Source organism: Planomicrobium stackebrandtii, assembly GCF_030814955.1.
Classification (GTDB): domain Bacteria; phylum Bacillota; class Bacilli; order Bacillales_A; family Planococcaceae; genus Planococcus; species Planococcus stackebrandtii.
The window spans coordinates 1-56986 of the sequence record NZ_JAUSWB010000006.1; the positions used below are offsets into that span (position 1 = coordinate 1).

Consider the following 56986-nt stretch of genomic DNA (forward strand, 5'->3'; position numbering starts at 1 on the left):
GACTTGCATGTATTAGGCACGCCGCCAGCGTTCGTCCTGAGCCAGGATCAAACTCTCCATTATAGAGTAGTGTTGATTGCTCAATACTGCTGGCGTACCGCCGTCTAGATGACGCACGGTTCGCTTGTGATCTGCATACGCTGATCAGTAAAGTTGCGCGGGCCGTTTTGTGCGGCCGTTGCTGTTTGTTGACGTTTTGCTGTTCAGTTTTCAAGGTTCAGGTTTAAAGAATTGGAGCGGGTGGGGGGAATCGAACCCCCATCATCAGCTTGGAAGGCTGAGGTTTTACCACTAAACTACACCCGCATATATTTTATAGAAGAAAAGTAATGGCGCGCCCGAGAGGACTCGAACCTCTAACCGCTTGATTCGTAGTCAAGTACTCTATCCAATTGAGCTACGGGCGCATTAGAGATTATGGTGCGGCCGAGAAGAGTCGAACTTCCACGGGATTTCTCCCACTAGGCCCTCAACCTAGCGCGTCTGCCATTCCGCCACGACCGCATTGATTTAATTTTAGGGACAAATTCTATTATACTGCATTATCATTTTGATGTCAATGATAAACCAGATCTTCTAATTCATCGTCGTCGTTGCGCTCTAATATAATGATGGCTGGGGTACCTGGATTCGAACCAGGGCATGACGGGATCAAAACCCGTTGCCTTACCGCTTGGCTATACCCCAACAAAAAATGGCGGTCCCGACCGGGATCGAACCGGCGATCTCCTGCGTGACAGGCAGGCATGTTAACCGCTACACCACGGGACCATTTGGTTGCGGGGGCAGGATTTGAACCTGCGACCTTTGGGTTATGAGCCCAACGAGCTACCGAACTGCTCCACCCCGCGACAATAATATAGTTGTTGTTTCCCTATAACTGCAAAAGCTATAATTCTAACTCTAGCTACTGAACTAATTTGTTTCTCTTATACTTGTTTAGCTCTTGTGTTAGTGTAACACATAAGCTATTCAACTATAACTTTTCAGATTAGTTACTGTTTATAAGATGGTGACCCCTACGGGATTCGAACCCGTGTTACCGCCGTGAAAGGGCGGTGTCTTAACCGCTTGACCAAGGGGCCGTGAATGGCTCCGAAGGTAGGACTCGAACCTACGACCATCGCATTAACAGTGCGGTGCTCTACCACTGAGCTACTTCGGAATAATGTTTAAGTACTTGTCGACTTTTTCTATTATAAAGAGCTGCAAGACAATCGTCAATACCTTTTTCATTTATATTTATTATCCGCCGTTCTTTTCTGAAACTAAAGAACCTAATAGCAATTAGAAAAGAAGATGCCCGTAGGTGGACATCTTCTTTTCTCTGGAAAATATTATTGCGCGGCCAGTTTTCCTGAGCAGCGGCCGCACCTGTAACGCTCTGTGTTCATCCGGATCTTGCGTGTGTAATTTGTCTTGCATGCTACACATTGATAAACATACGACTTGGCTGAACGCTGTTTTGCTTTGTTTTCGAGCATGGAACAAAAACGCGGCGATCCTGTTTTCTTCAGCAGTTCTCTGAAGTCCTGGTCGCGGTGCTTGTAGCCTCTTCCTTCTATATGAAGATGGTAATGGCATAATTCATGTTTAATAATGCCTTCAAGTTCGGCATAGCCAAACTTTTCATATGAGCTAGGGTTGATTTCGATGTTGTGGGAGCGCAGCAAGTATCTGCCTCCCGTGGTCCGAAGCCGGGAATTGAAAACACCTTCATGCCTGAACTCTTTATGAAAGCTCGTCCATGAAATCTCCCTGATTAGTCCAGTCAATTCTTCGTTGGTCATGTTAACTCCCCTATACTCAATGTTAAAGGGTTTGCTCTTTCGGCTGCAGCATTGTCAAGGCAATGCGCCCTTTGTCTTTTTCGACTTTTTCCACCCAAGCAGTGACGATGTCTCCCACCGCTACCACTTCCAGCGGATGCTTTACAAAGCCTTTTTTTAATTTCGAGATGTGAACCAGTCCATCCTGCTTTACCCCTATATCCACAAAAGCACCAAAATCAACAACGTTGCGGACTGTCCCTTGAACTTCCATGCCGGGCAGCAAGTCTTCCATTTTCAAAATATCGTTCTTCAATAACGGCTGCGGGAATTCATCACGCGGATCGCGGAACGGTTTTTTCAGGGCATCTACGATATCTTTCAAGGTAATTTCCCCGACATTCCATTTTTCGCTCAGCTCTGTGAGTTCGAGCGCTTCCAGTTTTTCAGAGATCCCCGGTTTTCCTACAGACTTCTTGTCTTCACCAACCAAATTCAACAGTTTCTCTGCGATGTCGTAGCTCTCCGGATGGATGCCGGTTGCGTCCAGTGGATTCTTGCCTTCGGGAATCCGCAAGAACCCAATTGCCTGCTCATAGGTTTTCGCACCCAGGCGCGGAATTTTTTTCAGCTGGACGCGTGATGTGAAGCGGCCATTCTCATCACGGACTTTGATGACGTTTTCCGCTACAGTCTTGCTTAATCCTGCTACATATTGCAATAGCGAGGAGGACGCCGAATTGACGTTGACGCCGACTTGGTTTACAGCCGTCTCGACAACAAAGGTCAGCTGATCCGCCAACTTCTTTTGGGAGACGTCATGCTGATACTGTCCGACACCGACCGCTTTCGGATCGATTTTCACCAGTTCAGACAGCGGGTCCTGCAGACGGCGTGCAATCGATGCGGCACTGCGCTCTTCGACTTTCAGGTCCGGAAATTCAGCACGGGCGATATCCGATGCCGAATAGACACTGGCACCTGCTTCGTTGACGATGACATACGAAATGTCCGCTGCAGTTTCTGACAGAAAGTCAGCAACAAACTGCTCAGTCTCGCGTGATGCCGTACCGTTGCCGATCGCCATGATTTCAATCGGGTACTTCGCAGTCAACCGCTCCATAATTTTCTTCGAGCCGGCTTGATCTGATTTAGGAGGATGCGGATAAATGACTGCCACTTCCAACAGCTTGCCTGTCTCATCGATGACGGCTAGTTTGCAGCCTGTCCGATATGCCGGGTCGACACCTAATACCATTTTGTTTTTCATTGGCGGCTGGAGTAATAAATTCCGCAGGTTTTCAGAGAAGATGTGGATCGCCTGGGTTTCCCCTTTTTCGCTCAGCTCTGTACGGATTTCCCGCTCAACTGATGGTTGGATCAGCCGCTTGTAGCTGTCTTCAATAGCTGCGGCAACGGCTTCTCCTGTCGAACGTGTCTGCTTCATCCATTTGTTTTTCATCAATGAAACAATGCGATCGGCCGGCGGATTAATGGCAACTTTCAAAACATCTTCTTTTTCACCGCGGTTAATGGCCAAAATTCGGTGCGGCACAATCTTTTGAATAGCTTCTTCGTATTCATAATACATTTGAAAAACTTGTTTCTCATCTTCATGGTTTTTCTTGGCGATGGTCGCGATCGTTCCATCTTTTCGCGTCATGTAACGGATCTTCTCACGAATGTCCGGATCGTCAGCGAATAATTCCGCCAAGATATCCTGCGCTCCTTGAATTGCTTCTTCCGTTGACGCGACGCCCGATTCTTCATTGATAAATGCCTGCGCTTTGTCAGCCAATTCTTCGTTGTCCGGCTCCATCAGCCAATCTGCCAGCGGCTGCAGGCCTTTTTCTTTTGCAATGGTCGCTTTGGTCCGGCGCTTTTGCTTGTATGGCCGGTATAAATCTTCGACGCGCTGCAGGACGGTGGCATTATGAATTGCCTTTTCCAGTTCATCCGTCAGTTTTTCCTGTTCCGAGATGGAACGGATCACATCTATTTTCCGCTGCTCTAAATTCTGAATGTATGTATACCGGTCATCGATTGCTTTGATCTGGACTTCGTCTAAAGAGCCTGTAGCTTCTTTTCTGTAACGTGCGATAAAAGGCACGGTGTTGCCATCTTCAATCAATGCGATGACTTGCGCGACCTGGTTATTCCGCACGCCAGTTTCTTTTGCGATCAACGTATGAATCTGTTGCATTTCCATCTGGACACTTCCCTTCAGTTCCTTTTTATTTTAACACATTAGGAAAAAGCTACGCGCCCATCAAAATCGGCCAATAGAGTCTGGACAAAAAAAGAAGCCGTCTCATTTGAGAAGGCTTCCTGTTATAAATGTCGCATCGTCACCCGTTTGGATGGATGCCAGAATGTCGCGGTATAATTGCTCGGGAACTGCAGCCTTACGCATCATGGCTTTTGGATTTCTTAAATCCACTCCATCGGAATGGATGAGAAATAAGTCGTCCTCGACATATGTGTAAAGCTGAGTCCGCAATTTTTGCGGCCGTCCTGACAAATAACCCATCACCGGCAGCGGATAAATAATCTCGTCTGTTGCTTTCCGGTACAAATAAAAGCGAATATTGCCGACGCAGCTGTATTCAAGCGTTTTTTCTTTGAAATCCACTTTGAAGATGGCTACGGCAGCTCCGCGTTTCTGGAGCATTAATCCATTAAAGCGGTACATTAATTGATCGATGGTTTCATGGTGATATTCTCGTAAAATTTGAGGAATGACCTGAGACGATTCACGCGCTACAGGACCACTGCCTAATCCATCGGCTACGGAGCAAATGAAATAATCTTCCGTCAACACTGTATGGTAGCTGTCGCCGGATTCATAATTCCCTTTTTTTGCTTCGTTGAAAATAAAAGCATCTACAAAACTATGCTGAATTTTTTCCACTACGAAACCCCACCGGCTGCCAATATAGCTTCCTGGAGTTTTTTAATGGCTTTTCTTTGCAGACGGGAAACATGCATTTGAGAAATACCGAGTTTGTCTCCGGCTTCTTTTTGGCTCAGCTGCTCTATGTAGGTGAATTGGATGATCTGCTTTTCTCGTTCAGAAAGCACGCTCATCGCTTCAGCTACAAGCATCCGCTGGTCCGCTTTCTCATACCCGTCATCTTCCTGGCCTACTACATCAAATAACGTAACTGTGCTGCCGTCTGAATCTGCCTCCAAAGAGTGGTCCATTGAAAGTGCCTGATAGCTTTTGCCCATTTCCATTGCTTCCAGTACATCGTCTTCTTCAACATCCAGATATTCAGCAATTTCCCATACTTGCGGTGAACGCTGAAGTTCTGTTGTCAGCACTTCAACGGTCGCTTTAATGCGGGGGCCCAACTCTTTTATGCGCCGCGGAACATGGATCGCCCATGTTTTATCACGCAAAAAGCGTTTGATTTCGCCGATAATCGTAGGCACAGCAAAAGCCTCAAAGCTACGGCCATATGAAGGATCGTAGCGTCTGATAGCTCCTAAAAGTCCCAGCATGCCCACTTGCGCAATATCTTCGTGGTAAGATTTACCATTGGAATATTTTCGCGCAATGGATTCAACAAGACGCTTGTAATTCATAACTAAATTTGTTTGGGCTTCTTCATCTTCTGTTTTTTGATAAGCTTCAATCCATTCAAGCACCTGCTCTTTAGTAGGCTGATTAGGATGAGACTGTTTCGACATCCTTCTCCACCTGCTCTCCTTCAACATGCTTTGTCATGAAGATTGTTACTCCCTCTTGATGATGAACTTTTACTTCATCCATTAATGTTTCAATCAAATACAAGCCGAGACCTCCTTCGCGAAGAAAAGCACCTTCTTCTTGATCGTGATAAGGACCCACTTTTGCCTTGGTTTCTTCAAAGTTAAAGCTTTGGCCATGGTCTGCCACCATAATTTCAATCTTGTCTTCATAAAGCGCGCATCCAATGACGACTTCGCCTTCTTCGCCTTCTGCGTAAGCATGCTGGACCGCATTGGTCACTGCTTCACTCGAAGCGATTTTCAAATCCTCTATATCGTCAAACGAAAAACCGATACGGCTGGCTAAACCTGAAATGGTAAGTCTTGCAACGCCAACATATTGAGATTTGGCCGGAACTCTCATTTCCACATAATCGAAAGGACGCATATCAGTTACCACCCTTCCCGACTGATTCGATATCCATAATATCGCCTAAACCTGTAATATCGAAAAGCCGTTTTAATCGCGCAGAGAGTCCTTTTAACTTTACGTGGCCGCCATTGGCATTGACCGATTTATAAAAAGCTACAAAAACTCCCAATCCAGTACTGTCCATATAATTAACGTCGGAAAGATCCAACTCTGCTTTCAACCCTTGATGACTCTGGTAAGTTTCTAATTTTTCACGTAGGACCGGTGCAGTGTGCGCATCGATTTCCCCGCGTACAAATCCCTCTAGGACATTATTCGATTCAGTTAAATCCACTTGAATATTCATTGTGATTCGACACCCCGTTTTTTTAAAATTCTATCCCGTTCTAAAAAAGCTATTCTAAGCCTTAATACCACAATATACCTATAACTAAACCTCGTCCTATACTTTTTTATAAATCACCAATGTAAAGTCATCCTGGAATTGCGCACTTTGCATACGTTCAAGCTCGTCATACACATACTGAACAATCGTTTGGGCAGGCTCTTTTTTCTTCCGTTCAATCAATTCATAAATAACTTCGCGCTCAATAAAGCCTTCGTCATTCCGGCCTTCCGTCACACCATCCGTCATCATAATTACAAGATCGCCTTTTTCCAGGTCGACGGTATGCTCTTCGTAGACAGCAACGGGAGACACACCGAGCAGCAATCCTTTCGCAAAAAGCTCGCTGAATTCCTTATCCTTGGCACGATACAGGATAGCTGGTTCATGCCCTGCAGAACCATAAGTCAACCGCGCCTGCTTAGCATCGTAATTGCTGTAAAACATCGAAACGAACATCGAATCATCGACACTTTTTTCAACAATTCGGTTGATGACGCCTAAAACGTCTTTGGGAAGTGCATGTGAACTGTTCAGACTGTCCATGCCAAATTTGATCATGGACATGCAAAGGGCAGCCGGCAGGCCTTTGCCGATTACATCTGCCACCGCAACTCCGGCATAGCCGTCATGATCACTGACAAAGTATATGTAGTCTCCGTTCATTTTTCGCGCAGGAATAGAAAGAAGGCCGATATCCAGACCTTCCAGTATAGGCAATTTAGTTTTTAGCAGCGTTTCCTGAACATTTGCCGCAAGATCCATTTCCACTTTCAGTTCTTCCTGCTGTTTCAGAAGGCTTTGCCGTTCCTGGAGTGCTAACCCGTAATTGATCATCATTTCAATTAAAAAATCAAAAGAATGCCAAACAACATCCGGCAATTCACCATAGAGCTCTTGAATTGCCGCTTTGTGCATGCTGATGACTTCTTCGGGCGCAATGTTCTCCAAAATAAGCTGGCGGCTGAAATTTTGGCCGACATACAAATTCTGTTCTGTCTGCTTTTTAGTGTATTCCTTTAAAATCTCTTTGTATTGAAACTCTATTTCTTGAGACATTAGGCGTTCCCCCTAACGAAGCCACTTGGTAGCTCTTATATCTGTACCTTCGCCTAAAATTGTTTCGATTTTGAAATCGTCCATTAACCGTTTGACACCGGGAAGTCCCGCTCCTAGTCCGCCGGAAGTCGTAAAACCATCTTCCATTACTTTTCGGATATCCGGGATTCCTGGACCGCTGTCTGCAGCAATAATCAAAATCCCTTTCATACCATTTTCAGTCAATTGCTGAATTTCAATTCTGCCTTTACCGGCATATAAATAAATATTGCGAGCAAGCTCGCTGATGGCCGTCGTAATACGGGCCTGGTCAACTGTACCAAAGCCAAGCTCTTTCGCCACGTTGCGTCCGAGTTGTCTTGCAGCCACAATATCCCATTCTGTCAAAATTTCCACCGAGGACTGGTCGCTCATTTTTAAGCCTCCAATTCCAATTGAAGTTTATCCAAACCATTTTCTAAATCTAGCGCTGTCATAACATCTTCAAGTCGAATTCCTAACTCGATCAAAGTGATAGCAACTGCTGGCTGGATACCGGTAATGACTACTCTAGCCCCCATCAGGCTTGACATACTGATGACGTCTCCCAGAACTTTCGCGATAAATGAGTCGATGAAATCAATGGATGTCAAATCGATAACGACGCCCCGTGCACTTGTTTCATGCAGTTTAGTCAATAAATCCTCTTGAAATTGAAGAGCCGTCTGATCATCTAGTTCCCACTGAATCGAAACAATTAATGTATCTCTTAACTTTAAAATTGGAATTCTAAAATTCATTAGTCTTCAACCTCCACAATTTTTCGGTTTGTCCAAGCAAGCGCCTGTTCCACGCCCCGCTGCAATGTGCTTGTTGTTGTAAAGTCGTTCAAGTTGATGCCCAGCGTGACTATCGTCTGTGCAATTTCGGGACGTATTCCAACGAGCATGCATTTTGCTCCGACAAGGCGGACAGCATCTGCGGCCTGAATGATATGGTGCGCGACCATCGTATCCACTACAGGAACTCCGGTAATATCGAGCAATACGACTTCCGCACGGTGCTTGACGACACCCTCCAGCAAATTCTCCATAATCAATTTCGCTCGCTCCGTGTCGATTGTTCCGACTAACGGCATAACTGATACTTTCTCAAAGACAGGAATAAGCGAAGCTGAGAGTTCCTGCAACGCAATCTTTTGCAGGCTGACTGTGCGTTCCCAAGTTTTAGAATATGCCTGGATTGTGCTTTCGCGAATCGGCGCGATCCAATTGCTGAATTCTTTTACATAAGCGGCAATATTGCCTTCATGAATGATTTCTTCTCGAGTCATATTTTCGTAAATAATTTCAGCAAAATGAGTAATTGCTTTTGTCACGAATGTAATGGACCATCCGAGGCGAACCACCTTTTCTGCAAAATCGTTTAATCGGCTTTCATATGCTTGATGGCTTTCAAGTAAATTTGAAATCATCAGCTCCGCAAACTCATGGCTTGTTTGGGTCATTAATTCTTCAGACATCATCTGAAAAGAACGTTCGTTCTCTTCATCCTTCATTTTTTTCTGCCATTGCGAAATGATTTCGGTTAAATTGCCCTGTATATATTGAGCCATCTGTTTATTCATACTGGTTAAAAACCCTCCCTGTGACACTATGTATCTCAAATTTTATCTGCTACTCTTTATTGTATCGGAAATTCGTTTTTTTCACATCTTTTTTGTCGGTAAGCCCATTTCCTGGAATAAAAGGCACCTTGAGAAAAATCCTCAAGGTGCCTTTTACGGAGTATGTATGCTTAAAATTTTACGAGGCCGACACTGATTTCCAGTGCTTCGTCCACTTTTTCCATCAGCGTGTCGTCAAGTTGAGTGATTTTATCGGTTAGCCGCGACTTATCAATGGTCCGCAATTGTTCAAGCAGAATAACAGAATCACGTTCAAAACCATATTTTTTGGCGTTGATCTCTACATGAGTCGGCAATTTGGCTTTTTGAATCTGCGCTGTAATTGCAGCAATGATTACAGTGGGACTGAAACGATTCCCTATATCGTTTTGAATCACCAGAACCGGGCGGGTCCCACCTTGCTCAGACCCGACGACTGGCGATAGTTCTGCAAAAAAAACATCCCCGCGTTTTACAATCAAGTTGTCACCCTCCGCTTACGAGTCGCACTGTCGTGTGCTCCGCTTCGTACTCAGCGTGAGAACATTCACAAGCAATCGATAGATTGATCTGTGACATCTCCACGTAGCCCTTGATCATCGCTTCCCGAATATGATATGAGTCGTACAGATTCTTAGTTACCCGATGCGTGGAAACATAAATATAATCTCCACTTTCTTGAACACGTTCATCTGAATGAGTTGTCAACTCCGAAATAAATTGTTTTGGCAATTTTACAACCACTTCTTTTGTCTTTGACTTCTCGTACACAGCCGACACCTCCGAAAATCCCGTTCTTCTGTCTTTATCTTTCTTATCTTAACATTGTATCGGGTTCCTGAAAAGGTAAATCGGCAACTTCGGTGCTGTCCGAGTAAATCCGGGGCACCCGTTTTGTTAAAATACAAGGAATTTCATAAGGGATCGTTTCCAGTCTGCGCGCCCATTCATCAATGAAAATCCGCTGTCCGCCCTGGCTTCCAATCAGCTGCACTTTTTCTCCAACCGGTAATTTTTCAGACAAGCGAATCATGCACTGGTCCATGCAAATCCGGCCCACAATCGGCACGCGCCTTCCCTGCACCAAAACCTCCTGCCCTTGCAGCCCTCGGAGCATGCCATCTGCATAACCGATCGGCAAAGTCGCAATCCACTCATCCTGCTCAGCGCGGTATGTCGCCCCATAGCTCAGTCCTTCGCCGGCTTTCACTTTTTTCACATGAATGATTTCCGTTTCCAGGCTGAGAGCCGGCTGCAATTCAAAATCCATTTCCTGCCCCACATAAGGAGAAGGGGCAATGCCGTACAAGGAAATCCCAACGCGAACGGCATCACAGGCAATTTCCCTGTGCATAATGGCAGCGGCACTATTGGAGACATGAACCATCACAGAAGGATCGTCCACCTTTTCTATAACAGCTTTCATTGCGCTTACCTGCTCCAGGAACAGTGAAGAATCCTCTTCATCGGCCGTTGCAAAGTGCGTAAAAATTCCTTTAAAGGCAAAATCATGGTCACTGATAAACCCCAGCGCCTCATCCACTTCATCCACCTGAATGCCGATGCGCCGCATTCCAGTATCGACTTTCAAATGGATATTTAACCGGTTTAAATTTGGCGACACATGCATCGCCGCCATGGATAGCCAATCCAAAGAAACTGCAGTAACGATAATGTTGCGCTGCTGTGCGACTGAAATAAAGCTCGATGGAGTCGCCCCCATTACGAGCAACTCGGTTTCAATGCCTTCATCGCGCAGAAAAAGAGCTTCGTCCGGAGTTGCAACCGCCAGCATAGTGACACCACTTTCAATCGCAGTCTTGGCCACCGCCAACACTCCGTGGCCATATGCATCAGCTTTCACCACTGCGATTACTTGCGCTTTTCCGCTCTTTTGTTGAAAAGCCGATAAATTCTTTTTGATTGCACCTAAATCTATGACCGCTTTTGTCGGCCGATATTGTTCCGTCATCGTAACACCGCCCATTTAAATTGTTTGTATGAGAACTTGCGCTGCTGCAAATTCCTTTGAATGCGTAATGGACACCATGCCCGTTTCGACGTCCTGAAAATAAACACTTGGCTTGCCCTTGGCATCTTTTCTGATTTCGATATCCTGAAAAGAACAGGCACCGCCAATTCCCGTGCCTTTTGCTTTGGAAAAAGCTTCTTTTGCTGCAAAGCGGCCAGCTAAATACTCTACTTTACGCGCCGCTGTTAAACGGCTGTATTCATTTTGCTCATATTCGGTTAAAACACGCTCCCGAAATTTTGGTGATTTAGCATCCAGTCGCCGGATTCGTGACAATTCGACAACATCCAAACCGATTCCTGTAATCATAAATGTTTCTCCTTTCAATCGCAAACAGGTAACAGGTATAATTAAAGATATGAAATAGAGGTGACAAAATGTTTATTCGAACAGAAAGTTTTAAGCAATATCTGCGGATGTATCCGGTCGTTTCCACTATAATCGCTCTTAATCTCTTGGTTTATGTATTGGCATTGCTGCCATTATTGGGTGATTGGCTTTACTTTTATGGTGTCGGCTCCAATTTTTACATTGCAGAAGGCCAATGGTGGCGCTTTTTTACACCTATGTTTCTTCATGGCGGGTTGATGCATTTGCTGTTTAATATGTTTTCACTGTTCCTATTCGGACCTGAATTAGAGCGCTTAACCGGCAAAGTCCGGTTTATCACGATCTACTTGTTGGCAGGATTATTCGCTTCAGCGGCTACCTACTTTTTGCAGCCGCTCGATTACGCCCATGTCGGAGCCAGCGGTGCCATTTTTGGTGTTTTCGGTGCATTCGGTGCGTTGGTGTATTATGGAGGACGCGCTTTGCCGCAGCTCAAACAAATTATACTCCCAATTATCGTTATTAGTATAGTCATGACTTTCCTGACGCCAAATGTCAATGTTACAGCACACATTGCCGGAATGATTACCGGATTTTTAATCGGCCTCAGCTATTTTCATCCAAAGCGGATTGTCAGCTGGCGCGCTAAAAAATAAAGACAGCCGGAATTAAAACTTCCGGCTGTCTTTTTTTCGAGGAAATATAATTGTTCAGCTGTCTGTTTCTTTTGTGCCGGATGGTTCATACCAGGCCAAAATTCGGCTGGCATCTTCTTTTTCCATATGCGGAGTGGCCGCAACAGCACCCATCATGCCGGATTTGATCGTTGAACTGATAGAAGCGATGTCCTTGCGCCGCTGGAAATAACTTTGTGTCACTTGGATTACCTGCACTCGTTTTTTCAGCATGAAGAAACGGTGCTTGCTGAACCCTCGGAATTGCATCGTTAATTGTTTTTCACCGAGCGCATAACCGGCTGTCCGGTGCTGCCAAATCCCGACAGCAATAACAATTGGCACTAGAATCAGCGCCAGCAGACCATAAGGATAGAAAAAATACCCCACAGCGGCAAACAACGGCAACAGCCAAAGCAAGTCTAGCCGGTAGAAAAAATGAACGCTGCGTTTCGGTGCCTTGATCAATTCCGGCGTCCATTCCAGCTCAGGGAACAAGTCTGCCAGTATCGGCAACATCCGCTCTGTCTTTACCAAAGGAAACAAACGAATTTTTTCATCTTTGTCCCCAATGGAACCGCCCGCACTTTCAACCAGAACCGTGGCATACCCGAACATTTCACGCAACGGGTTTTGGCTCACTTTGATTCCTTGTACGCGCTTCAATGGTACCGATACTTTCTTCTTCTCCAATAACCCTCTGGTAATATAGATGTGGTCCTCGTCGCGCTGAATGGTGAATTGGTAATTCGCTATAATGGTCATAATGACTGAAATGATCCACGCAATCAACAGCACCAAAAAGATTGTCAAAGCCACGATCAATACACCAAAACGAAGAAACAGCATGACTTCCTCGTAAATTGCATCATACGGAATCAATTCCGAAAACTGCGACAGAAAAAGCGCAACTGCTGAAATTACTACGCCAATCCCTCCGGAAGTCGTAGCAAGAATCAATAATTCCTTCATAGACATGGTGTAAAGCACTGTTGCTTCTTTTTTGGCTGGCGCTTCTACATATTCCACTGGCCCCATAACTGGAAGGGCTTCTTTCGGAAGCTGGTATTTGGCCTTTTCCATTTCGCTTTCGATGCGGTCTGCATCTTCTCGTGATATCGCTGTCAGTTCAGCCTCTGCCTGCCCAACTTTCCCGGAACCTCCTGTTTCCACTTTCACCTTCACCAAACCGAGCGGCCGGTGGAAAATGCCTTCCGTGTAATTCAGGCTTTGAATCCGGTCAAAAGGGATATATCTCTTTTTCTTTACAAAAAGCCCATATTCAATGCGCAATTCTCCATCCTCAAACCAGTAAACAAAGCGTTTCCATTTAATGATTCCAGCTACCAGCATGAATATCAGCACAACACTGCCTATCATAAGCGGAATCAAACCCTGCCATCCTTGATTGAACATTGCACTAATGCCGCCATCTCTAAATATATTGACGCCAAAAATGATGATAAAAGGCACAATCAGCTCTTTCAAGCCTTTAATAAAATTTAAAAACGCTGAAATAGGATGCAGCTTATAACGTTCTTCATACATCGTCTTCCGCCACCCTTGCCAATACCGAAATTCTAGCTCTCAGTTCATCCGCTTCTGCCGTGACCAACGCAGGAATTGTGTGAGTCGTGGCAGCGGTTGAAATGGAGATTTCGGCTAGGTCATACTTCCGCAAAATCGGTCCCTGTTCAGTATCCACATGCTGCACCCGCACCATCGGCACCAGCGTGCGGGTAACGACGAACAATCCATGCTGCAATTCAATCTCCTGTTCCCGTACTTCGTAGCGCCAGCGCTGCCAACGGATTTTTGGAAACAAGTAAATCAACAGAAAGCCGAACAGCAAAATGACCGCTCCGTATACAGCATACAGCCATTGCGGCCAGTCAAAGAAATACGTCAATACCCCCGCTCCAATTGCAATCAGCGCGATAACCGCAGTTTCCATACTGCCATATACACGCCAAACGGTTAACCCTTTTCGGGAAATTTGATTTTTTGGTTGATTGTCCATTTGCTTCTCTCCAATCGCTCGCCTACCCATTATACGGTTTATTGATCATAACGTTTCATTCAATTGTAACCGATATCCGGACAGCAAAAAAGGACGTACACAAAACAGTTTCCTGTTTTGTGTACGTCCTTGAATTAATCGGTATTAAGATTCGCTGCGGCGAGTCGTACGTCCTGGACGTCCGCCACCGCTTCCGCCTTCACGGCGTCGGCTTGCGCCTGAGCTCGCTCCACGGCTTGATGAAGATGGACGAGATGAGCTTGAAGAGCGAGTGCCTTTATAGCCGCCGCCTCCGCCACTGCGTCCGCTTCCGCCTTTACCTTTATATCCGCCGCCTCCGCGTGATGGCAAAGGACGTTCTTCGGAGATAGAGACTGGAACATCTTCCGGTTCTTTAGTCATTGTTTTAAGTGCAGCAGCAACTAAGTCAACAGCTTCAAAGTTTTCAAGCATTTTAGTCGCGAATTCGCGGTAATCGCCCAAATTGTTTTTCTCTGTCATTTCTTGCAATTGTTCCATAGCAACGCGTTTTTGGCCAAGTACAGCCTCGTCAGCAGTTGGAGGAACTAGAGCTTCCATTTTTTTCTTAGTTGTGCGCTCAACGATGCCCAAGTAGCCCATTTCACGTGGTGTTACAAACGTGACTGCGACTCCTTTTTTACCTGCACGGCCAGTACGGCCGATACGGTGAACATAGCTTTCAGGATCTTGAGGAATATCAAAGTTGTATACGTGTGATACGCCTGAGATGTCAAGTCCACGAGCTGCTACATCTGTTGCAACCAAAATATCGATTTTGCCTGCTTTGAATTGCTTCAAGACGGACATACGCTTAGCTTGGCTTAAATCGCCATGAATTCCTTCAGCCAAGTAGCCGCGGATATTCAAAGCTTTTGCTAATTCGTCAACCCGGCGCTTTGTGCGTCCAAAAATGATCGCAAGTTCAGGCTGTTGAACATTCAAGAGACGTGAAAGAACGTCGAATTTTTCGCGTTCTACTGCTTTAACATAGAATTGTTCGATGTTTTCAACAGTCATTTCTTTTGATTTGATTTTAACGATTTCAGGAGTTTTCATGAATTTCTCTGCAATGCGGCGGATAGCATCCGGCATAGTTGCCGAGAATAACAATGTCTGGCGAGTGTCAGGAACACTTGACATAATTGTTTGAATGTCTTCGATAAAGCCCATGTTCAACATTTCGTCTGCTTCATCAAGGATCAATGTGTTTACATTGTCCAATTTAAGAGTACGGCGGTTGATATGGTCTAATAGACGTCCTGGAGTACCAACGATAATTTGCGGACGGTTTTTAAGTGCACGGATTTGTCGGCTAATTTCTTGGCCGCCGTATACTGAAAGAATACGCACGTTTTTATCTTGGCCCAATCTGTAAAGTTCTTCAGAAACCTGGATAGCCAATTCGCGTGTTGGTGCGATGATCAATCCCTGAACATTACCGTCTTTAGTGTCGATTTTTTCGATCAAAGGAATCCCGAAAGCGGTTGTTTTACCAGTACCGGTTTGTGCTTGTCCAATGATGTCCTTGCCTTCCATTCCAAGACGGATTGTTCCCTCTTGAATTGGTGTTGCTTCTTCAAACCCCATGCGTTTAACGGACTTTAAAGTTGTTTCGCTAATATTTAACTCTGAAAATTTTACCAAATTTTTTCAATCTCCTTTTGTCTTCATCTGATTTACAAATGGTGTACATTTTAGATGAATAGTGACAAGGGCGAGCCTTTATGAGGAAGTTTCACGTCGAAAATCATACTCTGTAGTTTTAAGTCAGAGGGGATGTGTGAACAGGAAAAGCTCGGGCTTTGCCGAGCGGTCTGATCGTCGGGTGTTTGAAGCCCTATCTATAGAACAAACCGTTTTGCTCAAAAAAATACTCTTCACAGGGAAGAGTGTTTCAAAAATGTATCCATTGCTTTCAAAAGAATAACACGTTTTTTTATCATTTGCAATCAATCTGCAAAGGTTCTAATAATCAGTTTACTCTGCACCTTTATTCATAAAAGCAAAAGCTTCCCTAAACCAATCTTCGCAGTCATCGCTGTAGCAAATTAAATGTTTGCCGGTTTCTGAGTGGATCCTGTGCTTTTCATCGGAACCGATGTGGTTATAAATGAAGTCTGCAGCTGAAGCCGGGACCACGCTGTCTTTGCCGCCTTGGACAATGCAAACTGGAACTTTGATCTTGTCATAATACGGCTCCACCATCTTGACTACCCGCAAAAACTCGACAGCTGAACTGATCGGCGTATTCGTCAGCTTGTATTCGTAAAGATGGAAAGATGCGTTTTCAGCTATTTTTCCAGACAGTACATCCCGCATGGCTTCCTGCACTTCCACGAAAATCTGGGCTGGGCTGATGTATTTAGCCGCAGCACTTAACAGAACCAGCCTGTCGATTTTGTAGCGCATCGCCAAATACATGGCAATCAAGCCGCCCATTGAAAAGCCGACAATGATGATGCGATCTGCTGATTTCTTCAGCCTTTTCAATGCCAATTCCGCTTCCATCATCCAGCTTTCGGCTGAAATGCTCTTTAAAGCCAGTTTTTCACCATGTCCCGGTAGAGTTGGTATTTCCACAACCCAATCGGTTTGCTCTGTTAGAAAATCAGCAAACGGTTCAACTTCAAACGGGCCTCCTGTGAAACCATGGATGCAAAGAACGCCAGTCTTCAAATTGTTTCCCTCTTTTCACTGCTAAGCAGCATCGCTTTATGCCAGTTGCCCAACCAGTCGCTTGCGCTTTTCTTTATTGTCCAGACTCCAGCAGCCAGCCCCTCGAGTCGCTTCACCCTTACCGACAATGGCAAAGAACGCCATTTCCGGTAAGGCTTCCAGCGCTTGTCGGGGCTAAACGGCTGCTTCCGCTTTTCTTTATTCAGGCTTCGTGAAGGGTTCAATGATGTTTTCCAGAGCCATGCCCCGGGAACCTTTCACCAAAATCACCGAGTCTTTGTTTGTGTATTTTTTCAACAGGTCGATAATCGGGCCGTAATCATTTTCGCTCCACAGCAGCTTGCCGCTGTAGTCAGGCTGGAGCTTGTCGTATAGCCATTTCATGCGCGGGCCATAGAGGCACACCCCAGTCAGACTGCCAGAAATGTATTTGCTCAACGCTTCGTGATAAGTTTGTTCGTCATCTCCGAGTTCCAGCATATCGCCAAGAACGACCCATTTCTTTTCCTTCATCGTTGTTTCACGAATGAAATTCAAAGCCGCATTCATTGATGATGGAGCAGCGTTGTAAGCGTCATTGATGAACATCGCGCCGTTTTGTGCTTGAACCATTTGCATGCGCATATCGGTTAAAGCCGCATCCTTCAAGGATTTCCGAATTTGTTCTTCCGACAAACCTGCTTCAAGCGCAATCAAGATAGCTGCCAATGTATTTTTTACCTGATGTTCACCTAATACCGGAATGGTGAACGCGGCATCTATAATTCCACTGACCATAAAACTGCTGCCGTTTTCAGTAGCTTTGATATCTGTCACTGTCAATTCGTTATTGTCGTCAAATCCAAAAGAAACGCCTTGCGGAAAATCTTCCATAAAAGGCTGCAGCAGGGGCTCGTCTCCGTCATAGAAAAGTTTGCCGTGTTGCTGAAGGCCGGCAGTGATTTCGAACTTTGCTTCTGCAATGGCTTCACGCGATCCCAGATCCTGCAAATGCGCTTCCCCAATGTTGGTGATAATGGCGTAATCGGGACGGGCCAGCTCAGATAGAAATTCAATCTGCCCTTTGCCGCTCATGCCCATTTCCAGGACAGCGACTTTGGTGTCTTCATCCAAAGAAAGGATTGTCAAAGGGAGACCCAGTTCATTGTTGAAGTTGCCCGGTGTTTTTTGCACTTTGAAATAAGGTTTTAACACACTTGCCACCAGATCTTTTGTCGAAGTTTTGCCGTTGGAACCTGTAATTCCAATAACCAGCGCCGACAATTCATCGCGGTAAGCACGGGCCATTTCCTGCAAAGCGGCTTCGCAGTCATCCACATACAGCAAAGGCAGATCTTCCGGGGCACCGGGTTCATCGCGCTGCCATAAAGAAGCCGCCGCACCTAATTCAATGGCTGAACGGACATATTTATGTCCATTCACATTTTCGCCACGGAAAGGAATGAACAAATCGCCTGGCTTAAGCGTTCTCGTATTAATCGAGGCCCCTGTAATGTCAAAGCCTTTTAAATTAGTTTTGATATTCAGCCATTTGGCTACTTGCTCAATCTTTTTTTTCATTTGGTTTCTCCACTCAATCTATTTTAACTTGCAGTAATTGTTTTTCTTCATGACGTTCAATCGCTAAAGCGATCAGGCGTTCAATCAGTTCCGGGTACGGCAATCCGGTGTGTTCCCAAAGCAGCGGGAACATGCTGTAAGGCGTGAAGCCCGGCAAGGTATTGACTTCATTGATCAAAATTTCGTTGGCTTCAGTGACAAAAAAGTCTGCACGCACAAGTCCCGAACAATCCAGGATTTTAAAAGCTTTCTTGGCGTCAGTTTGCAATTTCTCATAAACTGCATTGTCCAGCTCAGCAGGAATAATCATCGCTGTATTGCCGTCTTTGTATTTTGCCTGGTAATCATAAAACGCTTTTAGCGGTTTGATCTCTCCGGCAACCGAGCAGTCAGGCTCATCATTTCCAAGCACACCCACTTCAATTTCACGGGCAACCACTCCCTGCTCGACGACAATCTTACGGTCAAACTTCAAGGCTTCTTTAATGGCTGCAATCAATTCTTCACGAGTATCCGCCTTGCTGATGCCGACACTCGATCCTAAATTCGCGGGCTTTACAAAAACCGGCCAAGCGAGTTCTGCCTCTATTTTATCCAGCCAGAAATCCTGCTTCTTGTCCCAGTCTCTTCTTATAAAATACACATAAGGGGTTTGTTTTAAACCTGCCTGTTCGAACAATTGCTTCATGACCACTTTGTCCATGCCTGCCGATGATGCCAGCACACCATTCCCAACATATGGGATATTCATGACTTCAAGCAATCCCTGGACAGTGCCGTCTTCCCCGTTCGGTCCGTGCAATAAAGGAATGATGACATTCAGCGCTTCACCGCTTTCGGCGGGAAGGAATCCGGAGATGTCATTCGGCTTTGAAGATTGTCCAGCCAACTGAAGCTGTTCAATTGTTTTTGCCGTTTCTTCCAGGCGGGCGCCTTTTCTCCATTCGCCATCCTGCGTGATGTAGATCGGATACACTTCATATGCATCAAAATCAATAGCTTTTGTAACTGCAAGGGCGGTTGACAGGGAAACTTCATGCTCTGCCGATTTGCCTCCATATAATAAACCAATTCTTTTTTTCATCCAAGAAACCTCATTTCATTATCCATATTGCTTAGTTTATCACGAACCTTCAGTGACGAATATTTTTTTCCTGCCAGCCCTCGAAATTTTTCCGGCCGGGCAGTCCTGCAATGAAGCATCGCAGAAAAAATAATTTCGCCGGCTGCCGGCTTTCGTAAAAAATAGCGTGCCGATCAAACCATCACGAGCCTTTCCGATGCCTATCCATACTGCATACCCTGTTCCCAAGGCAATAGTCGTCAAGGCTAAAGACAATGGCCCGAAACTAAGTGCCCAGACAAAATGGGCGACGCTGCATATAATTTTTCTGCTGCATCAAAAACAACTTTAAAAAATCTTGCCGCAGCCAAAATCAACCCGAAAAAAATAATACCTGTTTCCAGGTATTATTTCCATACTTTTTGTTTTCTGTCGTAGACGATTTTACGTGAAATCCCCTGCTTTGTGTATTCTTCAATATCGGACCAGAACTCGTCGAGAAAGGAGATTTCCTCTACCGGACGAATATGCAATTCGATGGTGTTCTTTGTTTTTTCGGGGTCTGCCAGTGAGATGAGCACGCCTTCACGGTAATTCTTCTTTAGAGATTGCAGAATTTCGGCAGGCAGTTCCGGAATCAGGTCTTTAGATTTTCGGCGCCAGAAATTCTGTCCATTCTCTTCCCGACGAATTAAGTACGTGAAATAATTTCCGACAAGCTCATTCAGGCGCTCTAATTTGCGGAAGTAAATTTTTGTGGTTTCTTCTTCTTCGCTGGATAGATAGACAAACTCATTTTGAAGGGTCGAGTAAAATGGTGTCTTGACTGGTTCTTTTTTATGGCCGATGTACAACAGTTCTGCTTGTTCCTGGGGCGTCAGGGAATTTAATTGTTTTTCACTTTTGAAATCAATCCAGCAAAATTCGCTTTTTTTGTTTGCCCGCGCTTTCCGCAGCTGCCCAAACTCTTCCTGTGTAGCGAATTCCATATGAGTGTGCATGTTAAAAGAGGCATCTTCGTATGGGTGTTTTAACAACAACAGATTTTTAGGCAATTTCATCGCATCCAAAAAATGGGCAAAGGTAAGTCCGCTGAATAAGGCAAACTGATCAGATTCGTTCAGATAAATATATAAATGCTGTATGTAAGCATCCGTGTTCAACGGTTTTTTTACCATATCCCCCACTCCATTCCATTTTCTATTATACGACCAAAAGGGCTAAATATGAAACATCTCTGCTTCAAATGCGTCATTACTTTTGTCATGCGCATATTACAGATTTATACGTTATAATATATTCCGACTCATAATAATAAAAAGTACAGGTGAAAATACATGCAAACTAACAAAAGCTTCACCGATCGGATCGATTGGTCGCTGGCTTTCCTCTTATTTCTGTTCTTTATCGTCAGCTTGGTGGCTATTTCCTCAGCTCAGACTTCCGGTCAGTATTTAACGAATTTCGTCCCAAGACAAGCTTTATTTTACATCATTTCTACTGGAATGATTGCGGTATTGATGTATTTCGATCCAGAACAATATAAAAAGATGGCTTATTATTTATACGGATTCGGCATTTTACTGCTTGTTCTGTTAATGATTTCGCCAGACGGCGTAGGCCAAATAGCCGAACCGGTCAATGGAGCCAAAGCCTGGTTCCATACGCCATTTGTCAATATTCAGCCGGCTGAATTTATGAAAACCTTCTATATACTTGCACTCGCAAAAATGATTTCTACCCACCATGAACAAAACCTGCTGAAATCCATCAAATCCGACTTTTATTTACTTGGAAAAATTGCCCTTTGTCTAGCCATACCTCTGGGCTTTATCCTGCTGCAGCCTGATTTAGGAACTGCTCTGGTGTTTATCGCAATCACTTTAGCTATTGTCGTGGTTTCAGGAATCTCCTGGAAAATCATTGCGCCCAGCTTTGGCGGGGTTGCTGTCGTTGGCACGTTGCTGCTGTGGATGACCATCAATGCCCAGGATTTCCTGTCCAATGCTTTTGGTTTAAAGCCTTACATGTTTGAACGGATTTATACATGGCTCGATCCTTACTCTTATGCAGAAGCCGGCGGATACAACCTGATTGCTGCGATGAACGCCATTGGCTCGGGTGAAGTGTTCGGAAAAGGCTACCAGGGACGCCAAGTCTATGTACCGGAAAACCATACAGATTTTATCTTCACTGTTATCTCGGAAGACTTCGGATTTATCGGTGCCAGCGCCGTCATTATCCTATTCTTTATGCTGATTTACCACTTGACCAAAATCACACTGCAATTCAAAGACACATTCAGTACCTATGTATGTGCAGGAATTATCGCGATGATTACATTCCATGTATTCCAAAACATCGGCATGACGATTCAACTTTTGCCAATCACCGGGATTCCGCTTCCTTTTATCAGCTACGGAGGCAGTTCATTGATCGGCAACATGCTGGCACTTGGCATAGTCTTCAGCATGAAATTCCATCATAAAAACTACATGTTCGATAAAAGCAAAAAATAAAAACTCCGACTTCCTGCGTCGGAGTTTTTATTGTTGAGATTGCGCTTGAATTGGTTGAGGCAAGCCAATCGCTTTTATTAATTCAACGCGGGATTTTGTGATTTTTGCTTGGATTCCAAGTTTCGATAAATTTGAAACAATATTGCGAACATCCACATTTTTCGCCATCCATATCACCTCTTTTAATTTTTCATTGCTTATAGGAACGTATATGAACTTGCCATGTTTCAGGGGCAAGGTATAAATTGTTGACTTTTCTGTGTCTATGTTTATAATACCATCATTTCAGGATTTTAAACTTATCATTTTGATGACAATTGCGAATATGATGTAAATCGCTTGATTTATATACCCCTAAGAGGTATGCTGGAGTCAGAAATAAAGATGGGAGGATCTTCAGATGAGCGAACTGATTGAAGAACCCTTTGTAATGGATAACTCTTGCCGCAAAAGCCATCACCCCCTGTCTGTAAAACGGGATTTGACCAACCGGTTGAATCGTATAGAAGGCCAGGTCCGCGGCATTAAAGGCATGGTGGAGAAAGATGTTTACTGCGATGACATCATTACGCAGCTTGCCGCCACTCAATCTGCATTAAACAGTGTCACCAAAGTTTTGCTGGAAGGCCATTTGAAGGGCTGCGTCAAAGACCGGCTGGAAAATGGAGAAGAAGAAGTGTTGGACGAATTGCTTATCACGATTCAAAAAATGATGCGTAAATAAAAGGAGGAATTTTTTATGAAAGAACAAATCAACTTGCAAGTCAGCGGCATGACATGCCAACATTGCGTGAGCTCAGTAAAAGATAGCGTTATGGCTTTACCCGGCATCGACAAAGTCGAAGTGTCTCTAGAAAACGGTTCTGTTGATGTCGCTTACGATGGAGCGGCAGTCGAAGTCAACCAAATTGCGGAAGCAATTGAAGATCAAGGGTACGATGTTGCAATGTTAAGCGAATAACTGCGGAAACGCAGTTATTTTTTTCAAAATAATATACCCCCAATAGGTATATATCTTCCAAAAGGATGGGATTGTTATGAGCACTAAACAAACTGAGCTGGCGATTACCGGCATGACGTGCGCCGCCTGTGCGAACCGCGTCGAAAAAGGGCTTCAAAAAATGCCTGGCGTTTCAGAAGCCAGCGTCAACTTCGCCACTGAAAAAGCTTCGGTGATCTTTGACGACAGCCAGGCATCCATGACAGATGTCCAGCACAAAGTAGAGCAATTGGGATATGGCGTGCAACAGGAAGAAATTGATTTTTCCATACAGGGCATGACCTGTGCCAATTGCTCAGCACGCATAGAAAAAGTGTTGAATAAAATGGAAGGTGTTCAATTGGCCAATGTCAATCTGGCGATGGAAACCGGACATGTATCCTACAATCCCGGAACTGTCACTCCCGAGGACTTTGTCAAACGAATTCAGTCACTGGGTTATGATGCCGTCCTCAATCAGAAAACCGAAGAAGCGACAGACCACAAAGAACAGGAAATTAAAAAGAAAACACGTCTGTTCTGGATTTCTGCTGCTCTTTCTCTTCCATTGCTATGGACCATGTTCAGCCATTTTTCCTTTACTTCATGGATGTATGTACCTGAAATCCTCATGAACCCGCTCGTTCAATGGGCATTGGCAACACCAGTCCAATTTTGGATTGGCGCTTCCTTCTATAAAGGAGCCTACTTTGCATTGAGAAATAAATCTGCCAATATGGATGTTCTGGTCGCCCTTGGCACATCAGCCGCTTATTTTTACAGCGTCTATCTGGTTCTGGCAAACTGGAATATGGGGCATAACATGGGCTTGTATTTTGAGACCAGTGCTGTTTTGATCACTTTGATCATTTTAGGAAAAGTTTTTGAAGCAAGAGCCAAAGGCCGTTCTTCTGACGCCATCAAAAAGCTGATGAAGCTGCAGCCGCAGCATGCCTTGGTTGAACGTGGGGACGAGTTTATCAGCTTGCCGATCTCAGAAGTGAAAACCGGAGATATCCTGTTGATAAAACCTGGGGCCTCCATCCCGGTTGATGCAGCTGTCCTTTCAGGCAACTCGGCTGTAGATGAATCCATGCTGACAGGTGAAAGCTTGCCGGTCGACAAAGAAACGGGTGACGCGGTATTTGCGGCCACCGTCAATTCCAATGGGTCGCTTCGTGTACGAGCCGATAAAATCGGCAAAGATACCGTCTTATCGAATATCATTCGCGTCGTTGAACAGGCGCAAGGCTCTAAAGCGCCTATCCAGCGGCTTGCTGACCAAATCTCCAGCATCTTTGTTCCGATCGTCGTAGGGATTGCCATTGCCACATTTATCGTTTGGTATTTCCTGGTTGCACCCGGCAACTTTGCCGCTGCACTTGAAAGCACCATCGCGGTTCTGGTCATCGCCTGCCCTTGTGCACTTGGTCTCGCTACACCGACCTCCGTCATGGCTGGTTCGGGCCGGGCTGCCGAGCAGGGTGTCCTGTTCAAAACCGCAGAATCCCTGGAGAATACCAAACACATCGATACTGTCGTTCTGGATAAAACGGGCACCATCACCAACGGGCGTCCTGTCGTAACAGACTTTATTCCGGCAGGTGATTTTGATTTGGATGAGTTGAAGAATTTGGCGGCCAGTGCCGAAAGCCAATCCGAACACCCGGTGGCGCAGGCCATCTCTGAGTATGGTGTATCATCCTTGAGCGTCAGTCGTTTTAGCGCGGTTCCGGGGCACGGCATCCGCGCAACAGTAGCCAATCGGGAAGTAGTTATGGGAAATCGGGCCCTGATGGACGGGCTTGAGCTTGATGAAGCCCAGGCTGAAGCTTTTGAACGCGACGGAAAGACCGTTATGTTCATCGCAGTTGATGGGCAATACAGCGGCCTTATCGCAGTAGCAGATACCATTAAGGACACCGCAAAACAAGCGGTCCAGGAAATGAAAAATATGGGGCTCCATGTTGTCATGCTGACAGGAGACCAAGAACGGACAGCATCAGCTATTGCCAAACAAGTTGGCATCGATGAAGTGTTTGCAGGCGTCCTCCCTGCTGAAAAAGCAGATGTGGTGCTGAAGCTTCAAGCGCAAGGCCGGCGCGTCGCAATGGCCGGAGACGGCTTGAACGATGCACCCGCGCTAGCCAGCGCAGATGTCGGCATGGCTATGGGCACCGGAACGGCCATTGCCATGGAAGCGGCCGATGTCACCTTGATGCAAGGCGATTTGATGCGCGTCGTTGATGCCATTCAGATGAGCCGATTGACGGTCCGGAATATCAAGCAAAACTTGTTTTGGGCACTTGCCTACAATTCCATCGGCATTCCAATTGCTGCAGCCGGTTTCCTGGCTCCGTGGCTTGCTGGTGCAGCCATGGCGTTCAGTTCCGTATCGGTTGTCATGAATGCATTGCGCCTCCAGCGCGTGAAATTGGATAAATGACAATCAGTTTGCCGAAGAGGTCCAGAAATGGGCCTCTTTTTCCTGTCATTGTTCTATAGATGAAACAAGAGTAAAATAAGGGCATATTCTTTTGAGAAAGCAGGAACCTCTTCTTATGAAAAAAACCATTTTACTGCTGATGTCTGTCCAGTTTTTCGTTTACTTGGGATTTGGTATTATCATCCCTATTTTACCTGAAGTCGTTGTTCAGCAAGGCTACTCGGAAATCCACGTTGGCGGCCTGATCACCATCTATGCGCTGTCTTCTTTTTTCACTGCCCCGCTATGGGGAAAGCTTTCGGACAAAACGGGCCGCAAGAAACTGATCCTTGTCGGCTTGGCCGGATTCTGCTTAAGTTTCTTCCTGTTTTCGCTGTTCCTCGATAACTTGGCATTGCTCTACCTTTCGCGCATTGTCGGCGGCTTGTTCTCGGGTGCACTTTACACCGCTGTAACAGGATACGTGGCAGACATCACAACAAACGAAGAACGCAATAAATACATGGGGCTTCTTGGCATGTCGATTGGCCTTGGATTTATTTTCGGACCTGCCATTGGCGGATTGCTCGGTTCAGTCTCCCTCTCTCTCCCGTTCACGGTATCTGCGGTTCTTGTTCTGCTGTTGATGGGCTACGCAAGCCTTGTTTTAAAAGAACCTGTCCGAAAAGGCGAAGCAGTGAAGCGTGCGCTTTTGCCAAAAGGCTCAAGCACACTTTGGCAATTCCGCATCCGGTATTTGTTCCTGTTTTCATTTATGGTGACTTTCCTGCTCGCCGGATTGGAATCAACTTTCCAACTGTTCCAAATCGACCAAATTGAAATTACACCGCTTCAGCTCGGCTACTTATTTATAGCCAGCGGACTTGTAGACGCTGCAATCCAGGGCGGCGTTGTTCGCCGCATCAAAGATGGTGCCGAAACAAAATGGATTATCGGTGCGCAAATTGTTACAGCTCTCGGTTTAGTGATCCTGCCCTTTACCAGCAGCCTGATTTTTGCCGGTGTTGCCCTCAGCATCTTTACTGCCGGCAATGCCTTGGCACGAACTGCCTTGGTGTCGCTGACCTCTAAAGAATCAGGCGGCAAATACGGGACAGCTGCCGGCATGACGTATTCAATGGACAATCTTGGCCGCATCATCGGGCCATTGACGTTTACATGGCTGCTGACGATGCAAGCCGGCAGCATTTATTTTTTATCGGCCGCTTTAGCGATTGCCAGCATCCTGCTGATCCTGCTCTATAAAGCTTCCACTAAAACTTTGCGAACAACAGGAAAAGCCAGTGCTTCTGTATAAAAACTATAAGTTTAACTAAAAAAGCATCGCTGAGAGCGGTGCTTTTGTGATGGGGAATAGGGGATCCTTATCTCACATATAAAAAATCAGCCAAAATACATGCAACATCATAATGAAGCCGTATAGCGAATTAACACCAATAAAGGCGCAGCGCCAAATGCGGGACTGAATCCAGATAAAAGGCGTGTAAAGAAAACCGAAAAGGCAAAGAGATAAGAAAAGCTTTGTCGCTAAAAGTGTCAGTGGAGAGAATGATGCCAATAATGGATTTGCCTCGGTTATGGCTCCAAATGAAAGACCTATATAAGTTAACAGCCCATCGAGGAAATTCAAGATAACCAAACTCCAGACATGCTTCCTTAAAGGCGCTTTGCGCTTTTCCATCCCTATGTGCCACATCCTCACTCGATCAGTCATGTGTACTTAGTAATGGATTACCCAAAAAACATTATTTTTAGACAACAAAACCAGGTATTTATTCACATATTTTAACCCTTCCGCATTAACTCCTTGTGAATTCCATTAAAAAACTGGCAGACACCCAAAAGGCGCCTGCCAGTTTTAAAAATTAAATTTCGCCGGAATTAAACGGCGCTTCCGCTCCCCTTAGTAAGGTGATCCCCCATTAATATGGAGAACCTGCCCTGTGACGTAAGAGGAGTCGTCGGACGCCAGGTAGACATAGCCTGGTGCCAGTTCGTCCGGCTGCCCTGGACGCTGCATCGGTGAATCGGTTCCAAAGCCTTCCACCGTTTCGGCATCGAAGGATGCGGGAATGAGCGGTGTCCAGATTGGACCAGGTGCTATGCCGTTAACCCGAATCCCTTCTTTGACAAGAGAACCTGATAAAGCACGGGTAAATGCCAGAATGGCTCCTTTTGTTGACGAATAATCAATCAATGTCGGCTCCCCGCGGAAAGCGGTAATGGAGGTCGTGTTGATAATGGATGCTCCAGGTTTTAAGTGGTCCAATGCCGCTTTAGTCAAATGGAACATGCTGAAAATATTAGTGCGGAATGTCCGCTCCAGCTGTTCTGCAGTAATATCTTTCAGAGACTGCTGGACATACTGTTCGGCTGCATTATTGACCAGCACATCCAATTTGCCGAATTCATCGATCACTTTCCGGATTACTTCCTTGCAAAAAGATTCATCCCCGATATCTCCAGCGATCAGCAGGCAACGGCGTCCTTCCTGCTCGACAAATTTCTTCGTTTCTTCCGCGTCTTCATGTTCATCAAGATAGGCGATTGCGACATCCGCCCCTTCTTTCGCAAACGCAAGCGCTACGGCACGGCCAATTCCGCTGTCCCCTCCGGTAATTAATGCTGTTTTGTCAGGCAGCCGATGGGCCTGGCCAGCCAAGTTTCCTTTGAAATCCGGTTTAGGGTCCATTTCTGCTTCAAATCCCGGTTGCCTTTCCTGTTCCTGTGCCGGTACATTTTCTGGTTTGTTTTTATCCATCATTCATCATCCTCTCACTTAAATAGTATGGTTTTTCCGGTTTTTCCCTTATTCTTACAAACTAAAACTATTCATGAAAAAAGCCAGCTCCTCTTACTTACAGAGGTTCTGGCTGGTTCGGAAGAGCTTCTTGGAGTTCAGGATGGGCTTCCTTCAGAACAGATGGACGCATCAAGTAGCTGGTCAATGCAATCAGGCAAAGGCTGCTTGTTCCAACAATATATTCTGCGGGCACCAAATCATACAGCAATCCGAACAACAGATAACCGAGCGGCATCATGGCCATCACCATCGATTCAAGAATACCGAAGACACGGCCTCGATATTCTTCTTCGACGTCCTTTTGCATCATGACTCCGATCGGCGTGTTGACAAACACATTAGTGATGCCGAAAACTAGCATAAGCATTAGGAAATAAACAACCGTGACACCATAGGACATGACAATTACGAGCGGCACTCCCATTCCTGCAAGCAGCAAGGACATTCCCAATATCCCTCTTTTAGCAAACAGCAAAGGAAACTTCACTTCTTTGCTGACAGAAAAATAAATGGAAGCTGCCAGCATACCCACCGCAATCATTGCTTCAATCATTCCAAAATGCGTCGCTTCCACCTGCAATTGCTGTACAGCGATAAATGGCAAGCCAATCATCAATGAAGAAAAAAAGAAATTGATGCCAATGGCAGTTGTCACAATGACCATGATGACCCGGTTGGATTTCAAATAAGAAAATCCTTCTTTCATCTCTGTCAGCATTGTCTTCTTCATTTCATCTGCAGCGTTTTCGGCGTGCGCTGTAAACAGCCGGAAGTTCATCGTCGACTCCAACAGCACTGCAATAGCATAGGCAGCAACTTGAATCCCTAAAAACACGTTTATCGATACGAATCCGAAGAGGATGCCGCCAACCACCGGCCCGCCTATCGCAGCAATCGAAATGGCCGACTGGTTAAAGCCCATTGCCCGTTGAATGCGATCCGGATCAATGAGGTTGGCGATCGAAGAAGAAAACGTGACACCGGTAAACATCGAACTGACTGACAGCAGTGCGGTCGTTGTATAAATGGCTGTTAGCGACAAGCCGTTTGTCAGACCAAACACCAGCAAGCCCGCTACTGCCAGCATGCTGGCCAGTTGGGACAGGATGACGATCGCTTTTTTTGAATACTTATCCGCAGCGTATCCAGCAAATGGCGCGAGTAAAGATCTTGGCAATATGCTGCAGATCAGGTTAATCGCAAAACTTGCGGCTGACCCGGTCAATGCCAATACGTATAAACTGATGCCAAATGCATAAACAGAGCTGCCGAATGTAGAAATCAACTTGCTGGCCGTAAACGTGTACAGGTGATAGGTTGCCCGTTTGATGCGTACTGCTTCCTGCATGATTTCACTCCTCCAGTGAAAGTTTAATTTAATTAAACAAAATATAACATAGAAAAACTGGCGTTGCAAGATAAAGTTTAATATAATTAAACTAAGGAAAGGATTGGTGATGGCATGGCCACTTTAGGCGAACGCATCAAAGATTTGCGCAAACAAAAGGGCTTGACGCTGCAAGCTTTAGCAGGCGATCAACTGACTAAAGGCATGTTGAGTTTGATCGAAAATAATAAAGCCAACCCTTCAATGGAAAGTCTTTCTTATATAGCAGAGCGACTGGCGGTGGATCGCAATGAGCTGCTCGAAGATATCCCGACCAATGAATTGAGAAACTTACTGGAAAAGATCGAGCAGCTTTATACGCAGGAAATGATCAGTGATGAACTGATTGTGAAATACAAGGAAATTGCCCGTAAAATAAAACCTTATATCGACAAGCTTCCTTTCCGCTATGAGTCCGCACGGCTTCTCGAAATTTACAGCCGTTGCAGCTACCACACCAAACAGGATGGCTGGCAGGGACCTTTAGAAAAGGCGGAGGAAATTTACGAAAACCTGCACATGATCAACCAAAGTGCGGATCTCCATATTTTCAGAGCGATGATGGCTTTCACCGAGCATCGATACAGCGAAGCCTTGGATATGATCCAAGCATCGAGAAGTGTTTTTAAAGAGCGCACCGGTATTTTAGACCCGTTAAAAAAATTGGATTTCGACTATTATGAGTCCATCCTCTATTCGGCTGTCGGAGATACGGATAACTCTAAACGGCTGATGGAGGACGCTATCGATTTCTCCAAAAAGAAGCAGCTGTTTTACCGCATTGATGCGCTTTATCGCCTCGCCGGCTTCCAGGCAGTTTTGAATGGGGATAGAGCAAGCAAAGATCACTATATTTCTAAGCTTCGCCTATTTGCTGACTTTACCGATAGCAAAGAAATCAAAGCTATCGCAGATGCCATAGAAATTCATTACTTGAATTCTTTTGTGCATGATTACAAGGCAGCTGATGCATTGATTGAGAAGAATTTGGAAAAGCATCAGGAAGATAAAATCTTTTTGTTCGCATTGGAAAAAGGCAAAGCCTTGTATGGGATGGGGCGGTTGGAGGAAGCATTGGGCTGGCTGAAAAAGCACACACTTTGGGAGTTTCTTCATCACCCTTACGATTTGTCCATGCACTACGAAAAGGATGCATACATGGCAATGATTTATATGAAGCTCGGCAACAGTGAACTCGCCGTAAAACATGCCACGATCGCTAAAAACCTGATTGAACCCATGCCTGATTTGCCATACAAAACATTCATTCTAGACGTTTACAAACAAGTGACTGCATAGCAAAAGCCCGCCATTTTTTTAATGGCGGGCTTTTGCTATGCATGATAACGCTGATAAATTTTATAAAAATCCAAGAACTGCTGCCAGTCCTTTTCAAATTCAGGCTGGATGCAGGAGATTTGAAAAAGTGCACGGTCTTTCAAATAGCCGCTCGCTGCATGGAGTTCGAATCCCGACAGATGGGCGTCCTGAAAAAGAAAACGATTTTCTGCTGCCGTCTTAAAAGTCCGGGATGTCGGGTAGCCAGCTGACAGCGATGGCCAATCTTTCGTATCTTCCTGCAACTGTTTAAAGCGCTTATCCAACAGCCCATAACGCTCAGGGTATGTGTTTAAGGCTCGCTTCAAGCTCTCCAACAAGCTCGAGGGGAATGTAAAAGGAATGTTCGCAGAATATAGCCCCAGATCCAAATAGCTAGGCAACTTGTTATCCGGCATGATTTTATGATGCGCAAAGACAATAGCGATCCCGCTCATCGTTCCCACCGCCTTGCCGCTTGCAGCGGTTGCCAGCCAAACCCCTCTCAAGGAAAATGGCAGCGCCCCAAAACTGCTGATGCAGTCCAGGCATAACCGGATCCCCTTCTGCAAACAGATCTCAGTTAATTCACGAAAATCATTTAGTTGGCCGGTCGAAGTTTCACCATGGACCATAAGCACCCAGTTATAATTTCCTGTTTCCAGCTTTGAGACGATTTTTTCAATATCAAAAGCCTCGCCCCACGAAGCGCTTTCCACCACATAGTCCAACCCAAGGCGGTCCGCTTGATTGACCAGCCTCCTGCCAAATTCGCCATTCACCAGAATCAATCCCTTAGAGTCCAACCGCTTGATTTGCGCAAGCATCGCTTCATTGGCTAAAGTTCCGCTGCCGGCCAACAAATAAGGTGTGGATTCAGCCATCTCGTATAGCAGGCGGTCCACTTCCTGACGAATTTCCTGAAAAGCCACCGATCGATGGGAAATAGGTGGTTCCTGAAATGGTGCTGCAAGTTGCGCTGCCAAAACAACAGGGCCTGGCACGAACAGCCGGCGTTTTGTCTGCAGCCTTGCCGCTACAGAATCGCTGTATTGACGGCGCGTCACAACCATCGGGACGAACACTGCCTCGCCCTCACCTACCGGATCGGCAAACGGCTGAAACCCTAATTGGCCATACAGTTTCAATTGCCGTGTTGTTCCGGAAATAATTGCAGCTTCGAAGCCTTGTTCCAGGCAATAATCGGATAAGGCGCGCGCTAAAAGAAAAAAGACACGGCCATTGCGATGCGCTTTGCGGACAGCCAGCAGACGGATTTCGCAGATTCGGCTTACATCCGGCAGAAAACTTTCCACTTTCCCGATTTTCAGATCCAGGGAAAAAGGACGTTCAGACCGCAACGCAATCATGCCCACTACATCCATCCCCGACAGCACAATCAAGTAGGTATTTTGCCCATGAAAAGGATCGGGGCGCATGCCACTGGAATCTGCCTGATGTTGAGGAATTTCTTCGACAAATGTCTCGTAATTTAAGCGCGCTATTTCATCGAATTCCTTCTTTGTCCGGGCAATTTTGCACCAATACACAGCTGTCCGCCCCCTTCAACTTTTAAATGCATCTTCTACTTGATAAAGACTTAAATTGATCTCCACAGGTTCCCCGAGCACGAGCTTTGCCAGCTGCCCGCCAAGATAAGGGCCGGCAGTCAGCCCCGAAGCTCCGAGCCCGTTTGCTGCAAAGAAGTTTGGTTGTCCCGGAACCTGCCCGATAAATGGCAGGGCACTTGTTGTTGCTGGACGAAATCCTGTTGCCGCACCTGCTATCTCCGCTTTCCCAAGTCCAGGTGCCGCTTCCAGGGTTTTGTTTAGAATGTGGTGAACCCCATCCGCTGTCAGTTTGTCATCAAAGCCAGCACCGTTTTCGTGCGTTGCCCCGGCGACAATCCTGCCGTCATCAAAAGGAACGATGTATTGGCCATAAGGAACCATTGCAACCGGCCATTTTCCGGTCAGCTGCCCTTCTGCCTGCAAATGAAGAATTTGGGCTTTCTGCGGCACAATATCCAAATCCAGCCCTAAAGGCTTGAACAATTCTGCAGCCCAGGCGCCTCCTGTTGAGACAACCCGATCTGCCACCAGATGTTCCCCATCTATATCAACGCCAATGACCTGCGAATTCTCAATGAGCAATTTGGCATCGCCCATCAGGTATTTCGCTCCCAGCTTTACCGCTGCCGAAATTAAAGCGTCGCGAATGGCATGGCCATCGACACGAGCAGCCCCACTGACCCATAACGACCCGTATTCTTCTGTCGCAAACGGAAAAAGCTCTCTTGTTTCCTCTGGTGTCAATCGCTTGATGTCCCCCATTTCAGGTGCATCCAGGCGGCGCTCGTATGCCTTCTGCTCCATTTTATCGAGTTTGCTGTCTTCGTGGATACTGACAATGCCGACTTGTTTGTAGCCCGTGTCTGTTTCACCCAAAGCCTCAAGCTCACGGATCAATTCCGGATAATACTTGGCTCCGTTTTTAGCCAATCCGTACCAGGCTTTATTTCTTCGCTGCGAAATCCACGGACAGACGATTCCTGCTGCCGCTCCTGTGGCCTGCCCTTTGTCGCCCCGGTCTACCAATACGACGGATGCCCCTGCTTTTGCTGCATGGTAAGCCGCAGAAGCTCCTAAAATTCCAGAACCGATAATAATCAATGATTTCATTTTAACACCCAGTTTCACAAAGTCTTGTGCCTCTATTCTAATCCAGACAGCAGAGAGACTCAAACTCATTCCATAAATTTTACAGTCAGCGGATTCAGATTTGAAATTTGGGGTAAAGTTATATTAGGAAGTTAACGGAAGTTTACTAGAGGAGGAATCAGATTTATGGAAAGAAGCACAGCAACCGAAAACATTTTACCCATGACATCTATTCGAAGCGGGTCTGGAACTGAAATAGCTCCTGACGTATATTGCTATACCGTGCAAGTGGCAAATGTCTTCTTTATCGGAAATCCCAACATCAGCAACGAATGGGTATTGGTCGATGCAGGCATGCCACATTCCGCAAAAAAGATTCTCAAAGCGGCCGAAAACCGTTTTGGCCCCGACCATCAACTAAAGGCCATCATTTTGACGCATGGCCATTTTGACCATGTGGGCGGGCTGATCGATATTCTGGAGCAACACAAAGTTCCGGTCTATGCACACCCGCTGGAATTCTCATATTTGAAAGGCATAACAGATTATCCAGAGCCCGATACTTCCGTTGAAGGAGGCATGGTAGCGAAAATGTCAAAAATTTTCCCTACCCAAGCCATCGACATCACCGCACATATCCATGAGTTGCCATCAGACGGCAGTGTACCGGAAATGGCAGGCTGGAAATGGATCCACACTCCAGGCCATTCAGAAGGCCACATCTCGCTGTTCCGGGAGCAAGGACGCATTCTTATTGCAGGAGATGCTTTTGTAACGGTAAAACAGGATTCACTCCACAAAGTCTTGCGCCAGAAAAAAGAAATACATGGCCCACCTGTCTACTTGACCACCAACTGGCGCGCCGCTTGGGAATCCGTTTGCAAACTGGCCGATCTTCAGCCTTCCATTGCGGCAACCGGACACGGCAAACCGATGACAGGAGCCCTGCTTGCCAAAGGGCTAGTCGATCTCGCTGAGAACTTCCAAACCACTGCTGTACCCGCTTATGGAAAATACGTCCATACAAAATAGGCGAAGCAATCAGCAAAAACAGCGGGCGATCCTGCCGCTGTTTTTTGCTGATTTCATATAATTCGAAAAAAAATCACAATTAAATGTTTAACCTTTTCTGGATACGGGTAAACAAATAAAGCAGTCTCTGCTTTTATCAGGAAATTTAGTAAGTCTAAATAAGGAGTTGAGCTTTGATGAGTAAGAAAGCATTATTTATTTCGGATCATGGTGATCCTTTAGCTAAACTCGGTGGCAAACAAGCGGGTGGCCAAAATAATTACGTAAAACAACTAGCACTTGCATTGGAAGATAAAGGTTGGCAAGTTGACGTCGCCACACATTGGTGCGACTCTTCCGCTCCCCAAATAGAAACATTCGGAACCGCATGCCGTGTAATCAGACTGGAAGCGGGACACAGAGGATTTGTTTCAAAAGATGAAATGTACTCCATGCTTCCTGCCTTTTATGAGGAAATGAAAAGTACGATGAATCTTGAATCCTATGATATCGTCCATACCCATTATTGGCTCTCTGGCCTAATCGGCAAAAAGCTGAAAAAAGACTTTGGCCTGCCATACGTACACACTGCACATTCACTTGCGTGGGCAAAAGAAAAAGCAACAGGCGTCCATGACCAGCGCCGAATAAACGCTGAAAAAGCGATTTTGAAAAATGCTGATCAGGTATTGGCTACCACCAATAATGAAAAACAATTGATCAAAACTTTTGTTGATTCTCCTTCTCCCATCAAAGTTATCCCCATCGGAGTAGACCAAGCATTCAAAGTGCGCGGCAACCGAACGCATTTACGAAAGAAATTCGGCTACAGCAATCCTCTCTTTGTTTTTGCTGGAAGATTAGAAGTGACTAAGGGTATTTTCACTTTACTCAAAGCTTTTCAATTGCTGGCAGAAAAAACAGGCCCTTCCAACACTCCACATCTAGTGATTGCAGGCGGAGATGCGGAATCCATAGATTTCGAAACCAAACTTCCAAAAGATGAAAAGTTGCGTGAAGCCATTAGAGGCATCGAGGATCGGGTCGAGTTTTTAGGGCCACAGTCTCAAGATGAACTTGCCCTATTATTCAATTCAGCTACGGCAACAATTGTGCCAAGTTTCTATGAATCATTTGGAATGGTAGCTGCAGAAGCCCAGGCTTGCGGCAGTCCCATCATTGCGTCAGATGTCGGTGGGCTCAAGAACGTTGTTCAGGACGGCATCACCGGCCTGCTCGTTGAAACGAAAAACGAAATCGACCTGGCAATTGCAATGGAAGTCTTGTCAGCGAATACGCTGTTAACGGAACGTTTAAGCCGCCAAGCGGTGCAAATCGCCCGCAAAGACTTTGATTGGGATTCCATTTCCACTCGCATAAATTCATTGTATGAGGTGATCATTAGTGCACGGAGCAACGCATTTGTTAGCAACAGATTTGGACGGAACACTGGTCGGTGATGCCAGCAGTTTAAAAGCGCTGTTGGATTTCTATGACAGCCAAACCTATCAGGTTTCACTGATTTATATTACCGGGCGCCATTATCAGTCCGCTTTATCTCTCATCACAGAAGAAAATTTACCGGTTCCCCACGTGCTGATTACAGATGTGGGAACCGGCATTTACATAGGCGATCAGCTGGAGCAGGATTTGGAATGGACGAGGCGCCTGGAACAATCCTGGAATCCCGAGAAAATCGATTTGGTTGCCAGCCGGATATCGGGGCTTGCTTCCCAAAATCTGCCGATTACGAATCGCTGTTCCTATTTTGCTTCTGATGCTGCTGTCGTGGAAGCTTTCGGCTCAGCGTTGAATACAGCCGGTATTTTACACAAACTGATTTACAGCGGCGGCCGGGATGTCGACATTCTTCCGTCCGGAAGCGGCAAAGGGCAGGCTCTGCAGTATATTCTGGATAAATACAGCCTGGCCGATGCAAAATTATTAGTAGCCGGTGATTCCGGCAACGATGTGGAGATGCTTACCATGGGCTTTCCTTCAGTCATTGTTGGAAATGCACAGCCCGAGCTGCTTCAACAAGCTGAACACCCTTCTATTTACCGCGCTAAACAAAAATATGCTGGCGGTATCCACGAAGCATGGAACCATTTCTATACAGATTGACACCTATCCCCTTTGAGCATAAAAATTTGTTCAAGGGGATTGTTTTATTGTTCAATCGAAAAGCTTGCAGAGTAATCGTTTGTTTTTTTGCTTATATGGTTTATATTTAGTAGGAAGCTATTTTATATTCGGGAAGTTTAAATACATAAAGCCAGTTAACGTCAATCCACAACAGGAGGAAATTGAGATGAGCAAAGTTTCGAATCTACAAAAAGAGTCCCTGGTTATGCTAAAAGAAACAAGCCGGACCTTTTTCATCCCAATCAGCTTTTTGGAACCTACTTTAAAGAAAACTGTCGGCTCTGCCTACCTATGTATGCGAGCAATTGATGAAATTGAGGATCACCCAGAGCTGGATGATCAAGTGAAAATCACTCTGCTGAGCAGTATTCAACAGATGTTGGCTACTGAATTTGATGAGGCGCGCTATTTAGAACTTGTCACTCCTTATGAACAGTTTCTGCCTCCTGTCACGATGCGCCTGGCTGACTGGATCAGCGTATGCCCTGAAGACATCAAAGGAAAAGTGATGGAGTCTACCGCCATCATGGCCGGCGGCATGTCTAAATGGGTGGAAAAAGATTGGGTTATCAAAACCAAAGAAGATCTGGATGAATATACGTATTATGTGGCAGGCCTTGTCGGCACCATGCTGTCAGACATCTGGCATTGGTATGACGGCACCGAAACGGATCCCGATCATGCCATCGCCTTCGGCCGTGGGCTGCAGGCAGTCAACATGCTGCGAAATTACGACGAAGATTTTGAGCGGGGCGTGACATTTGTACCAGAAGGCTGGACACGTGAAGATATGTTCAACTATGCCAAAGATAATTTGGCCAAAGCAGATTTATATGTTAAACCGATCAAAAATAAGCGGATTTTGATGTTCTGCAAAGTTCCATTGGCTCTAGCCCACAGTACTTTAAAAGCATTAAAGTCAGGAAAAGAAAAGATGAGCCGCCAGGAAGTGGAAGGCATCGTCGAGCAATTGAAACAAGAAGAGCGCTTAAGTTAATTTTTTCCGGCCTTAGCTTTCCCGAGAGGCCGGTTTTTTTTGAGTTGCTGTACATTATTTGTATAATATAGGCATTTTTAATAAGATAGAAGCTGAACCAGTAAATCACTTCTTGGAATTCCGCAGCAAGCTCTATAGAATCTGGTGCGCAAGCTTCAAAGTTAAAGATAAACTTCCCCCATAGCAGGGAATAGGCTAAGCGATTGAAATGATAGAGAATAGTTGGTTTCTTTAACTCAGCTTACACAAGAACTACAAGTTAGGAGAATCCCCATGACTGTGACCATTTTCAGTGTTTTCACTGCCGCTATTTTCATATTCAATATTGTCCTGGCTGCAGCTCTCGTATTTCTTGAAAGACGGGATGCCTCTTCTACATGGGCCTGGCTGCTGGTTCTATTTTTCATCCCTATACTAGGGTTCTTCATTTACTTGCTTTTGGGCAGAAAGTTGCGTAAAAAAACGCTTTTTAAATGGGAAAGCACCAGTAAACGAATCGGCATCGAGAGCCTGATTGCACATCAAATGAATGAGCTGCATGATGACGGCTTTCAATTCCAAAATGCCAATACAAAAAATTACAAAGATTTGATTTATCTGCACCTGCGGAATAATGGCGCTTTGCTGACTCAAGACAATAGCATCCAAATTTTCAATGACGGTCGAGTAAAGTTCAATTCACTGCTTCAGGATATTGAAAACGCCACAAACCACATTCATATCCAATATTATATTTTCCGGTTGGATGAACTAGGCACACGGATTGTAGACGCTTTGACCGAAAAGGCAAAAGAAGGAGTCAAAGTGCGCTTGCTTTATGACGATATGGGCTCGCGGAGCTTGAGCAAACGGCATTTCAAAAAACTGACAGCGGCTGGAGGAGAAGTTGAAACCTTCTTCCCTTCAATTTTGCCGATTATCAATCCCCGATTGAATTACCGAAACCACCGAAAAATTGTCGTGATTGACGGCCAAGTTGGCTATATCGGCGGGTTCAACGTAGGTGATGAATATATTGGGCTAAGCCGAAAGTTTGGTTATTGGCGAGACACCCACCTGCGCATTGAAGGCAGTGCACTGCATCCTTTGCAGACGCGCTTTATTCTGGATTGGAATCAGGCTTCTGCACACCACGACATTGAATACGATGAATTTTTCTTCCCCCTCAAGCCAGCCAGAGGAAACACCTCCATGCAAATTGTTTCCAGTGGCCCCGACGAAGAATGGGAACAGATTAAAGATGGCTACCTGAAACTGATCAACCTGGCCAAAGACTATATTTACATACAGACTCCTTATTTTATTCCGGACGCCAGTTTTTACGATGCGATTCGCATTGCTGCTTTGTCGGGCATCGATGTACGCATCATGATTCCCAACAAACCGGACCACCCTTTTGTTTACTGGGCCACCTACTCATACGCAGGGCAGATGCTAAGAGCAGGAGCTCGGGTTTTCATCTACGACAACGGCTTCCTGCATACAAAAATGATTGTGACAGACAATAAAGCAGCTACCGTCGGAACAGCCAACATCGATGTCAGAAGTTTTAAACTGAATTTCGAAGTCAATGCCTTTATCTATGATGAGCAAGTATCCAGCGATCTCGCAGAACTATTCCATCAGGATATGAAGCTTTCGACTGAATTGACTTATGAAATGTATTTGGAACGCACCCGAATGATCAAAACCAAAGAATCCATTGCCCGTCTGTTGGCACCTATCTTATAAAAATAAAAATTTTCGCCAAACATGAATAATCACTTATTTTCCCATAGAAAAACGTCTCCGAAAAAATGGAGACGTTTTTTGCTTTCTTAAATTCCTAAATATTCTTCCAGTGTAATGCCTTTTTCATAAACTTCTGCAGCAACCTCTTTGCCGACATAACGGAAATGCCAGGATTCATGCATATAGCCGGTGATTTGTTCACTGCCTTCAGGATAGCGCAGGATAAATCCATATTCATGGGCATTTGCTGCCAGCCATTTGCCGCCAGCGGTATCGCCAAAGGATGCTGATGCCCAATGCTGTTCCTGTCCCGCTTCACCGATATCAAACGCCAGACCCGTCTGATGTTCTGAATAGCCAGGGCGTGCGCTGTATCGGTCTGCCGCTTGTTGGCCATCTTTGGCTACATAGCCTTCATATAATTGTTTTTGCCGCGCAAAATCGCGATACGTACTGAATGCGGAAAGATTAAGGCCCTCTTTGGCTGCCGCAGCTTTCATCGCTTCAAAAGCGGTTCGCGCTTCCGGAACTTCCCCAGGTGCATAAGTTTCAGGCAATGGATGCTGCTTGTTCGCAAGCAGCACGCCATTGATCAAAGTCGGTTCCGTGGGCAGTACACTGTTTTCCGGATAAACAGTCGCATCAGGCGCCTCTTCTGCTGCAGGCTCTTCTTCCGGTGTTTCCGGCTCTTCAGGTTCGGTCGGCACTGCGATTTCCTCTTTTGGCGCTTCTGTAGCAGGCTCTTCAACTGACACAGCCTCTGCCAATGCTTTCATGCTTTGCTCAACGTCCCAGTCATGTATGTAAAACCATGCAGCTGCCAGAGCAGCCATAATTGCTGACACACTAATCACCATCCATTTTATATAGAACTTTTTGTCTTTTTGTTTTAGCTTCTCCATAAACTTCATGCCAAGCCTTCCTTCTGTCAACTTCTTTATTATTCTACCATTCTTGTTGCTGAATTTCTTCTTCCACGGGCAGTATTTTCTTGAAGGTTTATTCTGCATCTTCACAAAACTCAAAGACGAGACTGTTATTTTCATATGCATTAAACCAAATAATCCATGTTCAAAACGACCCCCATATTCCCTATGTTTTTTCCGAATAAATAAGTATAAACACATAAGGAGTGGAAACATTGGATCGTATAACAGAACGTGATATCCAGGCTTTGATGAACCAGTTGGATACACTGCTTGAAGAACGAATGAAAGAAAAGTACGAATATACAAAAACAGCACAATCTCATTAAATGAGATGTGCTGTTTTTCATTTCTATATTAATATAGTCGCCAGTACGACAAAGAACAAAATCCCGAAAATAATGCTCATGCCAAGCATCCATTTGGCTTCCCGGTGCATGCCTTGCGCCTTCATATGCCGGTAACGGAAGCTGTTTGTCAGTACGAACAGCAACGTCATAAACAGTACAGCAACTTCCAGATAGCCTAATATTAAAAACGTTAAAGCCGTAACACTTAAAAGGGCAATTCCAATTCCCTGCAAAATTTTAATGTTCACATAAGCATCCCCTAAAAAAGAAAGCCGGCAATATTTGCCGGCTCTTCATCATTATTTTTTATCTTCTACTGATTCAAGTGCTATTTCCGGATGGTTTGAATAAAACTTACGGCCAATGAAGGTTTGGATAATCAACAAGATCCCTCCGACTGCCCAGTAAACCGGCAACGCGGCCATCGATGTAAACGAGATGAACATGATCATGATAGGTGAAATGTAGACAAACAATTTCATCTGTTTTTGCTGTTGCTCAGGCATAGTCCATAACGACACTTTGGCCTGGAAGAAATACACTGCACCAGCAATCAAGGTCATAATGACATCCGGTGATCCCAGATTAAACCAAAGGAACTCATGAGAACGAACGTCCGGCGAGTACAGAATGGCGAAATAAAGGCCCATGATGATCGGCATTTGGATAATGACAGGCAAACAGCCCATATTCAGCGGGTTTACTTCATGCTTCTTGTAAAGTCCCATCATTTCCTGCTGCAATTTCATCTGCTCTTCTTTATCTTTTGTTTCTTTCAAACGCTTCTGAATATCTTCCATTTCAGGGCGCATCTTATCCATCTTGACTTTCATACCTTGCTGGCGTTTATATGTGCGCAGCATGAAAGGCATTAAAACTAGGCGGATAATGATCGTAATGACAACAATGGCCATACCATAACTGCCGCCAAACAATCCTCCTAAATAATCCAATGAAATATCAAATGGCTTTACAAAGATGGTATAAAAAATTCCTTCTTTGTTTTCAACAGCCGCACAGCCACTCAGTAAAACAGCAGCAACAGCCATCATCATTAATAATGTAATTTTCTTTTTCAATTTAGTCACCTTCACCTTTTTCAACTACTAAGAAGTATAACGATAAGCGCAGCAAAATTCAATCCATGTATAGAACACGAGAGGTTTTTTTAATTTTTGTGACAAAATTACGGCTTTCCAAATTACAGGACAGACGGCTGATTTACCGCGCTACTTTGCTTTAGCAACGGGATAGACAGCAATTTCGGCTGCTAAAAACTATTTGTTGAATCAACTAAATCCAGTTTGATTTAAATGAAAAATGAACAAGAAAAAAAGGAGAATTTCTTCTCCTTACTTGGCATTCGGCAATGTGTAGCGGAAATATGGAATATGCTGGCTGTCACGGAATTGCTTTGGCGTGACGGCTGTGTATTTCTTGAAAATCCGCGTAAAGTAGCTTTGGTTGCAGAAATGAAACTGCTTGGAAATATCAGAAATGCCTTTGTCTGAGTGGCGAAGATAGTATTGCGATTCTTCAACACGGCGGACGTTCAAGTATTCAACAAGAGTAATGCCGGCATGCTCTCTGAAAATCCGGGACAAATGGCTTGTCGAAATACTAAAATGCTTAGCAATTTCCTCGACTGATAAATCGCGCTCTACTTCATCATTGATGTAGATCACAACTTTATTGACTGTTTGGTGGCCAAAAGAAGGCTGCTTGCGTTCAGAAATAATCGATACAAAGAATTCTATCAGTTCATCAGCCACAAACATAAATTCTGAATCGTTCATGTGCTTGTCCACTAATTCCACACAAGCTGAGTTGAAAGCGAATGCTTTTTTAGGGGGTACACGCATCTCGTAAAGTTTGCGTGCCATGACAGAAGACAGGATGATGTAATAGTTGCGGATAGAACGGATAATGTCTTTTTCCGAACGAAGTGAAAGCATGTCGATCAATTCTCTTAACGTCTCTTTTGCCCGCTCTTTTTCCAGGTGGTGAATCTCATACATTAACTGTGTTTCAATTTCAAAAAATTTATCCAACCCTTCAATTTGGTTTAAATTTTCTGTTTCGTTCATAAAGATTTTTGAAATAGTTTCTTGAATAGATGGTGCTGTAATAATATTCATCGTTTCCCCGTCTTTCTTTTTACAAGTTTTTGCAGCAATGTTTCAACTATATACTGAAATAACCTAAAATAATAGAGTTAAGCTGCTAATTTTGTAATTTTTTTGTGTAATTTGCTCTATTCGCCCAAACTGCATCTTATGCCATCTGTAACGTTTTAATACAAAATTTATACTATATATAACGTATTAGTTTTAAAAAGGTTTCATTTTGATACACGAAACTCAATTTTAACAGGAATGTAAAACAAACTTCTGAAAACAGACAGTTTGCTTTAAATTCCTGTTTGGCATAAAAGTGGATTCTAAAGTTTACCACCTAAAATCCAGTTGATAAACTATGATGCTGTTATTCTTCTTTGTCCGGCGGAATCAGCGCCCTCACATGCCTCGGCAATACTTCGATCACGAAAGGAGTTGTACAGCCTTCGTCACCATCTATGTTGCAGGACAAAGGTTCATTGGTTTTAATCGATACTTTTGTTGTATGGACTGCTTCCACTGAAGGGTCTTCCTCCAATTTCCCTCTTATAACCGACGTCGCGATGCGGATAAAACCTGGCAAAGCTGCATTTTTCACAATATACAGATGCAAAAGACCATCATCGGTCAATGCTTCTGGCGCCAATTTCTCAAAACCGCCTACCGAATTTGTCAGTGCAACCAATACCAGTTTCGCTTCTCCTGACCACGTTCCATGATCATGCTCGATTTCAAAATAGGTTTCTGTATCTGCTGTAATGGCTTTTATGCCTTCAACAAAATAGGCTAAAGCTCCCAATTTAGTTTTCAAATCGGGATCAACATCGTAAGTGGATTCTGCAATATCACCGATTGCCAGAATGTTCATGAAAAAATGATCTCCAACTTTGGCGATATCCACCCGTTTTTCATAGCCGGTTTTAAGAGCTTCGATTGCTTCCGGCGGATCCAGTGATATTCCTAACGCCCGTGCAAAATCATTGACGGTGCCAAGCGGAATCAACGAAAACAATGGCTGGTGCGGCTGTTCGGCTATACCCGATACCGCCTCGTTTATGGTACCATCACCGCCCATGGCGACAACAAAATCGTATTCTTTTTCACAGGCTTCGGCTGCAAAATGGGTCGCATCTTTTGCTTTTTGTGTTTCTCGCGTATCCACTTCATACCCCATTGAAGCAAGCATCTTTTCTACGTCTTCACGATATTCCGCAGCGCGCTCTTTTCCAGAAGATGGATTTAATATAAACATTGCTTTTTTCATCATCAGACCTCCGATGTTATAATACAGCCATAACTATCTTTACCCACACATCAGTGTAAATAAATCCAGAAAACTGCGATTTATCCAAGAAAGTAGGAACTGTCTTGCGCCTTTTCATATACATCATTATCTTTTTTGCCTTTTTTGACCTATTTGCCCAACTTCCCATCATGAGCACCTATGCGATGACTTTAGGAGCCAGTCCTTTTATCGCCGGATTGGCAGTCGGCATGTATTCATTGTCCAATACCTTCGGAAACATAATTTCCGGTATTGTTTCAGATCGAAAAGGACCCTTTGCCATTTTAGTCGTTGGCCTATTGTCGACAAGCATTACCTTATTTGCCTATTCGGCAATTGATGGGCCGTACAGCCTGCTTGCTGTCAGATTTCTTCACGGCCTGGCAGCTGGGCTGACCGTTCCGGCAGCCTTTACTTACCTGGCCAATCGCACTGAATCCGCAAAACGCGGAAAAGGTGCGGCATTGTCAGGAGCCTTTGTCGGTTTGGCCGCAATTCTTGGTCCGGCTTATGGAGCCATTTATACAAGCCGTAATGACGTTCCGCAAACCATGGTATTGACAGGAACAATAATTTTGCTGATTGGTGTAGCCGCATTTTTCGCATTAAGGCAGACTGCCATAAAAAAAGATAAAGTTGTTAAAGAGACTGTCCCTTTCATGGATATCATAAAGAACAGTGGCCTACTCCGTTCGTTTTCCGGCGCTTTTTTTCTGATGTTTTCACAGGGAGTCCTGGCTTATATGCTTCCTCTGAAAGTTGAAGCGCTCGGACTGGATTCACAACTCAGCGGATTGCTGCTCAGCACTTTCGGAATTTCGGCAATTCTTGTTTTCCTGCTTCCGGTCAATCGAATTTTCGATGCCGCCAAACCCATCTATACTCTGATCGCCGGGTTTGCAGTAATGGGACTTTCCCTATTCTTCCTGAGCGCTGCAACGGTTGAGCTGCTGCTGTATGCCAGCATGTGCACTTATGGGCTGGGTTTCGCCTTGCTCTTTCCTTCGATCAATTCCATCTTGATTGATTCGACGAATTCTGCCTCCCGAGGCCGAGCATACGGTTATTTTTACGCCTTTTTCTCCATCGGCGTCGTAGCCGGCTCAAGCGTTACAGGAGCATTTGCTTTAAGCCCCGATCAAGGATTTATCGTCAGCGGTTCGCTGTTGCTGATCGTCGCTCTGCTCAATGCAATGGCTTTTAAAAAATAATAGGCAGTAAAAAGGATGGTCCTGGACCATCCTTTTTTTTATAAATTATCTGTACCGATTTTATTTTCTGGTGCAGCTGAAGTTGTGTTTTCAGATTTGTCGCTGCTGTTATCATTTGATGACAGCTTCACATCGCCTTTTTCTTTGTCATGCTTTTTCTGCTGCTGCTCGTTGTAATACTGAACGCTTGCTGAAGCTCCGCCTTCTGCAACCATTTTGTTTTCACGTTTTTCTGTAGTGCTTGGTGTGTCAGCCGTTTTCGAGATGGGGTTGCCGTCTTTATCAAGGTTTTGTGATTCCATGTAAGAATTCACCTTCACTTTCGTATCATTGAAAGCCTTTGTGGCTTTTTCACGGTTTTCAGGATTTTTAAAATATGCATATGCTCCAGCAGCCAATCCTGCTAATAAAAAACCTCTTCCTCTTGCCATTTGCAGCACTCCTTCGTCAGTTTTGTTTAATATTTAATAATTACCCTTTTTTTCATAATGCTAATCCTTTTTTATATGTCAAAAGTATTACATTTTGCTGTACGTTAATTTCATGTCCACATGGGGTATGCCATCTTCATCGTAGCTGTCCGACACCGGCTCAAATCCGAAAGATTGATAAAATTCCTGGAGATAAACTTGTCCCTGCAATTGAATCGAAGGGGCATTCCATTCTTTGAAGATGTACTCGATGCTTTTCTCAAGCAGTTCTTTTGCCAATCCCCGTCCTCTGGCATCTTTACGGACTATGACTCTTCCAATAGAAGGCAGCTCATATTTCACGTCAGCCGGCACTAAACGGGCATAGGCCAGTACCTCATCATTCTCACTGTAAACCAAATGAATCGACTGTTGATCTAAACCGTCAAGCTCTGGGTAAGGGCAGTTTTGTTCGACTACAAATACATCCACACGCAGCTTTAACACCTCATATAATTTTCTTGCTGCTAATTCGTCAAATTGGTAGGTATTCCAGTTCATATCTTACATCCTCCTTTTGGTTCTATTATTCCACATTAGTGGCTATTCAGCGCTTTTTTTGATATGATTGCAGAAAGAATTTCAGAGGTGATTGCATGATTAGAACCGTTACATCCGCAGATATCACATCTGTACAGGAGATTGCTAAGATTAGCTGGAATGATACATATGCCGGCATCATTCCCTCTACAATCCAACAAAGCTTTTTGGAAAAATCATATTCTATTCCGATGATGGAAATGCGTTTAAAAAGAACGATTATATTGCTTGCGGAACATGAAGGCCAGCCCGTTGGCTTCGCTAACTTCACGAAGGTGGATGAAGATGGCGATGCAGAGCTGATTGCCATTTACATGAAACCGGAATTTCAACGCTCCGGCTACGGCAGGCAATTGCTGAACAGCGGCTTGAGCTACCTGCTTAACGGCAACCAACTATTTGTCTACGTAGAAAGCGAAAATACAAAAGGCCGAAACTTCTATGAAGCCAACGGTTTTAAATTTTTGGAGGAATTCGAAGAATTATTCGAAGGCCACCCTTTGCAAACGGCTAAATACGTTTATCATTTGAAAGAAGCTGCCTTATAGGCAGTTTCTTTTTTGAGAAAGAAACATTAAAAAAGACGTTCAGGCACTTCCAGCCTGAACGTCTTTTATGCTTACTGACACTCCCTCCTTATAGTGGACGGTAAGGCGTATCATCATCATTGCGGGTTGTTGTATCATCACGGCGTACTTCATCTTCGCGGCGTGTTGTTGTATCGTCACGGCGTACTGATTCTTCTTTGCGGCGAAGCTGATCTTCCTGATACTTAAAATCATCATCACGCGTGTTTTGATTATTTTGTGTACGCGGCTTGCGGACAAAACACATAATAGCAGCGATATAGAAAAGAATAGACGTTAAAGATAGTAGCCCCGCAAACAAACCAGCTAGGATAAACAGGACGCCTGCAGTCGATGCCTTTTTGTTTTTACGGAGATTGATTAGGGCAATAATAGCCAAAATTGTACTTACTACCAATAGTGCAATCAGCACCCACCCTACTACGCTAAAGCTTGATGACATCATGTTAATGACCGTTTGTGCTTCTTCAGGAGTCGAAAACGCTGGATCTGACATGATTTCATCTTCGATAAACTGTTGGAATTCAGGTGTGCCCTGAACGTTCGCATAGCTTGCCATTGCAAAGCCGATTAATGCGATTGCTAAAATATTAAAAATGATGCCGATAATGCCGAGCACTTTTTCTCCTGCTCTGTTCACTGTCTCTTGATTCATTCAATCCACCTCTTCCTTTAGACTTACAATCTCTTATTGTATACGTATAAGTAAGAATTTGGTTACTTATATTACACTGTTCCCGTAATAAAATTAATAAAACCTGTTTAGAAACTTGAAAGTGGGGTAAATTACTAATATCAAACATTTGAAAGGGGTTCTAAATAATGGAAAAAAATATAATTTTTAACCAAGCTGATTTTTTTTACGGCATCGGAGGAGCTTCAGTTTTAACAGCAATCGTCTTCTTTATCACAAGCATCTAAAACGGAGGTACCGAATGATCAATTACATACTTTTTCATTAGCAAAAGCAATCCACTCGACTGACAGCGGATTGCTTTTTGTGTGTTCAATATTCGGTTTTTATACAGTCGGAAAAACTCCCCACTGCATAAAGCGTTTCTATATTTTGACGTCGTCGTATTCTTTATAGCGGTCAAATGCCGTTACGGCGTAAGAGCAGACCGGCTCCATTTTATAATCGTGTTCGCGTGCATAGTCTGCTGCACGGTCCAGAAGTTTTTTCGCCAACCCTTGGTTGCGCATCGATTCATCGACAAAGGTATGCTCAATGACCATAACATTCGCCAGCTCTGTCCAGGTGATTTCTGCTGTGACTTTGCCCTCTTCTTCCAGACGGTAAGCAAACTCGTCGCTGCCCAATTCAATTAATTTAAAATCCATCCTCTATTCTCCTCCTATTCACTTGTTGATGCTTAATGGCCGAAGAGATGCTTCGATTTGAGCGCGTTTCGGCTCAAGAAATGGCGGCAATGCCAGCTCTTCACCTAAAGCATCCATCGATTCGTCCGTTGCAAAGCCGGGCTCATCTGTCGACAATTCAAAGAGAATCCCATTGGGCTCACGGAAATAAATTGCCTTAAAGTAATAACGGTCGACCTCACCCGAAGTTACAAAACCATTCGACCGCAAATAATCGTTCCACTTGCTGTAATCTTCGTACGTCTTTACACGGAACGCAACATGGTGGACGCTCCCTCTTCCGGGACGTTCCGGCGGAAGGTCTGAACGTTCTTCTAAGTGTATTTCGCCAGCAGGTCCTCCTTTTCCTGTTGAAAAGACCAAAATATCTTTTTGCCCCTCTACAGTAGACGGATAGTCCCCAACTTGCTCAAAGCCCATAATGTCTGTCAAAACGGATGCTGTTTTGTCGCTTTTGCGGACTGTCAAACGGACAGGCCCCAAACCAACAATCGCAAATTCTTCCGGAATCCCTGCTTTGGTCCAAGGTACTCCATATTCAATGCCGGTGCCATCATCGACAACCAGCATTAATCTCGAGCCCTCGAAATCCTGAAATGTTAAAGTCGAACGGTTAAAACGCTGCTCAATGCTGCCATGCGGGACGTGCAATTCAGCAAAGCGCGCAATCCAGTAATCCAGCGCTTTTTCGCTTTTCACGCGGAATGCCGTGTTGCTGATGCTTGAAACACCGGGATGCGTGCGCCCCGCCATCGGTATATCGAAGTATGTCATGTCAGTACCCGGCGTTCCGACAGCATCAGCATAAAACAAATGGTAAGAAGATGGATTGTCCTGATTTACGCTTTTTTTGACTAGGCGCATTCCCAGTATCCGTGTAAAAAAATCATGATTGGCATCGGCATTGGCGGTCAAAGCTGAGACGTGGTGAATTCCTTCTAATTTCATCGTTGTTTCCTCCTGTTTATCTTGAATTCGAGATATTAATTCCATATTATCACTGTCTTTTCGTGTGCGCAAGCCATTAAACTCCAATAAAAAAACAAGCAAACCCTAAATTTCCGGGTTTGCTTGTTCTCATTAATTCATCCAGCCGCGTACTGTATCAGCTATATTTCTAAAGAAATTTTTAACGCTTTCCCAAAATCCTTCGTCATTGACGATGGTGCTGATATTGTCTTCAATAGTCTTGCTCAAATCTTCCAATTGCGTGGACCATTGTGAAAAATCGATATCAAGTTGACGAATGCGGTCCATCAGATCCACTAATAATTGGCGGTCTTCCGGGCTTAATTCAATTTGAAGATTGCTCAATTGCTCTTCAACTATTTGTTCTACTTCTTCACGAGTTGTCGGATTTTGCTCAGCAATCTGCTTTTTGATTTCTGTTAACAGTTCGCTGACTTTAGCGTCTTCCACGCCGCCGTCTGCCAGTTCAGTTGCCACGGTCAATTCGTCATTTGCAACGTCTGTCCGCTCTGGGTCCAGCTCTTCACCATTCACTTCATAAGCTTTGTAGATTCCTACGAGCGCTGAATGGCCAGTTACCGCTTTAGGTGCAGCCACTTCCACAGTAGCGTTTTCGATACCTGCAGTCAGCATGGCATTGCCGTACATTTCAGAGGTAACTTGTGTAATGTTGTCAGGAGTGACGATTTCAATGACCAGGCCTGCGCCTTCATCTTTGCGGGTAATTTTCGCGGATGAGTACATATTGGCACGGGAATCCCCGTCTTCAATATAGTTGATCAGATCCTCGCCCGTCACTTCAATTTCTTCCACGTCGGCTTCTCCTGCAACATCCAGGCTTTCAGCTACAGAAGTTTTTTCTTCGGCCGATAAATCGCCTCCATAAACAACGATTGGCAGACCGAACTTTTCATTGATGCCGACATTTGCCGAGCTGTACGATGGCAGCATGACAGACAGCGTAAACAGTAATGCTATAACAGTGAGTAATTTTTTCATTTTTTAATTGCCCCTTCCTTCAAATTAATACGAAATTAATTTGAAAAGGTTCCTTTACTTCGTAGACTTGGTCCATCCTTCTTCCTGGATGATCTGGCGGTTCTTATATAATTTGCCGAGTGCACGCTTGAAAGCCGCTTTGCTCATGCCGAAAATTTCCAATATCTCATCCGGAGAAGATTTATCAGTGAACGGCATTTTGCCGCCCGACTCTTCGAGATAACGCATGATTTCATCCGCGTCGTCTGACAATCGTTCCTGTTTTCTTGGAAGCAAAGAACCATTTAACGTGCCATCGTCTTTGACATCGATGATGCGGACCGTTTTTTCTTCACCGAGACGCGGCTCTTCTTCCCGCTCTGTTTCGTGTACGAAAATTCTATACATTTCAGGTACTGACAGCATGAAGGTACCAACCGGCAGCAAGCGGTAAGCTCGTGCCTGCAGGTTTTGGTTAAAGGCTGTTTCCGGTGCCGGCTGCATCAATTCCAAAACTTTCTCCTCTGTTGCCAGGCGTCCGTACAAATCGCCATGGCGATCGGTACGGAGCGTCATGAAAATATGGTCGCCTTGCTGCGGCCATAATTCCATGATTTGCGGAAGATCCGCCGGCAGCAAATAAACTTCACGCGTCGTGCCAATATCTACTACGGCGCCTTCACGTTGAGACACTTTCAAAACTTTTGCCCAGCCATATTCACTCGGCAGGATGTGAGGAATCATCGGTGTTGCCGAAACGCCGCCTTGGCGGTTACGGTACAGGAAGACTTCAATCTCTTCCCCAATCTCCTGCCCTTCTTCTATTTCTGACGCGTTCATCATTACCTCATCGCCTGAACCGTCTGATAGGATCCATTGTGATGTCGAACGGTCTTTTACTTGTAATGTCGCTTTTAATCCTGGGTGTAAAGCCATAATATGCTCCTCCTATTTTTGTTAACTGTCTTTTCCTTCTTTTTTCAGCTGTTCTAGCTTGCCTCTGAACTCCGGGCTTTCTTCCAGCAATTGGACCAAATCGGCAATCCGATCGATTGAATTCCAGCTCAAATGGTGCTCGATTCCTTCAACGTCCACGTAGATCCGCTCTTCTTCCACACCGATCAACCGAAGAAATTGCTCAAGCAAGCCGTGCCGCTGCAACAACCTTTTGCCCAGCTTTTGGCCTTTTGGCGTCAGCACAAGGCCTCTGTAGCGTTCGTAGATCAAGTATCCGTCTTTGTCCAGCTTCTGGACCATCTTGGTGACAGAAGAAGGCAGCACCGATAAGGCTTCCGCGATATCCGATACACGCGCATAGCCTTTTTGCTCAATTAATGAGTATATGATTTCAATATGGTCTTCCATACTTGGAGTAGGCAAAAGTCTTTCCTCCCTCACGTAGCTATGTTCAGTTTACTATACCGCCATCATTGAAACAACTGGGCTTGGGCCCTCTCATAACAGTCCGTTTTTTCAGAAAGGTTTAAGGTGAGCGGGGCTAGGGTATATCTTACTATATACAAATTACTTATTAGTGAAAGGGCAGGTGAAAAACATGGGACGCATTCTTTGGATTATTTTAGCGGTTATTATCGTAGTATGGCTAGTCGGATTCTTATTGGACGTAGCAGGCGGACTAATACACATTCTTTTAATCATTGCAGCAATCGTTTTAGTTATCAATTTGGTTACTGGACGTAAAGGCGTATAGCCATAGCAACGATTAAACATAAAGGGTTGTCTCGAAAGCCATGATAAATGGCTTTTGGGGCGACTCTTTTTTGTTTGCTGTTAAATTTATTAATCCAATATAAAAAGCAGGAGAGAAATCAATGATTTTCTCTCCTGCTTTACCGAGTGAACGGTTTTATTGTCTAACTTTCGCATAAACACAAGTATCCCGAAGCTTGTTTCCTACCCGGGAAACCGCATCGTTGCGTAAAATTCCTTCCAGCTCAAAATGCAGGCGGTTGGCTACGGCGCGGCTTCGGACATTGTCCGGGTCGCAGCGGATTTCGACGCGGTTGGCTCCTAGCTCCTCAAAAGCAAAGCGCGTGATGCGCTCCACAGCTTCTGTAACAAACCCCTTGCCTTCAAAACGGCTGTCGACCCAATAGCCAATCTCGAATTTACGCACTTCCCAGTCAATGCGGTGAAGTCCTGTAGAACCAATAAACTGGCCGGTTTCTTTCAAGAAGAAATGGAGGCGCAGATCTTTGCGCAGTTTGAAATTGGCCTCTGCCTCGATTAAGGTTACTTCGGTTTCCGACAGGTCAGGCTTTTGCTGCGCAAATGGCAGCCACGGGCGGAACGCTTCCAGTGAATGCATGACTGCCTCGTAGCTCGCTTGCGCATCTTCTCTTCTCGGTGCACGGATCAATAGGCGCTCCGACTCGAATTGTTCCGGAAAATCAAGCAATACCGGATTGAACGGCGGCTCTTTTGATTCTATTATGGCATCGTCCCACAGCACCGGCGTTGTGATGCCTGCCTGCCAGTCTTCACGTGTCATGCCGTATGTCACGGCATCGTAATAGCGGTTTTCTCTTGGAGAAAACCAGGCTTGGCGAAGATGCGCCTCTTTGACAAAACCGGTCCGTTCAAAAGCTTTGCGCATCGCAAAATTATCGTGCCGCGTGTTGCCTTCCAGACGAATTTTCTTCTCTGGCATTGAAAAGACGAAATCAGCGACCAATTTCAACGCTTTCGGCCCATAGCCTTTGCTGCGGTATGGATCCGCTATCCGCAAATCAAAAAGCGGAATATCGTCCTGCAAATCAAAAATCTTTACCAAGCCAATCTGCTGGTTTTCTTCATTTTCAATCCAGAACGTCGTCACCTGATCCGACTTATAGCCGCCTTCTTCAATCGTTTTTTCGATCAAAGCCCGAACTGGATGTTCATGCCCGTGAAAAGGCCATGAATTTGTCGTCATAAAATGAATCAGCTGTTCCTGCTCTTCCATTGTCCATTCTGTTAACTTCAACACAAAACCCCCAAACGTACCTTACTTCTGAACTTTCACAAGACGCAGTGCATTCAAGATCACCAGGAGCGTGGCACCCATATCTGCGAAAATCGCAATCCACAGTGTCAGCCAGCCTGGGATAATCAAAAGCAATGCTATGATCTTGAGCCCTAATGCAAAGACGATATTTTCTTTTATTATACGCAATGTCTTTCGGCTGAGTCGAATCGTATACGGAAGTTTCTCCAAATCGTCGGCCATCAGGGCAATATCTGCCGTTTCCAGTGCTGCATCTGTCCCTGCCCCGCCCATTGCAATGCCGATGTTTGATGCAGCCAGTGCCGGCGCATCGTTAATGCCATCACCGACCATTGCAACACGGCCGTATTGCTTTTTCAGCTCTTTAATTGCGGACAGCTTGTCTTGCGGCATCAATCCCGCCCGGACATCTGTCACGCCAATTTCAGCGGCAATCGCCCTTGCTGTTGCCGGATGGTCGCCTGTCAGCATGATTGTCTGACCTATTCCCATCGCTTTCAATTGGTTGATGATTAGAGGACTTTCCGTTCGGATGGCATCTGCGACTGCAATCGTTCCAAGCAGCGCAGTTTCTGAAAATATGGCGGTAACGGACTTTCCGCTCTCTTGCAGTTTACGCGCTTTTTCCGGAATGCGTAAGCCCTTTTCTTCTGCCCAATCCAAACTGCCGACATAAACTGTTTCTTCATTAACTAACGCATAAGCGCCTTTGCCGGTCACCGAATTAAAACCTTCGGAAGCATAGACGCCCGCTGCCGCTTGTGAAATGGCTTTTGCCAAGGGATGCTGCGACATCGCTTCTACGGAGGCCGCCAGCTTCAAAAGTTCTTCATTGGTGATCGTGCCCTGCGTATGCACGTCTGTCACTTCCGGATAGCCTTTGGTCAATGTTCCCGTTTTGTCGAAAGCGACAGCATTGATCCGTCCCGTTTCTTCCAAGTGAACGCCGCCTTTAATGAGCACACCCTGACGCGCAGCATTGCCGATCGCCGTTACAATCGCAACCGGCGTTGAAACAACCAGGGCACATGGACAACCCACAACAAGTACGGCCAAGCCCTGGTAAACCCATAGCTCCCAGTTGCCGGTCACAAATCCTGGGATCAGCGCTACGAAAAAGGCGATGGCAATAATTACCGGTGTATAGTATTTGGCAAACTGATCAATAAACTTCTGGGTCGGCGCTTTTTCAGCCTGCGCTTCTTCCACCAAATGAATAATCTTCGCGATGGTGGTATCTTCGACACGTTTGGTAACTGTGACTTCAAGTGCACCCTCAGCATTCATCGTACCGGCGAAAACTTCATCACCAGTCGTTTTGGCTGCAGGAAGCGATTCTCCTGTAATGGCTGCCTGGTTGACCGAAGATTGCCCGCGAAGGACCGTGCCGTCCATCGCAATTTTCTGGCCGGGTTTGACGATCAAAATGTCTCCGATGCGGATGTCTTCGGTATCCATTTCGATCAACTCACCGCTGCGCTGAATTAGCGCCCGTGCCGGAGCCAAATCCATCAGGCTGCGGATTGACTGGCGCGCTTTGTTCATCGAAAAGGATTCCAATACTTCACTGACAGCGAAGAGGAACACCACAACAGCGCCTTCACGCCACTCCCCAATTATGACCGCACCGATAATCGCAATTGTCATCAATGTCTTCATATCAAACTGGAACGAGCTGAGGTTTTTCAGCCCTGTCCAGAACATATGGTAACCACCGATTGCCATGGAACCGCCAAACAGCGCGATGGACCATGGATGCGTTTCGCTCATCTGGAACGAAACGATAATCCCCGCTATCAGCAGCAATAACGAAAGAGCGGTTTCTATCGTTTGACGGCGCTGATAAAAAGGAACATGCGGTACTTTTTCTTTTTCAGGATAAACACGGATATGATCAAAGGCTCCCGCTTTTTCCAGCGCTTCGATCGTCACATTCCCGTCGATGGTCAGTTTGGATGCACCGAAATTCAAATTGACATTTTTGATATCAGGCAAATTCCGAACATTTTTTTCAAACTTGGCTGCACAGCTGGTACACGATAAGTTTTCAAGACGGTAGGTTTTAACCATTTTCCATACCTTCTTTCGTATGTTCATGAGCGATGGTCACCAGTTGGCGAACGTGATCATCCGAGAGCGAGTAGTAAATCTGTTTTCCTTTGCGTTCAGACTTAGCCAATGCCCGTTCACGCAGGTAACGCAAATGATGCGAGGCGGTAGCTGTGGAGGATCCGATGACCGCAGCGATATCGCAAACGCACATTTCTTCTTCTATAGTTAAGGCATATGCAATGTTCAATCGCGTTTCATCTGCCAGCGCTTTGAATAAACTTGCTACATCCCCTAAATCGGTCATGTGCTTTTGGACACGCTCGACCGCTTCCGGATGAACTTTCGTCACTTCACATACTTCTCTCATGCCGTCACCTCTTTCATTCAAATGGATATTTGATTGTTTTCTTCAGTATATCTGCTCAACCCGCTACAGTCAAACGCACATTTGAATGAGCTTTATTTACTTCGGTTTAAAAAGGTGATACAGTTTTAAAGTTATTGCCCGGAAAATTTTTGTGGAATCTGTAAGATGACCCCTTCATGGGACACCAACCCTTAAATAATCGACTCAATTAATATAGAAGGAAGTGGACATTTTTGAATACCTTATCTTATAAAGAGCAATGGTTCGGCAACATTCGCGGAGACATTCTTGCTGGAATTGTTGTTGCACTTGCGCTCATCCCGGAAGCAATCGCCTTCTCCATCATTGCAGGAGTCGATCCGATGGTCGGTCTGTACGCTTCGTTTTCCATCGCCGTCATCATCTCCTTTGTCGGCGGACGCCCTGCCATGATTTCTGCCGCGACAGGCGCTATGGCACTGGCGATGGTCCTGCTGGTCCGCGACCACGGACTGGATTATTTACTCGCAGCGACGATCCTGACCGGCGTTCTGCAATTGATCTTCGGCGTATTGAAAATAGCCCGCTTTATGAAATTCATTCCACGCGCTGTCATGATCGGCTTTGTCAATTCACTCGCGATCCTAATTTTCATGGCACAAGTGCCGTTCATTTTCGGAGTCAATGCCATTACTTACGTTTTTGTTGGAATCACGTTGGCAATTGTATACATCCTGCCGCGTTTTTTCACAGCCATTCCGGCTCCTTTGATTGCGATCCTCGTATTGACGGGAATTGTCATGTACAGCGGCATCGATATGCAGAATGTCGGCAGCCTCGGTACCATTTCACAAACTTTGCCTAGCTTCTTTATTCCAAATGTTCCATTCAACTTTGAAACCCTGCAAATCATTTTCCCAACTGCATTGGCTTTATCCATCATCGGTTTGCTCGAATCTTTGCTGACCGCTTCCATTTTGGATGATGCAACAGAAACAGATTCGGATAAAAACCAGGAAGCACGCGGACAAGGGATTGCCAATGTCATCACCGGATTTTTCGGCGGCATGGCAGGCTGCGCCATGATCGGCCAGTCCGGCATCAACGTCCGGTCCGGCGGCCGCGGGCGGTTATCCACTTTTACTGCCGGCGCTTTCCTGATGTTCCTGATCATTGTCCTTGGCAATTGGGTCGTCCAAATCCCGATGCCGGTCTTGGCGGGCATCATGGTCATGGTTTGTATCGGCACTTTTGATTGGGGCTCGTTCAAGTATTTAGCAACTGCCCCGAAAGCGGATGCCATCGTAATGCTGCTGACTGTTGTGGTTGTCGTATACACGCATGACTTATCCAAGGGCGTATTTGCCGGCGTTATTTTAAGTGCTTTGCTGTTTGCAGCCAAAATCTCCAAAG

The 56986-nt window shown here is 45.2% G+C and carries 60 protein-coding genes, 8 tRNA genes and 1 rRNA gene (1 of these 69 cut by a window edge); 16 read left to right on the plus strand and 53 right to left on the minus strand.

What is annotated here, in order from left to right; genetic code table 11:
• From QOZ98_RS11675 to acpS, 23 genes are all read right to left on the minus strand, one after another.
• A 16S ribosomal RNA gene (locus QOZ98_RS11675) occupies positions 1-63 on the minus strand; the annotation flags it as partial.
• Between the two features lie 169 nt (positions 64-232).
• A tRNA-Gly gene (locus QOZ98_RS11680) sits at positions 233-306 on the minus strand.
• Positions 307-330: 24 nt separating this feature from the next.
• Positions 331-407 (minus strand) — tRNA-Arg (locus QOZ98_RS11685).
• Positions 408-418: 11 nt separating this feature from the next.
• Positions 419-504: transfer RNA gene (locus tag QOZ98_RS11690), tRNA-Leu, on the minus strand.
• Between the two features lie 108 nt (positions 505-612).
• Positions 613-687 (minus strand) — tRNA-Gln (locus QOZ98_RS11695).
• An 8-nt stretch (positions 688-695) separates the two neighbouring features.
• A tRNA-Asp gene (locus QOZ98_RS11700) sits at positions 696-771 on the minus strand.
• Between the two features lie 3 nt (positions 772-774).
• Positions 775-851: transfer RNA gene (locus QOZ98_RS11705), tRNA-Met, on the minus strand.
• Between the two features lie 159 nt (positions 852-1010).
• A tRNA-Glu gene (locus tag QOZ98_RS11710) sits at positions 1011-1085 on the minus strand.
• Positions 1086-1090: 5 nt separating this feature from the next.
• Positions 1091-1165 (minus strand) — tRNA-Asn (locus QOZ98_RS11715).
• A gap of 172 nt (positions 1166-1337) precedes the next feature.
• A complete protein-coding gene (locus QOZ98_RS11720) occupies positions 1338-1790 on the minus strand; it encodes a SprT family protein (RefSeq protein ID WP_308787630.1) in 453 nt (150 codons plus the stop codon).
• A 22-nt stretch (positions 1791-1812) separates the two neighbouring features.
• A complete protein-coding gene (locus QOZ98_RS11725; RefSeq protein ID WP_308787631.1) occupies positions 1813-3978 on the minus strand; it encodes a Tex family protein in 2166 nt (721 codons plus the stop codon).
• Positions 3979-4080: 102 nt separating this feature from the next.
• Positions 4081-4680, minus strand: a complete 600-nt coding sequence (locus tag QOZ98_RS11730) for a PP2C family serine/threonine-protein phosphatase (protein WP_308787632.1) — start codon at positions 4678-4680, stop codon at positions 4081-4083.
• Positions 4680-5462 carry an RNA polymerase sigma factor SigB gene (sigB, locus tag QOZ98_RS11735; protein ID WP_142827247.1) on the minus strand — a complete coding sequence of 261 codons (783 nt, stop codon included), beginning with the start codon at positions 5460-5462 and terminating at the stop codon, positions 4680-4682. Before sigB ends, QOZ98_RS11730 begins: the two co-directional genes overlap by 1 nt.
• Positions 5440-5910, minus strand: a complete 471-nt coding sequence (rsbW, locus tag QOZ98_RS11740; RefSeq protein WP_006830181.1) for an anti-sigma B factor RsbW — start codon at positions 5908-5910, stop codon at positions 5440-5442. Before rsbW ends, sigB begins: the two co-directional genes overlap by 23 nt.
• A 1-nt stretch (position 5911) precedes the next feature.
• Positions 5912-6241: an anti-sigma factor antagonist gene (locus QOZ98_RS11745; protein ID WP_308787633.1), complete on the minus strand. Its 330-nt coding sequence runs from the start codon at positions 6239-6241 to the stop codon at positions 5912-5914.
• A gap of 96 nt (positions 6242-6337) precedes the next feature.
• On the minus strand, positions 6338-7339 hold the full coding sequence (locus QOZ98_RS11750; RefSeq protein ID WP_308787634.1) for a PP2C family protein-serine/threonine phosphatase: 1002 nt from the start codon (positions 7337-7339) through the stop codon (positions 6338-6340).
• Positions 7340-7351: 12 nt separating this feature from the next.
• Positions 7352-7753, minus strand: coding sequence for an anti-sigma regulatory factor (locus QOZ98_RS11755; RefSeq protein WP_142827250.1), 402 nt, complete (start codon positions 7751-7753; stop codon positions 7352-7354).
• A gap of 2 nt (positions 7754-7755) precedes the next feature.
• Positions 7756-8118: an STAS domain-containing protein gene (locus QOZ98_RS11760; protein WP_008432419.1), complete on the minus strand. Its 363-nt coding sequence runs from the start codon at positions 8116-8118 to the stop codon at positions 7756-7758.
• Positions 8118-8945: an RsbT co-antagonist protein RsbRA gene (locus QOZ98_RS11765; protein ID WP_308787635.1), complete on the minus strand. Its 828-nt coding sequence runs from the start codon at positions 8943-8945 to the stop codon at positions 8118-8120. Before QOZ98_RS11765 ends, QOZ98_RS11760 begins: the two co-directional genes overlap by 1 nt.
• A 170-nt stretch (positions 8946-9115) precedes the next feature.
• Complete coding sequence (locus QOZ98_RS11770; RefSeq protein WP_008432415.1) at positions 9116-9466, minus strand: type II toxin-antitoxin system PemK/MazF family toxin; 351 nt, start codon at positions 9464-9466, stop codon at positions 9116-9118.
• A 4-nt stretch (positions 9467-9470) separates the two neighbouring features.
• Positions 9471-9755 (minus strand): transcriptional regulator, encoded by a 285-nt coding sequence (locus QOZ98_RS11775; protein WP_142827252.1) that lies wholly within the window; start codon positions 9753-9755, stop codon positions 9471-9473.
• A 43-nt stretch (positions 9756-9798) separates the two neighbouring features.
• Positions 9799-10956 (minus strand): alanine racemase, encoded by a 1158-nt coding sequence (gene alr, locus QOZ98_RS11780; protein WP_308787636.1) that lies wholly within the window; start codon positions 10954-10956, stop codon positions 9799-9801.
• Between the two features lie 15 nt (positions 10957-10971).
• Complete coding sequence (acpS, locus tag QOZ98_RS11785) at positions 10972-11325, minus strand: holo-ACP synthase (protein WP_308787637.1); 354 nt, start codon at positions 11323-11325, stop codon at positions 10972-10974.
• 68 nt (positions 11326-11393) lie between these two features.
• On the opposite strand from acpS, the gene QOZ98_RS11790 reads away from it, so the two are divergent.
• Positions 11394-12002 carry a rhomboid family intramembrane serine protease gene (locus QOZ98_RS11790; RefSeq protein ID WP_308787638.1) on the plus strand — a complete coding sequence of 203 codons (609 nt, stop codon included), beginning with the start codon at positions 11394-11396 and terminating at the stop codon, positions 12000-12002.
• Positions 12003-12056: 54 nt separating this feature from the next.
• Here QOZ98_RS11790 and QOZ98_RS11795 read toward each other — a convergent pair whose 3' ends face one another.
• The 8 genes from QOZ98_RS11795 to QOZ98_RS11830 form a co-directional block, all read right to left on the minus strand.
• Positions 12057-13568 carry a PH domain-containing protein gene (locus QOZ98_RS11795; RefSeq protein WP_308787639.1) on the minus strand — a complete coding sequence of 504 codons (1512 nt, stop codon included), beginning with the start codon at positions 13566-13568 and terminating at the stop codon, positions 12057-12059.
• On the minus strand, positions 13561-14040 hold the full coding sequence (locus QOZ98_RS11800; protein ID WP_142827257.1) for a PH domain-containing protein: 480 nt from the start codon (positions 14038-14040) through the stop codon (positions 13561-13563). Before QOZ98_RS11800 ends, QOZ98_RS11795 begins: the two co-directional genes overlap by 8 nt.
• A 144-nt stretch (positions 14041-14184) precedes the next feature.
• A complete protein-coding gene (locus QOZ98_RS11805; RefSeq protein WP_308787640.1) occupies positions 14185-15705 on the minus strand; it encodes a DEAD/DEAH box helicase in 1521 nt (506 codons plus the stop codon).
• A gap of 333 nt (positions 15706-16038) precedes the next feature.
• Complete coding sequence (locus tag QOZ98_RS11810) at positions 16039-16737, minus strand: alpha/beta hydrolase (RefSeq protein WP_308787641.1); 699 nt, start codon at positions 16735-16737, stop codon at positions 16039-16041.
• Positions 16738-16935: 198 nt separating this feature from the next.
• The gene (locus QOZ98_RS11815) at positions 16936-18297 is read right to left on the minus strand and encodes a UDP-N-acetylmuramoyl-tripeptide--D-alanyl-D-alanine ligase (protein ID WP_308787642.1); all 1362 of its coding nucleotides are present in this window, start codon (positions 18295-18297) and stop codon (positions 16936-16938) included.
• Between the two features lie 13 nt (positions 18298-18310).
• Positions 18311-19381 carry a D-alanine--D-alanine ligase gene (locus QOZ98_RS11820; protein WP_308787643.1) on the minus strand — a complete coding sequence of 357 codons (1071 nt, stop codon included), beginning with the start codon at positions 19379-19381 and terminating at the stop codon, positions 18311-18313.
• Between the two features lie 39 nt (positions 19382-19420).
• A complete protein-coding gene (locus tag QOZ98_RS11825) occupies positions 19421-19636 on the minus strand; it encodes an SMR family transporter (RefSeq protein ID WP_308787644.1) in 216 nt (71 codons plus the stop codon).
• A 131-nt stretch (positions 19637-19767) separates the two neighbouring features.
• Positions 19768-20538: a hypothetical protein gene (locus QOZ98_RS11830; RefSeq protein WP_142827263.1), complete on the minus strand. Its 771-nt coding sequence runs from the start codon at positions 20536-20538 to the stop codon at positions 19768-19770.
• A gap of 159 nt (positions 20539-20697) precedes the next feature.
• Here QOZ98_RS11830 and QOZ98_RS11835 point away from each other — a divergent pair, with 159 nt between their 5' ends.
• Positions 20698-21879, plus strand: a complete 1182-nt coding sequence (locus QOZ98_RS11835; RefSeq protein ID WP_308787645.1) for an FtsW/RodA/SpoVE family cell cycle protein — start codon at positions 20698-20700, stop codon at positions 21877-21879.
• A gap of 27 nt (positions 21880-21906) precedes the next feature.
• Here QOZ98_RS11835 and QOZ98_RS11840 read toward each other — a convergent pair whose 3' ends face one another.
• Positions 21907-22047, minus strand: coding sequence for an Lmo0850 family protein (locus tag QOZ98_RS11840; protein WP_185960011.1), 141 nt, complete (start codon positions 22045-22047; stop codon positions 21907-21909).
• A gap of 232 nt (positions 22048-22279) precedes the next feature.
• Between QOZ98_RS11840 and QOZ98_RS11845 the strand changes: the two genes are divergently transcribed.
• From QOZ98_RS11845 to QOZ98_RS11860, 4 genes are all read left to right on the plus strand, one after another.
• Positions 22280-22603, plus strand: coding sequence for a metal-sensitive transcriptional regulator (locus tag QOZ98_RS11845; protein ID WP_308787646.1), 324 nt, complete (start codon positions 22280-22282; stop codon positions 22601-22603).
• Positions 22604-22618: 15 nt separating this feature from the next.
• A complete protein-coding gene (gene copZ / locus QOZ98_RS11850; protein WP_308787647.1) occupies positions 22619-22840 on the plus strand; it encodes a copper chaperone CopZ in 222 nt (73 codons plus the stop codon).
• Positions 22841-22916: 76 nt separating this feature from the next.
• Positions 22917-25304, plus strand: a complete 2388-nt coding sequence (locus QOZ98_RS11855) for a heavy metal translocating P-type ATPase (RefSeq protein WP_308787648.1) — start codon at positions 22917-22919, stop codon at positions 25302-25304.
• 115 nt (positions 25305-25419) lie between these two features.
• Complete coding sequence (locus QOZ98_RS11860; RefSeq protein WP_308787649.1) at positions 25420-26601, plus strand: MFS transporter; 1182 nt, start codon at positions 25420-25422, stop codon at positions 26599-26601.
• Between the two features lie 72 nt (positions 26602-26673).
• Here QOZ98_RS11860 and QOZ98_RS18925 read toward each other — a convergent pair whose 3' ends face one another.
• From QOZ98_RS18925 to QOZ98_RS11870, 3 genes are all read right to left on the minus strand, one after another.
• Positions 26674-27018, minus strand: coding sequence for a DUF5658 family protein (locus tag QOZ98_RS18925; protein WP_407676710.1), 345 nt, complete (start codon positions 27016-27018; stop codon positions 26674-26676).
• Positions 27019-27207: 189 nt separating this feature from the next.
• A complete protein-coding gene (locus tag QOZ98_RS11865; RefSeq protein WP_308787650.1) occupies positions 27208-28065 on the minus strand; it encodes an SDR family oxidoreductase in 858 nt (285 codons plus the stop codon).
• A 97-nt stretch (positions 28066-28162) separates the two neighbouring features.
• Positions 28163-29455: an MFS transporter gene (locus QOZ98_RS11870; RefSeq protein WP_308787651.1), complete on the minus strand. Its 1293-nt coding sequence runs from the start codon at positions 29453-29455 to the stop codon at positions 28163-28165.
• Between the two features lie 114 nt (positions 29456-29569).
• Between QOZ98_RS11870 and QOZ98_RS11875 the strand changes: the two genes are divergently transcribed.
• Positions 29570-30793, plus strand: a complete 1224-nt coding sequence (locus QOZ98_RS11875) for a helix-turn-helix domain-containing protein (RefSeq protein ID WP_308787652.1) — start codon at positions 29570-29572, stop codon at positions 30791-30793.
• Between the two features lie 35 nt (positions 30794-30828).
• On the opposite strand, the gene QOZ98_RS11880 is transcribed toward QOZ98_RS11875, so the two are convergent.
• Positions 30829-32361: a GNAT family N-acetyltransferase gene (locus tag QOZ98_RS11880; RefSeq protein ID WP_308787653.1), complete on the minus strand. Its 1533-nt coding sequence runs from the start codon at positions 32359-32361 to the stop codon at positions 30829-30831.
• A 15-nt stretch (positions 32362-32376) separates the two neighbouring features.
• Complete coding sequence (locus QOZ98_RS11885; RefSeq protein ID WP_308787654.1) at positions 32377-33492, minus strand: NAD(P)/FAD-dependent oxidoreductase; 1116 nt, start codon at positions 33490-33492, stop codon at positions 32377-32379.
• Positions 33493-33657: 165 nt separating this feature from the next.
• Here QOZ98_RS11885 and QOZ98_RS11890 point away from each other — a divergent pair, with 165 nt between their 5' ends.
• The 5 genes from QOZ98_RS11890 to cls all read left to right on the plus strand — a co-directional run bounded on the left by QOZ98_RS11890 (position 33658) and on the right by cls (position 39355).
• Positions 33658-34503, plus strand: a complete 846-nt coding sequence (locus QOZ98_RS11890) for an MBL fold metallo-hydrolase (RefSeq protein WP_308787655.1) — start codon at positions 33658-33660, stop codon at positions 34501-34503.
• Positions 34504-34679: 176 nt separating this feature from the next.
• Positions 34680-35942, plus strand: coding sequence for a glycosyltransferase (locus QOZ98_RS11895; protein WP_308787656.1), 1263 nt, complete (start codon positions 34680-34682; stop codon positions 35940-35942).
• The gene (locus QOZ98_RS11900; protein ID WP_308787657.1) at positions 35905-36606 is read left to right on the plus strand and encodes an HAD-IIB family hydrolase; all 702 of its coding nucleotides are present in this window, start codon (positions 35905-35907) and stop codon (positions 36604-36606) included. The genes QOZ98_RS11895 and QOZ98_RS11900 overlap by 38 nt, the downstream gene beginning before the upstream one ends.
• Before the next feature lie 187 nt (positions 36607-36793).
• The gene (locus tag QOZ98_RS11905; RefSeq protein WP_308787658.1) at positions 36794-37624 is read left to right on the plus strand and encodes a phytoene/squalene synthase family protein; all 831 of its coding nucleotides are present in this window, start codon (positions 36794-36796) and stop codon (positions 37622-37624) included.
• Positions 37625-37897: 273 nt separating this feature from the next.
• On the plus strand, positions 37898-39355 hold the full coding sequence (gene cls / locus QOZ98_RS11910; protein ID WP_308787659.1) for a cardiolipin synthase: 1458 nt from the start codon (positions 37898-37900) through the stop codon (positions 39353-39355).
• Between the two features lie 86 nt (positions 39356-39441).
• Here the strand turns inward: cls and QOZ98_RS11915 are convergent, their stop codons facing one another.
• From QOZ98_RS11915 to QOZ98_RS11935, 5 genes are all read right to left on the minus strand, one after another.
• Entirely contained in the window at positions 39442-40257 is an 816-nt protein-coding gene (locus tag QOZ98_RS11915) for a M15 family metallopeptidase (RefSeq protein WP_308787928.1), read from the minus strand.
• A 376-nt stretch (positions 40258-40633) separates the two neighbouring features.
• Positions 40634-40879, minus strand: a complete 246-nt coding sequence (locus QOZ98_RS11920) for a hypothetical protein (protein WP_308787660.1) — start codon at positions 40877-40879, stop codon at positions 40634-40636.
• Positions 40880-40930: 51 nt separating this feature from the next.
• Positions 40931-41710 carry a membrane protein insertase YidC gene (yidC, locus tag QOZ98_RS11925; protein WP_142827280.1) on the minus strand — a complete coding sequence of 260 codons (780 nt, stop codon included), beginning with the start codon at positions 41708-41710 and terminating at the stop codon, positions 40931-40933.
• Positions 41711-41983: 273 nt separating this feature from the next.
• The gene (locus QOZ98_RS11930) at positions 41984-42769 is read right to left on the minus strand and encodes a helix-turn-helix domain-containing protein (RefSeq protein ID WP_142827281.1); all 786 of its coding nucleotides are present in this window, start codon (positions 42767-42769) and stop codon (positions 41984-41986) included.
• Positions 42770-43115: 346 nt separating this feature from the next.
• Complete coding sequence (locus QOZ98_RS11935) at positions 43116-44012, minus strand: diacylglycerol/lipid kinase family protein (protein ID WP_308787661.1); 897 nt, start codon at positions 44010-44012, stop codon at positions 43116-43118.
• Positions 44013-44116: 104 nt separating this feature from the next.
• On the opposite strand from QOZ98_RS11935, the gene QOZ98_RS11940 reads away from it, so the two are divergent.
• Positions 44117-45244, plus strand: coding sequence for an MFS transporter (locus QOZ98_RS11940; protein ID WP_308787662.1), 1128 nt, complete (start codon positions 44117-44119; stop codon positions 45242-45244).
• Between the two features lie 38 nt (positions 45245-45282).
• Here the strand turns inward: QOZ98_RS11940 and QOZ98_RS11945 are convergent, their stop codons facing one another.
• Both QOZ98_RS11945 and QOZ98_RS11950 read right to left on the minus strand, forming a co-directional pair.
• Positions 45283-45675: a hypothetical protein gene (locus tag QOZ98_RS11945; RefSeq protein WP_308787663.1), complete on the minus strand. Its 393-nt coding sequence runs from the start codon at positions 45673-45675 to the stop codon at positions 45283-45285.
• Between the two features lie 87 nt (positions 45676-45762).
• Positions 45763-46215: a GNAT family N-acetyltransferase gene (locus tag QOZ98_RS11950; protein ID WP_308787664.1), complete on the minus strand. Its 453-nt coding sequence runs from the start codon at positions 46213-46215 to the stop codon at positions 45763-45765.
• 95 nt (positions 46216-46310) lie between these two features.
• Here QOZ98_RS11950 and QOZ98_RS11955 point away from each other — a divergent pair, with 95 nt between their 5' ends.
• Positions 46311-46802, plus strand: coding sequence for a GNAT family N-acetyltransferase (locus QOZ98_RS11955; protein ID WP_308787665.1), 492 nt, complete (start codon positions 46311-46313; stop codon positions 46800-46802).
• Positions 46803-46890: 88 nt separating this feature from the next.
• Here the strand turns inward: QOZ98_RS11955 and QOZ98_RS11960 are convergent, their stop codons facing one another.
• The 6 genes from QOZ98_RS11960 to mntR form a co-directional block, all read right to left on the minus strand.
• Complete coding sequence (locus tag QOZ98_RS11960) at positions 46891-47496, minus strand: DUF4064 domain-containing protein (protein WP_308787666.1); 606 nt, start codon at positions 47494-47496, stop codon at positions 46891-46893.
• A 404-nt stretch (positions 47497-47900) separates the two neighbouring features.
• Positions 47901-48182 (minus strand): GNAT family N-acetyltransferase, encoded by a 282-nt coding sequence (locus QOZ98_RS11965; protein WP_142827288.1) that lies wholly within the window; start codon positions 48180-48182, stop codon positions 47901-47903.
• Between the two features lie 18 nt (positions 48183-48200).
• Entirely contained in the window at positions 48201-49169 is a 969-nt protein-coding gene (locus QOZ98_RS11970) for a ring-cleaving dioxygenase (RefSeq protein ID WP_308787667.1), read from the minus strand.
• A 132-nt stretch (positions 49170-49301) separates the two neighbouring features.
• Positions 49302-50189 carry a DUF1002 domain-containing protein gene (locus tag QOZ98_RS11975; RefSeq protein WP_308787668.1) on the minus strand — a complete coding sequence of 296 codons (888 nt, stop codon included), beginning with the start codon at positions 50187-50189 and terminating at the stop codon, positions 49302-49304.
• 54 nt (positions 50190-50243) lie between these two features.
• Entirely contained in the window at positions 50244-51104 is an 861-nt protein-coding gene (locus QOZ98_RS11980; RefSeq protein WP_308787669.1) for a CvfB family protein, read from the minus strand.
• Between the two features lie 21 nt (positions 51105-51125).
• The gene (gene mntR / locus QOZ98_RS11985; RefSeq protein WP_308787670.1) at positions 51126-51548 is read right to left on the minus strand and encodes a transcriptional regulator MntR; all 423 of its coding nucleotides are present in this window, start codon (positions 51546-51548) and stop codon (positions 51126-51128) included.
• 175 nt (positions 51549-51723) lie between these two features.
• Between mntR and QOZ98_RS11990 the strand changes: the two genes are divergently transcribed.
• Positions 51724-51879 (plus strand): lmo0937 family membrane protein, encoded by a 156-nt coding sequence (locus QOZ98_RS11990; protein WP_142827293.1) that lies wholly within the window; start codon positions 51724-51726, stop codon positions 51877-51879.
• Between the two features lie 156 nt (positions 51880-52035).
• Here QOZ98_RS11990 and QOZ98_RS11995 read toward each other — a convergent pair whose 3' ends face one another.
• Genes QOZ98_RS11995 through QOZ98_RS12005 form a run of 3 tightly spaced genes read right to left on the minus strand, consistent with a single transcriptional unit; the run spans position 52036 to position 55594 of the window.
• The gene (locus tag QOZ98_RS11995; protein WP_142827294.1) at positions 52036-53154 is read right to left on the minus strand and encodes a GNAT family N-acetyltransferase; all 1119 of its coding nucleotides are present in this window, start codon (positions 53152-53154) and stop codon (positions 52036-52038) included.
• 21 nt (positions 53155-53175) lie between these two features.
• Positions 53176-55245 carry a heavy metal translocating P-type ATPase gene (locus QOZ98_RS12000; RefSeq protein ID WP_308787671.1) on the minus strand — a complete coding sequence of 690 codons (2070 nt, stop codon included), beginning with the start codon at positions 55243-55245 and terminating at the stop codon, positions 53176-53178.
• Positions 55238-55594, minus strand: coding sequence for an ArsR/SmtB family transcription factor (locus tag QOZ98_RS12005; protein WP_308787672.1), 357 nt, complete (start codon positions 55592-55594; stop codon positions 55238-55240). Before QOZ98_RS12005 ends, QOZ98_RS12000 begins: the two co-directional genes overlap by 8 nt.
• Positions 55595-55827: 233 nt before the next feature.
• On the opposite strand from QOZ98_RS12005, the gene QOZ98_RS12010 reads away from it, so the two are divergent.
• A protein-coding gene (locus QOZ98_RS12010) for a SulP family inorganic anion transporter (protein WP_308787673.1) crosses the window boundary here: on the plus strand, positions 55828-56986 show its 5' portion. It continues 308 nt past the right edge of the window; the window shows 1159 of its 1467 coding nt (coding positions 1-1159); its start codon is at positions 55828-55830; its stop codon lies off the right edge, out of view.

Excerpts from the sequence above, each read along its gene's own strand:
- QOZ98_RS11720 (WP_308787630.1), bottom strand. The coding sequence starts at position 1,790 with ATGACCAACGAAGAATTGACTGGACTAATCAGGGAGATTTCATGGACG.
- QOZ98_RS11725 (WP_308787631.1), bottom strand. The coding sequence starts at position 3,978 with ATGGAAATGCAACAGATTCATACGTTGATCGCAAAAGAAACTGGCGTG.
- sigB (WP_142827247.1), bottom strand. The coding sequence starts at position 5,462 with ATGTCGAAACAGTCTCATCCTAATCAGCCTACTAAAGAGCAGGTGCTT.
- rsbW (WP_006830181.1), bottom strand. The coding sequence starts at position 5,910 with ATGCGTCCTTTCGATTATGTGGAAATGAGAGTTCCGGCCAAATCTCAA.
- QOZ98_RS11745 (WP_308787633.1), bottom strand. The coding sequence starts at position 6,241 with ATGAATATTCAAGTGGATTTAACTGAATCGAATAATGTCCTAGAGGGA.
- QOZ98_RS11750 (WP_308787634.1), bottom strand. The coding sequence starts at position 7,339 with ATGTCTCAAGAAATAGAGTTTCAATACAAAGAGATTTTAAAGGAATAC.
- QOZ98_RS11755 (WP_142827250.1), bottom strand. The coding sequence starts at position 7,753 with ATGAGCGACCAGTCCTCGGTGGAAATTTTGACAGAATGGGATATTGTG.
- QOZ98_RS11760 (WP_008432419.1), bottom strand. The coding sequence starts at position 8,118 with ATGAATTTTAGAATTCCAATTTTAAAGTTAAGAGATACATTAATTGTT.
- QOZ98_RS11765 (WP_308787635.1), bottom strand. The coding sequence starts at position 8,945 with ATGAATAAACAGATGGCTCAATATATACAGGGCAATTTAACCGAAATC.
- alr (WP_308787636.1), bottom strand. The coding sequence starts at position 10,956 with ATGACGGAACAATATCGGCCGACAAAAGCGGTCATAGATTTAGGTGCA.
- acpS (WP_308787637.1), bottom strand. The coding sequence starts at position 11,325 with ATGATTACAGGAATCGGTTTGGATGTTGTCGAATTGTCACGAATCCGG.
- QOZ98_RS11790 (WP_308787638.1), top strand. The coding sequence starts at position 11,394 with ATGTTTATTCGAACAGAAAGTTTTAAGCAATATCTGCGGATGTATCCG.
- QOZ98_RS11795 (WP_308787639.1), bottom strand. The coding sequence starts at position 13,568 with ATGTATGAAGAACGTTATAAGCTGCATCCTATTTCAGCGTTTTTAAAT.
- QOZ98_RS11800 (WP_142827257.1), bottom strand. The coding sequence starts at position 14,040 with ATGGACAATCAACCAAAAAATCAAATTTCCCGAAAAGGGTTAACCGTT.
- QOZ98_RS11815 (WP_308787642.1), bottom strand. The coding sequence starts at position 18,297 with ATGAAAAAAAAGATTGAGCAAGTAGCCAAATGGCTGAATATCAAAACT.
- QOZ98_RS11820 (WP_308787643.1), bottom strand. The coding sequence starts at position 19,381 with ATGAAAAAAAGAATTGGTTTATTATATGGAGGCAAATCGGCAGAGCAT.
- QOZ98_RS11830 (WP_142827263.1), bottom strand. The coding sequence starts at position 20,538 with ATGGTAAAAAAACCGTTGAACACGGATGCTTACATACAGCATTTATAT.
- QOZ98_RS11835 (WP_308787645.1), top strand. The coding sequence starts at position 20,698 with ATGCAAACTAACAAAAGCTTCACCGATCGGATCGATTGGTCGCTGGCT.
- QOZ98_RS11840 (WP_185960011.1), bottom strand. The coding sequence starts at position 22,047 with ATGGCGAAAAATGTGGATGTTCGCAATATTGTTTCAAATTTATCGAAA.
- QOZ98_RS11845 (WP_308787646.1), top strand. The coding sequence starts at position 22,280 with ATGAGCGAACTGATTGAAGAACCCTTTGTAATGGATAACTCTTGCCGC.
- copZ (WP_308787647.1), top strand. The coding sequence starts at position 22,619 with ATGAAAGAACAAATCAACTTGCAAGTCAGCGGCATGACATGCCAACAT.
- QOZ98_RS11855 (WP_308787648.1), top strand. The coding sequence starts at position 22,917 with ATGAGCACTAAACAAACTGAGCTGGCGATTACCGGCATGACGTGCGCC.
- QOZ98_RS11860 (WP_308787649.1), top strand. The coding sequence starts at position 25,420 with ATGAAAAAAACCATTTTACTGCTGATGTCTGTCCAGTTTTTCGTTTAC.
- QOZ98_RS18925 (WP_407676710.1), bottom strand. The coding sequence starts at position 27,018 with ATGACTGATCGAGTGAGGATGTGGCACATAGGGATGGAAAAGCGCAAA.
- QOZ98_RS11865 (WP_308787650.1), bottom strand. The coding sequence starts at position 28,065 with ATGGATAAAAACAAACCAGAAAATGTACCGGCACAGGAACAGGAAAGG.
- QOZ98_RS11870 (WP_308787651.1), bottom strand. The coding sequence starts at position 29,455 with ATGCAGGAAGCAGTACGCATCAAACGGGCAACCTATCACCTGTACACG.
- QOZ98_RS11875 (WP_308787652.1), top strand. The coding sequence starts at position 29,570 with ATGGCCACTTTAGGCGAACGCATCAAAGATTTGCGCAAACAAAAGGGC.
- QOZ98_RS11885 (WP_308787654.1), bottom strand. The coding sequence starts at position 33,492 with ATGAAATCATTGATTATTATCGGTTCTGGAATTTTAGGAGCTTCTGCG.
- QOZ98_RS11890 (WP_308787655.1), top strand. The coding sequence starts at position 33,658 with ATGGAAAGAAGCACAGCAACCGAAAACATTTTACCCATGACATCTATT.
- QOZ98_RS11895 (WP_308787656.1), top strand. The coding sequence starts at position 34,680 with ATGAGTAAGAAAGCATTATTTATTTCGGATCATGGTGATCCTTTAGCT.
- QOZ98_RS11905 (WP_308787658.1), top strand. The coding sequence starts at position 36,794 with ATGAGCAAAGTTTCGAATCTACAAAAAGAGTCCCTGGTTATGCTAAAA.
- cls (WP_308787659.1), top strand. The coding sequence starts at position 37,898 with ATGACTGTGACCATTTTCAGTGTTTTCACTGCCGCTATTTTCATATTC.
- QOZ98_RS11915 (WP_308787928.1), bottom strand. The coding sequence starts at position 40,257 with ATGGAGAAGCTAAAACAAAAAGACAAAAAGTTCTATATAAAATGGATG.
- QOZ98_RS11930 (WP_142827281.1), bottom strand. The coding sequence starts at position 42,769 with ATGAATATTATTACAGCACCATCTATTCAAGAAACTATTTCAAAAATC.
- QOZ98_RS11935 (WP_308787661.1), bottom strand. The coding sequence starts at position 44,012 with ATGAAAAAAGCAATGTTTATATTAAATCCATCTTCTGGAAAAGAGCGC.
- QOZ98_RS11945 (WP_308787663.1), bottom strand. The coding sequence starts at position 45,675 with ATGGCAAGAGGAAGAGGTTTTTTATTAGCAGGATTGGCTGCTGGAGCA.
- QOZ98_RS11950 (WP_308787664.1), bottom strand. The coding sequence starts at position 46,215 with ATGAACTGGAATACCTACCAATTTGACGAATTAGCAGCAAGAAAATTA.
- QOZ98_RS11955 (WP_308787665.1), top strand. The coding sequence starts at position 46,311 with ATGATTAGAACCGTTACATCCGCAGATATCACATCTGTACAGGAGATT.
- QOZ98_RS11960 (WP_308787666.1), bottom strand. The coding sequence starts at position 47,496 with ATGAATCAAGAGACAGTGAACAGAGCAGGAGAAAAAGTGCTCGGCATT.
- QOZ98_RS11965 (WP_142827288.1), bottom strand. The coding sequence starts at position 48,182 with ATGGATTTTAAATTAATTGAATTGGGCAGCGACGAGTTTGCTTACCGT.
- QOZ98_RS11970 (WP_308787667.1), bottom strand. The coding sequence starts at position 49,169 with ATGAAATTAGAAGGAATTCACCACGTCTCAGCTTTGACCGCCAATGCC.
- QOZ98_RS11975 (WP_308787668.1), bottom strand. The coding sequence starts at position 50,189 with ATGAAAAAATTACTCACTGTTATAGCATTACTGTTTACGCTGTCTGTC.
- QOZ98_RS11980 (WP_308787669.1), bottom strand. The coding sequence starts at position 51,104 with ATGGCTTTACACCCAGGATTAAAAGCGACATTACAAGTAAAAGACCGT.
- QOZ98_RS11990 (WP_142827293.1), top strand. The coding sequence starts at position 51,724 with ATGGGACGCATTCTTTGGATTATTTTAGCGGTTATTATCGTAGTATGG.
- QOZ98_RS12000 (WP_308787671.1), bottom strand. The coding sequence starts at position 55,245 with ATGGTTAAAACCTACCGTCTTGAAAACTTATCGTGTACCAGCTGTGCA.
- QOZ98_RS12005 (WP_308787672.1), bottom strand. The coding sequence starts at position 55,594 with ATGAGAGAAGTATGTGAAGTGACGAAAGTTCATCCGGAAGCGGTCGAG.